The sequence below is a fragment of the Chitinivorax sp. PXF-14 genome, assembly GCF_040812015.1.
GTDB lineage: Bacteria > Pseudomonadota > Gammaproteobacteria > Burkholderiales > SCOH01 > JBFNXJ01.
The window spans coordinates 1-41643 of record NZ_JBFNXJ010000025.1 but is presented as its reverse complement, the minus strand read 5'-3'; the positions used below and the strand labels follow the sequence as shown (position 1 = coordinate 41643).

37 protein-coding genes are annotated in these 41643 nt (G+C 64.7%); 9 read left to right on the top strand and 28 right to left on the bottom strand.

Annotated features, from left to right (window positions below):
- Positions 1-74: 74 nt before the first annotated feature.
- From ABWL39_RS20295 to ABWL39_RS20285, 3 genes are all read right to left on the bottom strand, one after another.
- The gene (locus ABWL39_RS20295; protein WP_367795868.1) at positions 75-446 is read right to left on the bottom strand and encodes a hypothetical protein; all 372 of its coding nucleotides are present in this window, start codon (positions 444-446) and stop codon (positions 75-77) included.
- A 92-nt stretch (positions 447-538) separates the two neighbouring features.
- Positions 539-787 (bottom strand): hypothetical protein, encoded by a 249-nt coding sequence (locus tag ABWL39_RS20290; protein WP_367795866.1) that lies wholly within the window; start codon positions 785-787, stop codon positions 539-541.
- A gap of 237 nt (positions 788-1024) precedes the next feature.
- Positions 1025-1333: a hypothetical protein gene (locus ABWL39_RS20285; RefSeq protein WP_367795864.1), complete on the bottom strand. Its 309-nt coding sequence runs from the start codon at positions 1331-1333 to the stop codon at positions 1025-1027.
- A gap of 133 nt (positions 1334-1466) precedes the next feature.
- On the opposite strand from ABWL39_RS20285, the gene ABWL39_RS20280 reads away from it, so the two are divergent.
- On the top strand, positions 1467-2450 hold the full coding sequence (locus tag ABWL39_RS20280) for an integron integrase (protein WP_367795862.1): 984 nt from the start codon (positions 1467-1469) through the stop codon (positions 2448-2450).
- Between the two features lie 91 nt (positions 2451-2541).
- Here ABWL39_RS20280 and ABWL39_RS20275 read toward each other — a convergent pair whose 3' ends face one another.
- The 5 genes from ABWL39_RS20275 to ABWL39_RS20255 all read right to left on the bottom strand — a co-directional run bounded on the left by ABWL39_RS20275 (position 2542) and on the right by ABWL39_RS20255 (position 8242).
- Positions 2542-4095, bottom strand: a complete 1554-nt coding sequence (locus tag ABWL39_RS20275) for a DHA2 family efflux MFS transporter permease subunit (RefSeq protein ID WP_367795860.1) — start codon at positions 4093-4095, stop codon at positions 2542-2544.
- Between the two features lie 24 nt (positions 4096-4119).
- On the bottom strand, positions 4120-5319 hold the full coding sequence (locus tag ABWL39_RS20270; protein WP_367795858.1) for an HlyD family efflux transporter periplasmic adaptor subunit: 1200 nt from the start codon (positions 5317-5319) through the stop codon (positions 4120-4122).
- A 42-nt stretch (positions 5320-5361) separates the two neighbouring features.
- Positions 5362-6792, bottom strand: a complete 1431-nt coding sequence (locus ABWL39_RS20265) for an efflux transporter outer membrane subunit (RefSeq protein ID WP_367795856.1) — start codon at positions 6790-6792, stop codon at positions 5362-5364.
- Between the two features lie 101 nt (positions 6793-6893).
- Positions 6894-7391, bottom strand: a complete 498-nt coding sequence (locus ABWL39_RS20260) for a MarR family winged helix-turn-helix transcriptional regulator (protein WP_367795854.1) — start codon at positions 7389-7391, stop codon at positions 6894-6896.
- Positions 7392-7444: 53 nt separating this feature from the next.
- Positions 7445-8242 carry a zinc-dependent peptidase gene (locus ABWL39_RS20255; RefSeq protein WP_367795852.1) on the bottom strand — a complete coding sequence of 266 codons (798 nt, stop codon included), beginning with the start codon at positions 8240-8242 and terminating at the stop codon, positions 7445-7447.
- Positions 8243-8538: 296 nt separating this feature from the next.
- On the opposite strand from ABWL39_RS20255, the gene ABWL39_RS20250 reads away from it, so the two are divergent.
- Complete coding sequence (locus ABWL39_RS20250) at positions 8539-8823, top strand: hypothetical protein (RefSeq protein WP_367795850.1); 285 nt, start codon at positions 8539-8541, stop codon at positions 8821-8823.
- A gap of 35 nt (positions 8824-8858) precedes the next feature.
- On the opposite strand, the gene ABWL39_RS20245 is transcribed toward ABWL39_RS20250, so the two are convergent.
- From ABWL39_RS20245 to ABWL39_RS20200, 10 genes are all read right to left on the bottom strand, one after another.
- Positions 8859-10886, bottom strand: coding sequence for a 7TM diverse intracellular signaling domain-containing protein (locus ABWL39_RS20245; RefSeq protein ID WP_367795848.1), 2028 nt, complete (start codon positions 10884-10886; stop codon positions 8859-8861).
- 367 nt (positions 10887-11253) lie between these two features.
- Positions 11254-12474 carry an ABC transporter permease gene (locus ABWL39_RS20240; RefSeq protein ID WP_367795846.1) on the bottom strand — a complete coding sequence of 407 codons (1221 nt, stop codon included), beginning with the start codon at positions 12472-12474 and terminating at the stop codon, positions 11254-11256.
- Complete coding sequence (locus tag ABWL39_RS20235) at positions 12468-13175, bottom strand: ABC transporter ATP-binding protein (RefSeq protein WP_367795844.1); 708 nt, start codon at positions 13173-13175, stop codon at positions 12468-12470. Before ABWL39_RS20235 ends, ABWL39_RS20240 begins: the two co-directional genes overlap by 7 nt.
- Entirely contained in the window at positions 13175-14407 is a 1233-nt protein-coding gene (locus tag ABWL39_RS20230; RefSeq protein WP_367795842.1) for an efflux RND transporter periplasmic adaptor subunit, read from the bottom strand. The genes ABWL39_RS20235 and ABWL39_RS20230 overlap by 1 nt, the downstream gene beginning before the upstream one ends.
- A 10-nt stretch (positions 14408-14417) precedes the next feature.
- Positions 14418-15752 carry a TolC family protein gene (locus tag ABWL39_RS20225; protein WP_367795840.1) on the bottom strand — a complete coding sequence of 445 codons (1335 nt, stop codon included), beginning with the start codon at positions 15750-15752 and terminating at the stop codon, positions 14418-14420.
- 171 nt (positions 15753-15923) lie between these two features.
- Positions 15924-16751, bottom strand: a complete 828-nt coding sequence (locus ABWL39_RS20220) for an intradiol ring-cleavage dioxygenase (protein WP_367795838.1) — start codon at positions 16749-16751, stop codon at positions 15924-15926.
- Positions 16752-16960: 209 nt separating this feature from the next.
- Positions 16961-17626 carry a PepSY-associated TM helix domain-containing protein gene (locus ABWL39_RS20215; RefSeq protein ID WP_367795836.1) on the bottom strand — a complete coding sequence of 222 codons (666 nt, stop codon included), beginning with the start codon at positions 17624-17626 and terminating at the stop codon, positions 16961-16963.
- Complete coding sequence (locus tag ABWL39_RS20210) at positions 17623-19188, bottom strand: DUF2271 domain-containing protein (RefSeq protein WP_367795834.1); 1566 nt, start codon at positions 19186-19188, stop codon at positions 17623-17625. Before ABWL39_RS20210 ends, ABWL39_RS20215 begins: the two co-directional genes overlap by 4 nt.
- 155 nt (positions 19189-19343) lie before the next feature.
- Positions 19344-20252: a DUF4198 domain-containing protein gene (locus tag ABWL39_RS20205; protein WP_367795832.1), complete on the bottom strand. Its 909-nt coding sequence runs from the start codon at positions 20250-20252 to the stop codon at positions 19344-19346.
- A 394-nt stretch (positions 20253-20646) separates the two neighbouring features.
- Positions 20647-21225: a GNAT family N-acetyltransferase gene (locus tag ABWL39_RS20200; protein WP_367795830.1), complete on the bottom strand. Its 579-nt coding sequence runs from the start codon at positions 21223-21225 to the stop codon at positions 20647-20649.
- Positions 21226-21440: 215 nt separating this feature from the next.
- On the opposite strand from ABWL39_RS20200, the gene ABWL39_RS20195 reads away from it, so the two are divergent.
- Entirely contained in the window at positions 21441-21686 is a 246-nt protein-coding gene (locus ABWL39_RS20195; RefSeq protein WP_367795828.1) for a hypothetical protein, read from the top strand.
- 37 nt (positions 21687-21723) lie between these two features.
- On the opposite strand, the gene ABWL39_RS20190 is transcribed toward ABWL39_RS20195, so the two are convergent.
- The 4 genes from ABWL39_RS20190 to ABWL39_RS20175 form a co-directional block, all read right to left on the bottom strand.
- Entirely contained in the window at positions 21724-22044 is a 321-nt protein-coding gene (locus ABWL39_RS20190) for a hypothetical protein (RefSeq protein WP_367795826.1), read from the bottom strand.
- A gap of 67 nt (positions 22045-22111) precedes the next feature.
- On the bottom strand, positions 22112-22603 hold the full coding sequence (locus ABWL39_RS20185) for a YfbM family protein (RefSeq protein WP_367795824.1): 492 nt from the start codon (positions 22601-22603) through the stop codon (positions 22112-22114).
- Positions 22604-22758: 155 nt separating this feature from the next.
- On the bottom strand, positions 22759-24954 hold the full coding sequence (locus ABWL39_RS20180) for a TonB-dependent receptor plug domain-containing protein (protein WP_367795822.1): 2196 nt from the start codon (positions 24952-24954) through the stop codon (positions 22759-22761).
- 316 nt (positions 24955-25270) lie between these two features.
- On the bottom strand, positions 25271-26704 hold the full coding sequence (locus tag ABWL39_RS20175; protein ID WP_367795820.1) for a PLP-dependent aminotransferase family protein: 1434 nt from the start codon (positions 26702-26704) through the stop codon (positions 25271-25273).
- A 121-nt stretch (positions 26705-26825) separates the two neighbouring features.
- Here ABWL39_RS20175 and ABWL39_RS20170 point away from each other — a divergent pair, with 121 nt between their 5' ends.
- Positions 26826-27263, top strand: a complete 438-nt coding sequence (locus tag ABWL39_RS20170; RefSeq protein WP_367795870.1) for a carboxymuconolactone decarboxylase family protein — start codon at positions 26826-26828, stop codon at positions 27261-27263.
- A 3-nt stretch (positions 27264-27266) separates the two neighbouring features.
- Positions 27267-27698, top strand: a complete 432-nt coding sequence (locus ABWL39_RS20165; protein WP_367795818.1) for a cupin domain-containing protein — start codon at positions 27267-27269, stop codon at positions 27696-27698.
- A 95-nt stretch (positions 27699-27793) separates the two neighbouring features.
- On the opposite strand, the gene htpG is transcribed toward ABWL39_RS20165, so the two are convergent.
- From htpG to ABWL39_RS20135, 6 genes are all read right to left on the bottom strand, one after another.
- Entirely contained in the window at positions 27794-29698 is a 1905-nt protein-coding gene (htpG, locus tag ABWL39_RS20160; protein WP_367795816.1) for a molecular chaperone HtpG, read from the bottom strand.
- 432 nt (positions 29699-30130) lie between these two features.
- Positions 30131-30559 carry a phosphate ABC transporter substrate-binding protein gene (locus ABWL39_RS20155; RefSeq protein ID WP_367795814.1) on the bottom strand — a complete coding sequence of 143 codons (429 nt, stop codon included), beginning with the start codon at positions 30557-30559 and terminating at the stop codon, positions 30131-30133.
- 15 nt (positions 30560-30574) lie between these two features.
- Entirely contained in the window at positions 30575-32050 is a 1476-nt protein-coding gene (locus tag ABWL39_RS20150; RefSeq protein ID WP_367795812.1) for a hypothetical protein, read from the bottom strand.
- A gap of 117 nt (positions 32051-32167) precedes the next feature.
- Entirely contained in the window at positions 32168-32584 is a 417-nt protein-coding gene (locus tag ABWL39_RS20145; RefSeq protein WP_367795810.1) for a phosphate ABC transporter substrate-binding protein, read from the bottom strand.
- Between the two features lie 27 nt (positions 32585-32611).
- Positions 32612-33898 carry a porin gene (locus tag ABWL39_RS20140; protein ID WP_367795808.1) on the bottom strand — a complete coding sequence of 429 codons (1287 nt, stop codon included), beginning with the start codon at positions 33896-33898 and terminating at the stop codon, positions 32612-32614.
- Positions 33899-34043: 145 nt separating this feature from the next.
- Positions 34044-35654 carry a methyl-accepting chemotaxis protein gene (locus tag ABWL39_RS20135; protein WP_367795806.1) on the bottom strand — a complete coding sequence of 537 codons (1611 nt, stop codon included), beginning with the start codon at positions 35652-35654 and terminating at the stop codon, positions 34044-34046.
- Between the two features lie 226 nt (positions 35655-35880).
- Here ABWL39_RS20135 and ABWL39_RS20130 point away from each other — a divergent pair, with 226 nt between their 5' ends.
- Genes ABWL39_RS20130 through ABWL39_RS20115 form a run of 4 tightly spaced genes read left to right on the top strand, consistent with a single transcriptional unit; the run spans position 35881 to position 41495 of the window.
- Entirely contained in the window at positions 35881-36711 is an 831-nt protein-coding gene (locus ABWL39_RS20130; RefSeq protein WP_367795804.1) for a TetR/AcrR family transcriptional regulator, read from the top strand.
- 44 nt (positions 36712-36755) lie between these two features.
- Complete coding sequence (locus ABWL39_RS20125; protein WP_367795802.1) at positions 36756-37889, top strand: efflux RND transporter periplasmic adaptor subunit; 1134 nt, start codon at positions 36756-36758, stop codon at positions 37887-37889.
- Between the two features lie 16 nt (positions 37890-37905).
- A complete protein-coding gene (locus ABWL39_RS20120; RefSeq protein WP_367795799.1) occupies positions 37906-41013 on the top strand; it encodes an efflux RND transporter permease subunit in 3108 nt (1035 codons plus the stop codon).
- On the top strand, positions 41001-41495 hold the full coding sequence (locus tag ABWL39_RS20115) for a GAF domain-containing protein (protein WP_367795796.1): 495 nt from the start codon (positions 41001-41003) through the stop codon (positions 41493-41495). Before ABWL39_RS20120 ends, ABWL39_RS20115 begins: the two co-directional genes overlap by 13 nt.
- Positions 41496-41643: the final 148 nt, after the last annotated feature.

Genomic DNA, 41643 nt, shown 5'->3' with positions numbered 1-41643 from the left:
GTAGAGCTAACCGGCGCTGCGCGGCTTTATCGCGCGGCGTCCAGCAACCGAAGGGAGCGAGGTTGAGCGCCATGTTATGCACGGACGAACACCTTATGTTCTTTGCCTCGATCATCGGTGGTGGAAACAATAATTTCGTGTCCCATTTTTGTCAGCCTGTAACGGACACGAATGTCTGATAGGCGTTCTGCCTCGAGCCGTTGGTTGGTAATGTGTTTTGGCAACCAATCTTTCCAGTAGGCGATGGATTTGAGGAGTACTTCCGGGTACTCGCCCGCTGGAGAAACCTGCCCGTTAGCAAAGTTGATATCGATTTCGTAGCTAGGGAAATGGAGGGCGAGTTCGGGCAGAACATCAAGAATGTACTGGTCATCGACGTAGTTCATCAGGCTCACGAATGAGTGGCCGAAATTGTGCAGCATGGCGTCAATGTGTTTGTACTTCATAGTGCATAACGTAGAGCTAACCGGCGCTGCGCGGCTTTATCGCGCAGCGTCCAGCGACCGAAGGGAGCGAGGTTGAGCGCCATGTTATGCCTTTATCTTTGGCTTGGTTCGTCATTTTCGATGAAGGCCCACGGGATTTCTCGTTTGAATATGGCGATAGATTCCTCGACAACGCTCAGCGGTACGTACTTCTTGTACAGGGAAACCTCTCTGGATTTTTTGGTGTCGTCGCGGAAAATCTCCAGCGTCAATTCATCGTTTAAATATATCTCGACGCCAATACTGTCTCGGTCGTGTACATCGCTTGCAACAACCACCTTAATTTCAGAATTGCTATCCATTGGTGAGTTCAGTTCGGAAGTGGCGCATAACGTTGGAGGTAACCCGCCGCCGGAGCGCAGCGGAGGGAACCCAACAGCGGTGCGAAGCGCCGCTGTTGGGCGGTCGGGTTGACCGACGGGTTAGGCGGCGGGTTTGGTGCTGAGTAAACAGCGCTAAAACAGCAACTTGGCTTTCCTTGGCGCAGTGCTTCAAAGGACTCCACCGCGGTAGAAGCTTTGCGTCGTTTCGTGACGGCCTCACGCATTTCGTAAGACCTCCAGAACCTTGCCATGGCCGATGACTTTGCCTTCCCAGACCGAAAAGGATGCGCCGACCGGGAAATGCGGAAGAGCGGCTTGTGGAACGAGAAACTGGACCCCAAAACGCTGCACGCTGCCAAGGGTGGAGCCTTCGAGCGGAACAAAAAAGCGAACTGAGAAATGCTCGTTTCCGACGCCCAAAATGCCCCGATACTCGCCGCCCAAAATCTGGCCTTGCCTGCCCCCTTCTTCAGTTGAAAGGAACGTGATTTCTACGACAATTTCGGGCGTAATCGGAAGGCTCATGGGGAGACGCCTAACTATAAGTAGACGTTCTAAAAATAAAATCCGGGGCGTCCTAAAAATAAAAATCGATACGAAACTACATCCGTATTGGCGAATGCTCGACATGTTTGCTGTTTAAATATACAGTCATTTCATGACCCATACACCCGCACCGTCCCAGCCTCGCCTGCTCGACAGGGTACGCAACCGCCTGAGGGTGCGCCACTATTCGATTCGTACGGAAGAGGCTTATCTGGGCTGGATTAAACGCTACATCCTGTTTCACGGCAAGCGCCACCCGGAGGAAATGGGGGCGAAGGAGATCGAGGCCTTCCTGACGCATCTTGCTGCTGATCGGGATGTGGCGGCGGCAACGCAGAACCAGGCGAAGAGTGCGATCCTGTTTCTGTATCGGGAGGTACTGGCGCTGGAATTACTCTGGCTGGACAACGTCATTCAGGCGAAGGCGCGGCGGCGTGTGTCTGTGGTGCTGACCGAGCAAGAGGTGCAACTGGCGCTGAGCCGGATGCGCGGCGTGAACCGGCTGATCGCGACGTTGCTCTACGGCGCGGGGCTTCGCCTGATGGAGGCTGTGCGGCTGCGCGTGAAGGATGTGGAGTTTTCGCGGCACGAGATCGTGGTGCGATCGGGCAAGGGTGACAAGGACCGCGTGACGATGTTGCCGGGCGCGCTGGTAGTGGAATTACAGAATCACCTGAATCAGGTGCTGGCCCTGCATCAATCGGATCTGGCGCGCGGCGGCGGGACTGTCTACTTGCCGCACGCGTTGGCGCGCAAGTACCAGCATGCTGAACGGGAATGGGGGTGGCAGTACGTGTTTCCGGCGGCGACGCTATCGCTCGATCCGCGGGACGGCATGCAGCGTCGCCATCATCATGACGAGCGTTCGCTGCAGCGGGCATTTCGCCAGGCGGTGCGCGACGCGGGCATCGTCAAGCCTGCCACGCCGCACACCCTGCGCCATAGCTTCGCCACGCACCTGCTGCAGGGCGGCTACGACATCAGGACGGTGCAGGAACTGCTCGGCCACAAGGATGTGCAGACGACGATGATCTACACCCATGTGCTGAACAAGGGCGGCCGTGGGGTGGTCAGCCCGCTCGACAGCTTGTCCTAGCGCGGCTTGGAGCGCCGGCGGAAGGTGGCCACCGGGGCGGTGTTGGGCCGGGTGGCGATCTTTTCGCCGGTGCTGTGACGGCGGTGCCGCCTCAATGCCCCCCGGCCCCGCCGACCGAGCCAAACGGTGGCTTGGCGAGCCAGACGACGACGATCAGCGCAACAAAGATGGCGGCGATGAGCCAGAACACCTCGCTGGTGGCGATCATGAAGCCCTGAGCGTTGATCAGACGCTCGACCTGGGCGTAGGCGGCGTCCTGCGTCAGGCCCAGCGATTGCAGCTTGCCGAGGTAGTCGGTCGCGGCCGGGTTGTAGGCGTTGATCTGTTCGGTGAGCTGGGCGTGGTGCAGCGTGGCGCGGCGATCCCAGGTGGTGATCAGGGTGGCGGTGGCGAAGCTGCCGGCGAGCGTGCGGAAGAAGGTGGCGAGACCGGCGGCGGAGGCGATCTCCTGCGTATTGAGGCCGGACAGCACGATCTGGTTGACCGGCACGAAGAAGCAGGCGACGGCGAGGCCCTGGATCACGCGCGGCCACAGCAGGTTCTGGAATGGCGTGTCGAGGTTGAAGCTGCCGTACCAGAAAGCGGTGATGCCGAACACGACGAAGGCGAAGCTGCAGATCAGGCGCAGGTCGACGCGGTTCACGTTCTTGCCGACGATGGGCGAGAACAGGAAGGCGAGGATGCCGACCGGCGCTGTCGCGATGCCGGCCCAGGTGGCGGTGTAGCCCATCACCGTCTGCAGCCACAGCGGGAACAATACCGTGGTGCCGAAGAAGGCGAAGAAGCCTAGCGACAGCGCGAGCGTGCCGTAGCGGAAGTTGCGGCGCTTGAACAGGCGCAGGTCGACGATCGGGTGTTCCTCGGTCAGCTCCCAGATCACCAGGAAGGTCAGCGCGACGACGGAGAGCACGGTCAGCGAGAGGATTTCGGTGGAGCCGAACCAGTCGTGCTCGTTGCCGTTGTCGAGTACGTATTGCAGGCTGCCGACGCCGATCACCAGCAGCGCCAGGCCGATGGCGTCGATCGGCAGCTTGACGGTGGGCGTCTCGTGGCGCTTCAGCAGCGTCCAGGTGACGGCGGCCGAGAGCAGGCCGACCGGCACGTTGATGTAGAAGATCCACGGCCAGGACATGTTGTCGGTGATCCAGCCGCCGAGCAGCGGGCCGAAGATCGGCGCGATCACCACCGTCATCGCCCACAGCGCGAGCGCGAGGCCCTTCTTGTGCGGCGGATAGTTGCTCAGCAGCAGCGTCTGCGACAGCGGCACCATCGGGCCGGAGACCAGGCCCTGCAGCAGGCGGAAGGTGACCAGCATCGGCAGGCTGGTGGCGAAGCCGCACGCGAGCGACATCAGCGTGAACAGCAGCACCGAGGTGACGAACAGGCGCACCTCGCCGAAACGCTTGGCCATCCAGCCCGTCAGCGGCACGGCGATGGCCGAGGCGAGGCCGTAGGAGCTGATCACCCAGGTGCCCTGGTTGGGGCTCACCGCCAGGTCGCCGGCGATGTGCGGTACCGAGACGTTGGCGATCGACATGTCGAGCACCTCCATGAAGGTGGCGACGGCAACCGAGAGGGTGAGCAGGCCGAGCGTGGCGCCCCGGATGGGCGCTGGGGCGGCGGGTGTGGCGGTGGCAGTGGACATCGAGATGATTCCTGTTCGGCCGGATCAGCCGTGTTTTTTGACGGTGTGGCCGGCGTTGGCGCGCACGATGTCGGCGATCAGCTTGTCGGCGGCGCGCGCCTGCTCGTCGAACACCCGGGTCTGGTACACCGTCTGCGCAGCCGGAGCCTGCGCCAGCACCGCGCCGTCGCGCCGGTGGGTGTCGATCTCCACGTCCATCGACAGGCCGATGCGCAGCGGGTTCTTGCGGATTTCGGCTGCGTCGAGCACGACACGCACCGGCACGCGCTGCACCACCTTGATCCAGTTGCCCGAGGCATTCTGCGGCGGCAACAGCGCGAAGGCCGAGCCGGTGCCAGCGGCGAGGCCGGCGACCTTGCCGTGGTACTCCACCTTGCTGCCGTAGAGGTCGGCTTTGAGCGTGACCGGCTGGCCGATGCGGATATGGCCGAGCTGGCCTTCCTTGAAATTGGCATCGACCCACAACTGATCGAGCGGCACGATCGACATCAGCGGCGCGCCCGGCTGCACGCGCTGGCCGAGCTGCACCGCGCGTTTCGCCACATAGCCCGACACCGGCGCCGGCATGCCGCCGCGCACCTGCGTCAGGTAGGCGTTGACGAGCTTGGCCTTGGCGCGCTCGACCGAGGGGTGCTGCTCGATCGTGGTGTCGGCGATCTGCGCTTCGAGCGTCGCGACCTGCTCCTCGGCCACCTTGAGCGTGGCCTCGGCGCTGGCGACGGCGTCGCGCGCATGGCCGACTTCTTCGGCCGAGACGGTCTGGTCGGCGGCGAGCGATTCGCGTCGCTTCAGGTCCGCCTGGGTGCGTGCCAGCTCGGTGCGGCGCAGCGCGACGGTGGCGCGTGCCTGCTCGGCACTGCCGAACAGCGCCCGCACCTGGCGCACCGTGTCGGCCAGCTCGGCGCGGGCCTGGGCGAGGCCCACGGCGGCGTCGGTCGGGTCGAGCGTGATCAGCGGCTGGCCCTGCATCACCATTTGCGTGTCGTCGGCGTGGATGGCGGTGACGGTGCCGGCGGTCTGCGGCATCACCTGCACGATATTGCCGGCGACGTAAGCATCGTCGGTGGCCTCGCTGTATTGGCCGACGGTGGTCCACCAGGCGCCGTAGGCGATGCCTGCGCCGGCGAACACGGCGCCGACGGTGAGCATCATGCGCTTGCGCTTGCCGTTGCCGTTGCCATTGCTATTGCCGTTTTGCGGGGTGGTTTGTTGTGCGTTTTCCATATGTGACTCCGGTGTGCTGTGGTGTGAGCGGCTTCTGGTCGCTCAGCCCTTGTTGTTCGTTGCCGCTGGCGCCTGGTAGCCGCCGCCCAATGCCTTGATCAGGCCCAGCTCGGCCTGCAGCCGGCGGTCCTGCAGTTCGACCGCCTTGCCGCGCTGCGCGAGTACCTGGTTTTGCGCCGCGAGCAGGTTGCCGCGGTCGGCGAGGCCGGCCTTGAGGCGGCGCTCGGTCAGCTGCAGATTCTGGCGTGCGGCGTTGACGCCGCCGTCGACGGCCTTCTGCTCATCATCGAGCGTCTGTAGCGTGGCGAGCTGGTCAGCGACCTGGCGCACCGCATCGACCACGGTCTGGTTGTACTGGCCCACGGCCACGTCGGCCTCGGCATATCGGGCGCCCAGGTTGGCACGCAGGCGGCCGCTGTCGAGTATCGGCAGGCTCAGCGCTGGGCCGCCGCCGAGAATACGGTTCTGCGCGTCGATCAGCTCGCCCAGCCGGTAGCTGGTGAAACCGAGGAAGGCCGTCAGGTTCACCGTCGGCTTGAACTGGGCGCGGGCTGCCTCGGCCTGGCCCAGTGCGGCGGCGATGCGCGCGCGCTGCGCTACGATGTCGGGGCGGCGTTCGAGCAGGGTGGCGGGCAAGTTGTCCGGCAAGGTCGGGTGGGCAAGCTGCTGTGCGGCTGGCGCGTCGAGCCGGGCGGCGCGTTCCGGGCCCTTGCCGAGCAGCGCGGCCAGCGCATGGCGCGTGAGCTGCATGTCGCGTGCAAGCTGGGCGCGGGTGGCGCGCACGGCGGCCAGATCCTGCTCGCCCGGCTTGCTGGCGAGCGTGGTGTCGAGCCCGGCACGGATGCGTTTTTGCACCCAGGCGATCTGCGCCTCGCGCTGCTGCTCGATGTCGGCCTGGATGCGGTCGCGTTCGAGCAGGCCCTGCCACTGGAAATAGGCCTGCGCGATGGCGGTCGAGAGGATCAGTCGTGCGCTGTCGAGCTCGGCTTCGGCTGCGCGGCTCTGGCCCAGCGCGGCGTCGAGCAGGGCGCGGTTCTTGCCCCACAGGTCGAGCTCGTATTTGAAGTCGAGCGCCAGCCGGCCCACGTTGGCGTACTGGCCGGCAAACGGCGGCGGCGTGGTGCCGTGCTGGGCGAAGCGCTGGCGGCTCAGGTCGGCATCGAGCGCCACGCTCGGCCCGCGGTTGCCGTCGGCCAGCTCGACGCCGGCCTGGGCCGCCTTGAGGCGCGAGGCGGCCGTCTGCAGGTTCGGGCTGTCGGCCAGGCCCTCGTCGATCAGCCGGGCGAGCTGCGTATCCTGAAACACAGCCCACCAGTCGGCGCGTGGCCATTCGCCTCGGGGCAGGCTGTCGGCGAGGCGGCCCAGCACGGGGGCCGGCTGCGGCTGCGCGGTGGTTTTCAGGCCGGCATCGCTGGCGCAGCCGGCCAGTGCGGCGGCGGCCAGGGCTGCGAGGATCAGTGGGGTGGTCTTCATGGTGGCTCTCTCGTGATTCGCCAGTTACTTACAGTTAATATAATTTCATATGAAAATATATTGTCGATAAAAAACGCCATCGCAGGATGGCGCGGTGTGCCTCAGCCGTTCTCGATCTTGCCCAGCAGCTTGCGCAGCATCTCTTCGAACAATTGCATTTCGCCCGGGCTCAGCGGCGACCAGGTGTCGACGTGATGCTGCCAGGCCACCGGGATGACTTGTCCGATCAGCTCGCTCGCAGCCGGTGTCAGCGCCAGGAAGACCTTACGGCGATCTTCGGTGCATTGCACGCGGGTAATCAGGCCGCGCTGTTCGAGCTCGTCGAGCAGGCGCGTGGCATTGGTGCGCGTCACCGTCAGCACGTCGGACATGTCCGATGGCGTGAACTTCATCTCGGGCGCCGAGTGCAGCGTGATCAGCACATACCAGGTGCCCCAGTGCAGCCCGAATGGCGCCAGCACCTGGTTCAGCCGGTCGAGCGTGCCATTGTTCAGGTGGCGCACCATCTTGCCGAGCAGGATCTGCTTGGCCGGCATGCCCGGCAGCTCGCGCGCCAGGTCCATGATGCGTTGCTCGAAGAGTTTCAGTTCGCTGCTCATGTCATCACTGCCAAATAATCATGAGCGAAATAATAACAAATGAAATTATTTTGTCAATGCGGCATGGCGAAATGCAGCGCCTCGGGCTGGGGCAGGCGCAGATGGGGCTGCTGGCGGTAGAACTCGCACAACAGCTGGTAGATGGCTGGGTAGCCGGCGCGGAGTATATCCGGCGTCTCGAAGAAGCATTCGCTGAGTACGGCGAAGAACTCGGCCGGGTTCTCGCTGGCGTAGGCATCGATCTCGGTCTGCTCGCCGCTGTCGACGCGGCGGCAGAAGTCGAGGTAGGCGGCCTTGAACTCGCGCGTCCACACCGCCTCGGACATGCCCTTGTGCAGCGGCGGAAAGCCGTTGGCGCTGCCGTTGCGCATGTCTAGCTTGTGTGCCATCTCGTGGATCACCACGTTCCAGCCGTCGAGCCGCACCGATTCGCGCGCATCGGGCCAGGACAGCAGCACCGGGCCGTCGTGGCGGGCTTGCCCCGCCAGCACCTGCTCGCCCTCGTGCACCAGGCCGATCGCATCGCGCACCGCGTCGCGCGTGACGAAGGCGGTCGGGTAGACGATCAGGCTCTTCCAGTCGGCGTAGCTGTCCGGGTCGAGGTTGAGGATGGGCAGGCAGGCTTGCGCGGCGATGACGAGCTGCTGGTGGTCAGAGAGTTCGTAATCGCCGACGCCGAAGATCGACTTGTCGTGCAGGAACCAGATCACGTGCTCCTTGAGGCGCTGCCGTTCGGCGCCATCGAGCCCGTGAAACACGGGCCGGGACAGCACGCTCTGCCACGCCGCCTCGGGCAGCTGGAAGTCGCGCAGCAGTCTGGCCCGGCGGCGCTTACGGAAGAAGTCGAACATAAAAAGCCTGCTGGAAGGTCAACTGTCTATCTGGCACCGGATCGGCAGAGTTCAAGCCTCGCGTGCGGAAATCGCTGCGGCCTGCCGCCGCTGCAGGCTGGGCGCCACGCCGAGGCCAGCGCCAGACCCCGCCACCCATCCCGCGCTCAGGCCGGCCCGCAAGGCCCGTTGCAGTGGGCTCGCGGCGGCGCACACAAACGTCATAATCCCTTGCTAGCCTGCTTTGGCACGGCGCCCGGGCATGGGGAGCTCATGCCCGCCTGCGTGCATCCCTTCACGATAGAGGAGCAGCCAGCATGAGCATTTTCGATAAAGCCAAGGAACTCGCCGAACACGCTGTCGAATCGGGCAAGGAGCTCGCCCACGATGCGGCCGATGCTGTCGGCGGCGCGATCGACGCGGTGTCCGACGGGGTGTCCCATCTCGCGGAAAAGGTCAGCGACGCGATCGGCGGCGACGACAGCGAAGAACTGGCCGACGAGGCACCCGACGAGACCGACGAGCAACTGCTCGAAGGCGACGACGAGCATGAAGCCGAAGCCGACGAGGCTGACAGCGACGAACACGCGCCGGCTGCCTGAGCAAGAGCCGCGGGGGTGCAATGCCCCCGCCGCGATCAGGCCGCCAGCGTGAAGTAGAAACAGGCCCCGGCACCGGGGCTCGATTCTGCCCAGATCTCGCCGCCATGGCGATGCACGATGCGTTGCACGCTGGCGAGGCCGATGCCCGTCCCCTCGAACTCGCGCTGGTCGTGAAAGCGCTGGAAGGCGCCAAACAGCTTGCCGGCGAAACGCGGGTCGAAGCCCGCGCCGTTGTCGCGCACGAAATACACCGTCCTGCCGTCGCGCTGCTCGGCGCCGAATTCGACGCGGCTCACCGGCTGCCGGGCGCTGAACTTCAGCGCGTTGCCGAGCAGGTTGTGCAGCACATTGCGCATCAGCTGGCGGTCGGCCGAGGCGCCCACCTCGGGCGCGGCCAACAGCTCCCGCGGGTGGCCGGCGTACTGGCCTTCGAGCTCGGCCCACACCTCGCGGGTTAGCGCGCTCAGATCGAGCTGTTCGGTCTTGAGTTCGAGGCGGTTGATGCGCGCCAGCCCGAGCAGCGCGTCGATCAGCTCGAACATGCGCCTGCTGGCGTTGCGGATGCGCAGCAGGTAATCGCGCTCGTCCGCCGTCAGCTTGCCGGCGCATTGCTCGTCGAGCGCCTGCGAGAAGCCGTCGATCGCCCGCAACGGCGCGCGCAGGTCGTGCGACACGGTGTAGCTGAAGGCTTCGAGCTCCTTGTTGGTGGCCACGAGCTGGTGCATCGCATGGTCGAGCTGCATGGTGCGCTGTTCCACCTTGCGTTCGAGCTCCTCGGTGTGCTCGAGCTGGATGCGCTCGTTCTCGGCCTTGAGTATCTTCAGCCGGTGCGCCAGCGCGAACGACAGCAGCAGCACTTCGAGCCCGGCGCCGATCTGCAGGCCGTAGGTGGTGACGAAAGTGGCCGGCACGGCGTTGACGGTCTTCAGCGCGTACAGCAGCATGCCGCCGAGCAGCGAGGTCCAGGCGATGATGAAGTAGCGCGCCTGCACCAGCCCCCGGTTGCGCCAGATATGGCAGCCGGCGATAAAGATCACCATGCTGATGATCAGGCCTACCAGCGTGGCGATGCGGATCAGCAGCGAGTAGTCGGCCACCACGCCGGCGGCGGCAACACCGAGCATCGCGAGCTGCAGGCCGGCCAGCACGCGCTTGAGTGTCGGCAGATACAGGCCGATCTGCAGGAAGCTGCTGCTGAACTGGATGATCGCCACCAGCGACAGCGACAGGAAAAACGGCACCGACAGCGCGGCCCAGCGTGGCGATGCGGGCCACAGGTATTCGAAGGCGAGGCCGTTGAGGGAAAACTGGAACAGGCTGAAGCTCGCCACGTACAGCACGTAGTAGAAATAGCTCGCGTCGCGCAGTGACAGGAACAGCAGCAGGTTGTAGCAGAACATGGCCGCCAGCAGGCCGTAGAAGGCCGCCAGCAGAAACAGCTCGGAGCGGTCGCTGGCGGCGAAGGCATCGGGCCGCCACAAGCGCAGTGGCAGCTGCAGCGAGCCGCCGGTCTGCACGCGCAGGTAAAGCTCGGTTGGGGCATCCCGCGCCAAGGGCAGGCGGAACACCAGGTTCGGGTGATCGACCGTGCGGCTCGTGTAGGGCAGCGCCCGGCCGCCGCGTATGAGCGTGACCTGGCCATCGGGCGTGCGCAGATAGACGTCGACATGGTCGAGATGCGGGTACTGGTTTTCCAGCAGCCAGTCGCGCTGGTGCGCGTCGCGGTTTACGAGCCGGATGCGGAACCAGTAGGCCGAACGCGTGAAGCCGAAATTGGGCACGGCATGCTGGCTCGGCTGGAAGGCGACGTTACCGCCGGGTGCCGCGACATCGCTGAAGCCAAGCTGCCCGCTCGGGTCTTCGCGCCACTGCACCAGCGCGCCGAGCGGCTGCATGCTGGTGTTGGCATCGATGGTGACTGGCTCGAGGGCCGCCGCACATGCCAGGCTGGACCACGCCAGGCATAGCAGCAGGCAGGCCACCCATAGCCAGCGGGCGCCGGCATCGACAAGGGTTACGCGCAGCGGGCTGGCGTCGGCAAGGGGCGTGGGGTACGTCGGCATGTCGCGGCAATGCACTCCTGACCATTCGGGATGAACCATGGGCACACTCATATATAGCCGGATATTCACCTAATGGTACATTCGATTATCGGCATTGTCGTACCCATGCCGGCCCGAATTGGTGAACGACTGACCACCGAAAATAGAGCAAGTCGGCACAAACGGCAAGCCGCGCCGCCTGCGGCGGTGCGGCAAGAGCAGAAGGGGACGTACTGGATGCTGGTGGCCGGGGCCTCGGGCGCGCTGCGACATGCCCGCCGCCGTTTGCATGCGCTGGCGGCAGGTGGTCGTTGCAGATGCCCCGCACGGCCTTGCCAGCAGCGCGGCTGGCCGGGGCTGAGCGGGCACCGGACGGCGCCCGCCCGTGCTACTGGTAGCGCAGCGCCTCGATCGGGTCGAGCCGCGAGGCCTTGAAGGCCGGGTAGAAGCCGAAGAACACGCCGGTAATGGCCGAGATCGCGAAGGCGATGCCGACCGCATCGCTGCTGACCGCCACCTGCGCCTTCCAGACGCTCTCCACCAGCCAGGCGCCGCCGACGCCGATGGCGACGCCGATCAGCCCGCCGGTTAGCGACAGCGTCAGCGCCTCGAGCAGGAACTGCGTGAGGATGTCGCGCTGGCGCGCGCCGATGGCCATGCGGATGCCGATCTCGCGGGTGCGCTCGGTCACCGACACCAGCATGATGTTCATGATGCCGATGCCGCCAACGACCAGCGACACCGAGGCGATCGCGCCGAGCAGCAGCGACATGGTGCGCGCGGTCTCGGCCGCCGAGTTGGCGACGGCAGTGAGATTGTTGACGAAGAAATCGTCGTCGGCATCGGCGCCGATGCGGTGGCGGTCGCGCAGCGTTTCCTTGATGCTGCGCTCGGCCTCGGCCATGGCGGCATCCGACTCGGCCTGCACCAGGATCATGCGCACCGAGCCGCGAAAGCGCGAACTCGACAGCGTGCGCAGCGCGGCGGTGTAGGGCACGATCACGGTGTCATCCTGGTCGCGGCCGTCGAGGCTCTGGCCCTTGCTGCCGAGCACGCCAATCACCGTAAACGGCGCCTGGCGGATGCGGATGGTCTTGCCGACCGGGTCATCCTCGCCGAACAGGTTGCTGGCGACGGTGGCACCGATGATGGCGACGCGGCGGCTGCTCTGCACATCGGCATCGTCGAACGGGTCGCCCTGCGCCATCTGCCAGTCGCGCGCGGTCAGGTAGTCGGCATTGCTGCCCATCACCATCGTGCTCCAGTTGTTCGACTCGTAGACGAGCTGCTGCGAGCCCGGGACTACCGGCGCGGCGGCGGTGATGCCGGGCAGGGCGCGGATGGCGCGGGCATCGTCGACGGTCAGCGTGGTGGCGTTGCCGCCGCCGGTGCGCACGCCGCCGGCCTGCTGGCTGCCGGCCAGGATGATGAACAGGTGGCTGCCCATCGAGTCGATCTGCTTCTTCACCGCGTTCTGCGCGCCCTGCCCCACGGCCAGCATCAGCACCACGGCGCCGACGCCGATCATCATGCCGAGCATGGTGAGGAAGGTGCGCATGCGGTTGGCGCCGATCGCGTGCCAGGCTTCGCCTATCATCGGGGTCAACATGGCCAGCTCCTTAGTTCGGTGGCGTGGTCCTCGACGATGCGGCCATCGCGGAACAGCACCTGGCGCCGCGCGAAGCGCGCCACGTCGAGCTCGTGGGTGACCAGCACGATGCTGATGCCCTCGTCGTTGAGCGAGCAGAACAGGTGCATCACGTCGTTGCTGGTCTTGCTGTCGAGGTTGCCGGTGGGCTCGTCGGCGAGGATCAGCGTGGGCCGGTTGACCAGCGCGCGTGCAATCGCCACGCGCTGTTGCTGGCCACCCGAGATCTGGCTCGGCCGCGCGTCGGCGAATTTGGCGAGGCCGACCTTGTCGAGCTGTTCGAGCGCGCGCTGGCGCCGCTCGTCGCGCCCCATATTGGCGTAGACCAGCGGCAGTGCGACGTTTTCGGCCAGCGTGGCGCGCGGCAGCAGGTTGAAGCCCTGGAACACGAAGCCCAGCGTGCGGTTGCGCAACGCGGCGAGCTCGTCCTGGTCGAGCGTGGCGACATCGCGCCCGGCAAGCCGGTAGCTGCCGCCGCTGGCGCGGTCGAGGCAGCCCAAGATGTTCATGAAGGTCGATTTGCCTGAGCCCGATGGCCCCATGATGGCGACGAACTCACCCTGTTCCAGGCGGAAGCCCACCTCGTGCAGCACTGGCACCGGGCCGGCCTCGGTCAGATAGGTCTTGTCGAGCGCATCGACCTCGACGATGGCTGCCGGCATCAGAAGCGCCTCATCATCGGGCCGCCCGGCGGCTGCGCCAGGCCACCCGATTTCGACTCGGCCTGGTTGTCGCCGACGACGACGCGGTCGCCTTCCTTGAGCGCGCCCTCGACCACTTCGGTCACGCGGCCGTCGGTCAGGCCCACCCTGAGCGGGATGGCCCTGAGCTGTTCGCCCTGCAGCACGTAGACCTTGCCGGGCCGGCTGTGGGCGCCGTTCTGGCCGTTGCCGTTGGCGCCCGCCTTGGCGCCGCCGCTCTTGTGCTCCCTGGCGCCTGCGGTGGTGCTGTCCTTGGCCGTCACCAGGTCGGCCGGGCGGAAGCGCAGCGCGCCGTTGGGCACGGTCAGCGCGTGCTCGCGGCGGCCGAGCTCGATGTCGACATAGGCGGTCATGCCGGGCAACAGCTTCTGCCGGTCGTTGTCGACATCGACGACGACATCGTAGGTGACGACGTTCTGGTCCGTCGTCGGGTTGAGCCGCACCTGGCGCACTGTGCCGCTGTAGTTGCGGCTCGGGAAGGCGTCGACGCGGAAGCCCGCCTGCAGGCCTTCCTTGATGTTGCCGAGATCGGCCTCGGCGAAGCGGGCGTCGATCTGCATCTTGGTCAGGTCCTGCGCGATCTTGATCAGCGTCGGTGTCTGGAAGCTGGCGGCGACGGTCTGACCCTCGTCGACCACCTTGTCGATCACCACACCCGAGATCGGCGAGCGGATGATGGCGTTCTTCATATTGTATTCGTCGGCGGCGATCACCCCGAGCGACTGCTGCACGGCGGCCTCGGCGGTGGCGAGGTCGGCCTCGGCCTGATCGAGCTCCTGGCGCGAGGCGAATTCCTGCTTGTAGAGGCCGCGCATGCGTTCGGCCTGGGGGCGCACCAGCGCCAGCTTGGCGCGGTTCGCGGCGAGGGCTGCGCGGCTCTGCGCGAGCTTGGCCTGCAGCTGTTCGGTGTCGAGTTCGAGCAGCACCTGGCCTTCCTTCACCGTGCTGTTGTAATCGACATAGAGCTTCTTCACCGTGCCCGATACCTGAGTGCCGACATTGACCACGCGCACCGGGTTGAGCGTGCCGGTGGCGCTGGCCGTCTGCACCACGTCGTTGCGCGCGACGATCTGGGTGCGGTAGCGCTCGGCCGGCGGTTTGGCCTGCCAGTGGCGGTAGCCGTAATAGCCGCCGGCGGCGAGCGCCGCCACGACGGCGAGACCGATCAGGGAAGAGGTTTTGTTTTTCATCATCAGGCAGGGATCAGGGTTGGGACGGCCACGCGCTCGGGCCGGTTGTCGGGTCTGCGGGCAGCGCGCCGCCGAGCGCATAGGCCAGCGCGGCACGGGCGGCATACCAGTCGTAGTGCGCGGCGATCAATTGCTGCTCGGCGTTGGCGCGCGCCGTCTGGGCGGTCAGCACATCGAGCAGCGAGGCGACGCCGGCCTGGTAGCGCGCGAGCGCCGCCTCGTAGGCCTTGCGTGCATTGGCGACCACGTCCTCGGCGGCCTCGCTGGTATCGAGCGCCGAGCGCAGGCTGTAATAGGCCTGCCAGGCATCGTTCTCGACGCTCTGGCGGGTGCGTTGCAGATCGGCCTCGCGCGCTTCGGCCAGCGCCTCGGCGCTGCGGATGCCGGCGGCGGTGCTGCCGTCGAGGTCGAACGGAATGTTCAGGCTCACGCCGATATTGCCGCCATTGAGCGTGTCATAAGGCGCGCCGGTGCGGCTTGAGCTGGCCGTGGTGGATACGCTCAGCGTGGGCTTGCCCGCTGCCTTGGCCGAGCGCACCGCGGCCTCGGCCGCCTTCAGGTTGCTCAGCGACTGGCGCACCTCGGGCCGGCTGTTCAGCGCCGTGGTCAGCAGGCCGTCGAGCTGGCTCGCCGGCAGCGGCGAGGCGGCCAGGCCGGTGGGCAGCGCGGCGAGCGTGGGCAGGCGGGTCGGGCTCAGGCCCATGGCCAGCGCCAGGTTGCCGCGCGCGGCGGCGAGCTGGCTCTCGCCCTTGGTGCGGTCGAGCGTGGCCTGCGATAGCTGTGCGCGTGCCTGCAGCACATCGAGCGGGGTCGCGCTGCCCACCGCGAGGCGGCGCTCGGCGGCCGCCAGATTGGTGCGGGCGGCCGTCTCGGCGATTTTCGCGGCGTCGATCTGCGCGCCGGCCTTGGCCGTATCGAAGTACGCTTTCGAGGTATTGAGCCAGACCGTCGCCACCGTCGCGTCGGTATTGGCCTGCGCGGCCGAAAACAGCGCGTCGGCCTGGTCGATGCGTGCCTCGCGCTGGCCGAAGTCGAACAGCGTGTAGGCGAGCTGCAGCGAGGCGCGCTGCTGGCCGGTGTTGCGGCCGCCGCTGCGCTCTTGGCTGGCGCCGACTGTTGCCGAGAGCTGGGGCCGGCGTGCGGCGCGCGCCACGTCGAGCGCCGCCGCCTGCGCCTTGGCCTGCGCCCAGGCCGACTGGGTCTGCGGCGCGCGGCACAGCGCGAAATCGAGCGCGACGGTCAGTGTGAGCGGCGTCGCGGGCAGCGGGTCGGTACACGGAATGGGAGCCGCCTGGAGCGGCAGGGCAAGCACGAGGCCTGCGAGCAATGCGAGATAGGGTTTTGCCATGATGGGAAAGGGGTGGGCGGAAAAGCCGGAGCACCGCGCCGCCTGGGCTACTGGTGCTGCGAAGTGTGGCATCGGGCGCCCGGCTTGGCCAGTGCGCCTCATCGATCAGTGATGGCTTTTACATTCTTTAACAAGTGCGCCCGGCGGCTTGCGACGTGGCGGCCAGCGGCCTCAGGCGGCGATGCCGACCTGCAGCGTGGCGGTGTAGCCCTGGCTCACGTCGCCTTCGAGCGTGGCCATTTGGTAGGTGGTGCCGTCGCTGAACACATTGTCGCTGGCGAAGCCCGTCACCGAGCTGTTCTGGCCGTGTGCGACATACAGGCTGGTGTTGTACACCGCCGTGGTGACGGCCTCGGGGAAGGCGATCTGCGAGGTGGCGGTGGCCGTCACCGTGAGGTTGTCGTTCAGGTAGACCTGGAAATGGACGTGCGTGATGCGGCCCGCGTACCAGCCCGGGTAGATGGTCTGGAAGCTCACCATGCCGTCGGTGTCGGCCAGCTGGATGCCGCGCAGGAAGGTCTGCCCGACCGTGTTGCTGGCGGGCTGGCTGTAGCCCGAGTAGACGCCATCCTTGTCGCAATGCCAGATGTACACCGCCGCGTTGCTGATCGGCGCGCAGCCCTGGTTGACGTTGACGAGCTGCAGTCTGAGGGTGAGTGGCAGGCCGGCCTTGCCCTCGGTGATGTTCTGCCGCGCCATGGCCGCATTGCTGAGGATCGCGAGCAGCGGGTAGGGGCCCTGCGTTTCCTGCGGGATCAGCGCGCAGCTCGCTGGCGTGGTGACCGTGGTGGTGCCGGTGTTGCCGGTTGAGCTCGTGCTGCTGCCCGTCGTGCCTGCGGAGACCGTGTTGCCTGTGCCATCGCTGGTGCTGGTGGCCGTGCCGTCGCTGCCGCCCGATTCGCTGTTGCAGCCGATCAGGCCCAATAGGCCGGCCAGGCCCATGGCGCCCATGGCATCGCGGCGGCTGAGTGGGGGTATCGTCTTGCTGGTTTCCGACATGAATGGGCTCCGTCCAGTGGCTTGTTGTTGGTTGCGACTGCCTTTGGCAGTCTGGCCGTCAGGCTAGCAACAAGCTGTGAATCAACTGTAAACGGCGCGGCCGGATTGATGTGCAAGTATTAACGGCAGGCCCAAGCTTGCCCTGAAAGCCAATACGGACGGGGCCTGCAGCTTGCCAGCAGGGCCCGCCCGCATTGGCCCGCAGGCCGTCAGGGCACGAAGCAGTAAATGATGCCGCCGATCAGCAGCAGGCTGGCGGTGGTGAGCTTGATGCTGTTGGCGAGGCGGAAGCGCAGGCTGAAGAACAGCACATAGCCGAGCACCGACAGCACGAACACCACGACCGCCGTGATGTCGATCAGCCACGACCACGCCGCGCCGCTGTGCTTGCCGCGATGCAGGTTGCGTATCAGCGTGGCGGCGCTGGCGTGCTGAACGGTGAGCTCGGTGCTGCCGTCGGCGAGATTGACGATCAGGTCCGATTTGCCGGTGGCGCCGTCGAGGCGGATGTGCGCTTCGCCGTCGAGCACCTCGCCACTCGCGTAGTCGCCACGCAAGGGGTGCTGGCGGCCGACGGCATCGGCCAGCGCGCGCAGCGGCTCGCTTGCGGCCTGGGCCGCCGCCAGTTCGGTTTTCGGCAGGGTGAGCTGCTGCGCGTCGCCTGCCGGCTTGCCTGCCGCGAACCATTTGGGGTGGTTGAGCAGCATGCCGGTGAGCGAGAAGAAGATCAGCGCGATGAAGGCAAATGCCGACAGGTAGGCATGCAGCATGCGGCTCTGCTTGAACAGCTCGGCCCTGAAGCGGCTGCGCTGCGGGTGCGGCTTGGCGGCTTGCTGTTTCTTCGGCGCGCTTTGGGTCGGGTCTTCGCGTTTCACTTGGCCTTCCCGTAGCGCAGTTGCAGCGTGCCGATCTCGTCCTTGGCCGGGTAATCCTGCGCGAAGGCCCTGGCGCCGACATCGAGCTCGAACATCTCATAGCTGTGGCCGCCGTGCTCGCGGCTCGCCTCGACATGCACCAGGTAACGGCCCTGCGGCGCGCGCTGGCCGGCGTCGTCGAGGCCATCCCAGGCGGCGCTGTAGCGGCCCGGCGCGCGGGTCGGGCGGGTCATGCCGTCGAGCCCGCCCATCTTGCGGCCATAGCGGCGCCACCACACGTAGTTCGAGTCGAGGTACTTGGCCTGATTGCCGAGCAGCAGCAACGTGCGCACCAGGTTGCGGTTGGCATCGGTGATCCAGATCGCGAGATACGGCGATTTGTAGGTGTCGGCGTCGAGTTGCGGGATTTCATAATCGATGATCGCCGCAAAGCCCGCCGGCCAAGAGGGGGCCGGCGCGCCCGTATCGGCCGCCAGGAGGGGGCTCGCGCGGCGCGGCTGGCTGTCGAGCGCGGCCAGCATGGCGTGCCAGCCGGCCGAGGCCTGCGGCCCCGCATCGCTGATGATCAGCGTTTCGACACCGGGCAGGGCCTCGGCGACGAGGATCGCCTCATGTGCGGGCATCACCGAGAAGGCCGTCGCCAGCGCATCGGCGTCGGCCGCGCTGGAGGCGACCACGGTGGCGCTCTGCGTCGCTATCACCGGCTGGCCGGTGAGCGGCGACAGCGTGTGCGGGTAACGCTCGCCGCCGATGGTGAGGTCGCGCGCGCCACGACCGCTGGTGGCGACCGCGCAATCCCTGAGGCACAGCGTGGCGAGCGGCGCGGTGTTGTCCTGCCCGGCCTGTGGGTCGGCCACGCCGATGCGCCAGCCGGCGCGGTCCGGCGCCTGGCCCCAGACGCGCACGTCGCCGCCGATGTCGATCATCAGCCCGGCCACGCTGGGCGCGGCCTCACGTGCGGCGAGCAGGGCGGCATCGACGATGTGGCCCTTGGCGATCGCATCGAGCGCGAATTCGACCTCGGCCGGGCGGCTCACGCTTTGGCTCACGGCATCGAGCGACACCGGTGCGGCCGCGATGCGGCTGGCCTGTGCCGCGAGTTGCGCCGCATCGGGCACGGCCTGCCGCCACTGGCCGATCAGCCCGCCGAGCCGGCCGCTGAAGGCATTGCCGGTGCGTTCGCGCCAACGCTCGGCCGTGGCGATCACGTCGAACAGCGCGGGCGACACGGCCAGCTCCGTGCTGCGGTTCAGGCGGGCGAGCTCGCTGTCGTCGCGGTAGCCGCTGAGGATGGCGTCGAGCCGGGCGATCTCGTCGCGGATCGCGGCCATGGCGCGCGCCGCATCGGCCTCGTCGCGCGCCATGACGAGCACGTCGAGCGAGGTGCCGAGCACGAAATCGTCATGGAAGCGGTAGGCCTGGGCGGCCTGGCTGGCCGGCGCCAGCACGGCTGGTGCGCCGCCATGCAGCGCCGCCGTGGCGAACGCGGGCGAGAGCAGGCCGGCCGCGGCAATCGCGCGCGCCAGCGAGGATAGGCGGAAGAGGCTTGTCGGGTGGAGCATGCGGGGTTCCTTGGCAGCAGGTGCTGTCGGCTGGTGTTGGCAGGGCGCTGTTGCCGCCCTGGCCCGATCCGGTGCCGGCCGGGCAAGGCCGTTATGTACTGAGACGGCGGCGGGCAGCCAGGCGGCAGCATCGGCCCGCCCGGGCTGCGCCATGCTCAGCGCACGACTTCGAAGGTCATCGTGTAAGTGGTGGTGCGGCTCGCCGGGGCCTCGGCCGGGCCGCGTCTTGCCGGGTAGCGGGTGTTCATCAGGTAGATGCCGGGGCGCTCGAAGTTCAGCGTGACGCGGCCATTGGCGTCGCTGCGCGCCTCCTGCGCGATCTTCTTGTCGTCGTAGGCATTGCCGCCGCGATAGACGGCGAAGGCCACGTCGCGCACCGGTTTGCCGTCGTCGAGCACCTCGAAGGTGAAGCCCCGATCGAGGTAGATCTCGTTCGGATGGGTGATCGGGCGCACCTCGAAGCCCCGGCCGCTGGCCTGCAGCGCGTCATTCGACGGCGCACCACGGGTGACATAGGTTTCGACACGTTGTACCGCCTGCACCTCGATTACCTGCGTGCCGGCCGGGATCATCGCCTCGTCGATGGCGCGTGGCCGCTTGTCGTCCGTTGGCGCGGCCTGGGCTGCTGGTGGCTGGGCCTCGCCCGGCTTGGTTTCCGGCACGGGCGCCTTGGCACCGGCTGGCCGCACCTGGCGCCATTGGCCGTCGATCAGCGCCATCTTCGAGATACGCGTGCTCTGGTCGCCGGTGGTGAACTTGTAGGTGCCCGTGGCCGGCAGCGGCACCTCGATCGCGGTGAAGTCCTTGAGCTGGGCCAGCGCATCGAGCCTGGCACGCTGGCCGTCGGGGCCGATCACATAGTAATCGGCATTGCGTATCGGCAGATCGGGAACGAAATACAGGTCCTCCGTCAGGGCCGCTTGCAGGGTCACATGGTCGCGGCTCACGCCGAATTCGAGCGGCAGCAGGAAAGGGGTGTGGGCCTGCGCGGCCGGTACGGACAGCAGCGTGGCCGTGCCGACGAGCAGCGCGCGAAGACGGGTGGGAGTAGGAAGAACGGCCATGGATGCGCTCCTGTCTGATGAGTCGATTCGAGATGAGGTGCGCAATTCTAACGGCTAATTCGCATTGTTGCTATTAATAATCAATCTCATTTGCAAATAAATACACGCCCAAGGGAGTTGCAACAAGGCCCACCAGCACGCCGGCTGCCGGGGCAAACCGAGGGCTGCGGCGGACGAGCGCAGGAGATGGCGTGCGTCTTGGACGAGGAGTGTTGAGGATGACGAGTGTCGAAGATGGCGACACTGTCATGTCCGCCCCCTCATCCACCCAGTCAAGTTGCCACCCGTGCCGCTGGTAGCGTCGCGATGCCATGCTGGACAAGGCCGCCGGCAGCATGCATGCCGTTCTGCGTAATCGCCCGTGGCGGCGCCCGCGTGTGGCCGTGCCGGGAGCTCAGGTGATGGCGGGCGCCATGTCGGGGCCGTGGCTCGCCGGCTTGATCAGCGTCTCGATCGTCAGCCCAGCCTGTCTGGGGCTGCCCACGCCGGCCGCTACGGGGTAGGGCTCAAGCTGGCCGGTACGCCGGTAGCCGCGGCGCTCGTAGAATGCGATGAGCTCCGCGCGCGCCGACAGCACGACCATGCGAAACGAGTGCGCCGCGAAGTGTTCCGCCGCATGCGCCTCGGCTGCCGCCAGCATGCGCTTGCCCAGCCCTTGCCCTTGCTGCCCGGGCTCGCTCGCGAGCATGCCGATGTAGCTGCAGTCGCCATCCGCCTCGATATGCACGCAAGCGGCGATGGCCGGCCCTCGGCACAGCAGCAGCACGCATGAGCGAGGCCCATCGAGCGCCGCGACCTGCTCGCTGGAGATGCGCTCGCCTGCCACCCAGTCGGCTTCGTGGGTCCAGCCGCGCTGCTGCGTGGCTGGCCGATAGGCGCGGTTGACCAGTGCGGCGATGGCCTGGGCATCGGCCGGTGTGGCAAGACGTAAGGTGGTGGGCATGGAGGATTCGGCCTTTGCGGGGCAATTCATGAAGCTGTCATTTTATGCTTGTCGCAGCCCATAAAAATCGACACAATGAAATTGTTCGATGCTGCAGTGCAGCAATCGACGGCTCGACCAGCTTGTCGCGATCGGGCTGCCTGCCCCCGGCAGGTCGCGCCAGCCGCAACGGCGCTTGCAGCAACGATGTCCGTCACGATTCGATTCCCTTGTCTGCCCTACCTCTGACGCAAAGGAGATCTACCATGGCACGTCCTGCAACTTTTCGCTCGATCCGCACCGTTGGCGACCTGAAGGCCGTTCTGAGCGCCTTTCCCGATGAACGCGAGGTACAGGTCAGTTTCACGCCCATGCAGGGTGACGGCACCTATCGCGGCGAGATCGACGCCGACGCGATCGTGCATCAGGTGGCAGACAGCAGTGGCGAGCAATATGTCGTGATCGACGTCCACCAGACCTTCGGCGACAAATTCCGCGAATTCAGCCTGTAAACCCGCGCCGGCGTCGCCAAATGGGCGGAGCCGGCGCCTACCAGAGCAGCTTGATGGCGCCTGCGATCGACAGGAAGGTGAACACCCACAGCACGACCTGCCCCGAGGTGCCCTCAAAGCGGAAGCCGAGCCCCTCGAATTTCACCGGCCCCGAGGTCTGCTGCAGCACCACGACCAGAAACACTGCAAACACCGCCGCGACCGGCAGGCCGACGATGGCCGGGAAATGGCTGCGTACCAGCTCGACCATCATGTCGTAGGGCGCCAGCGTCAGAAAGCCGGTCAGCACCACGCCGGCGGCAACCGGCACGGCCACGGCCATGACCCAGGCAAGCATGATCTTGGGAGGCGAACGCATGGCGGCTCTCCGGCGGGTGACTCGGGGTGTCGCGCCGCCACGATGGCGGCGCCAATCTCTGATTAGCTCAGCAGATGTAAGTGATCAAGCCCTTGCCGCTGTCGCTGGCCTGGATCACATAGGCGCGGAGCTCATCGAAATAGGCCAGCAGGTAATCGAGGGCTTCGTCGGGCGACTCGTCGGCCCGATCCCAGATATTCGGGTAGACCTCGGCCCTGGCCATCGCCGTCGGCTGGTAGGCCGCGCGCAACTGCTCGTGCGTGACACCCGCCAGGGCCTGTCCGAAGGCCCGCACCTGTGCGCTGTCGAGCACGCGGGCCGGGCCGTAGCCGATTTCGATGTCACCGACGGTGCGGCCACCCTCGATGATGTAGTTGAGTGGCTCGCTGCCGCCCCAGGCGGTGCCCGTCAGCAGGTAGTGGATACCGTGCCAGGCCTTGTCCAGGTCGATTTCGTCCGAACTGCCGTCGTCGAGCAGGTCCTCGATCAGCGCCGGCTCGTGCAGCAGTGCTGCGATCTGCTCGTCGGTGGCGATTCTCCACGCGGAGATCATGCTCATGGGGGCTCCTCTTGCATCTTCAATAAATGGCCCGGCGGCACGCTGACGGTCCTATTTGTCCCTATTCGACCGTGCCGGCGGGGGCTGGCGACGATTATGGCGGCGGCCCAGGCCCTTGGGTAAATATATTTGCGGCACAGCGGCCCCGGATGGCGTCAGAGCTTCATTTCCAGCGCCAGGCTGGCGCTGCGGTAGGCGCTGTCCTCGCTCAGGTCGGTGCGGATCACGCCGTTGTCGAGCACATAGCGCGTGGCGCCATCCATGCTGTTGGCGAGCACATTGCCCAGCGTGAGGCGCAGCCGCGTGCCGCGGTCGATGGTCCAGGTGGCGAACAGGTCGAGCACACGCTTGGCATCGATGCGGTTCAACTGGTTATTGGCCGGGCGCACGTTGTAGCCCGGCGTCCAGTTGAAGTTGCTGCCGACGCTGAGGGGCAGGCCGGGCAGGCGGTAGTCGGCGCCGAGGTTGAGCACCTGGTCCGGCTGGTCGTCGAGCCGGTTGTCGGGGCCGTCGATGTCGGCGACTTTCGACACGAAACGGCTGTAATTGGCGCGGAAATCGATCTCGGGCGCGCCATCGACGAGCTGGCTCAGGCGGAACTTGCTGTCGAGCTCGATGCCGGCGGTGCGTGCGTTCGACAGGTTGAGCGGGCGCGACACCCAGCGGCCGTCTTGGAGGCTGGTCTGGCGTCGGATCAGCTCGTCTATCCTGCGCCAGAACAGGTTGGCGCCGATCACGCTGTTGTCGGCGAAATAGCTTTCGACGCCGAGCTCGGTGCCCCAGGCCAGCTCGGGCTTGAGATCGGGGTTGCCGGTGCGGTCGGGGCGGGTCGGGCCGTTGTTGCTGTTGGTGGAGATGCGCGGGCTCAGGTCGCCGAGCCCTGGGGCCTTGTAGCTGCGCGCAAGGCTGGCGCGCAACTGCTGCCGGTTGCCGTCGCCAAAACGCCACACGCCGTGCAGCGACGGGCTCAGCACCGACAGGCGGTTGTCGTGGCGCTGCTCGCCGGTGTCGGCCGACTGCTGCAGTTGCTCCCAGCGCAGGCCGAGGTTCAGCGCGCGCCGTTCGTCGATGTCCCACTCGTCCTGCACATACAGCGCGCTGCGTCGCTCGCGGGCATCGAACTGGTCGCCGTCGGCATTGCCGGTGGCGACGCCGTTCTCGAGCTGGGTGCTGTGCTCGCTGCGGCGGCTCTGGCCGCCTTCGAGGCCGGTTGAAACGAGGTGCGTGTCGAACAGCGGGCGCGACCATTTGAGCGAGGCCTGCAGGCCGTGGTCGCGCATGCGCTGGCTTTCCTCTACGTGGCGCAGCAGGGCGCCAGCAGCGTCGCGCTCGTCGCGGCGGGTGTCGTCGTCACCCTGGCTGGTATTGCCCGACACGCGCAGCAGCAGTTTTTCGCCCTGGCCCAGCCGGTGGTTCCAGCTTGCCATCATGCGCGCCTGGGTGGTGTCGCGTTCGGTGCGCTCGGCGGCCGTGGCATAGGGCAGGGCGGGGCCGGCAGTCTGGCTCTGCTCGATATTGCCGTCGGTGCTGCCGCGGCTTTTCACGATGAAGGGCTGCAGCATCAGCGTATCGGCCTCGTCCACGCGCCAGGTCAGGCGCGGCGACAGGTTGAGCTCGTCGGTGTGGCCCCGGCGGTGGCTCTGCGACTGCGAGTCGGCCAGCAGCGTGCCGTCGGCCGCGCGTTCCTCGCTCTGGCGTTGGCTCAGGCTATCCTGCCCGCGCGCCAGTACCGCCCCCGACAGCTGCCAGGACAGGCTGCCTGCGCGGTCGCCAAGCTGGCCCGATAGCTGCGGGTAAGCGTGGCCATGTTCGAGATTGAGCACGGCGCGCAGGCCCCGGCTTTTCTTGCGCGCGTCTTCGTTGAGCACGATGTTGATCGTGCCGGCCACGGCCTGTGCGCTGTACTCGGCCACCGGCGCGCGGATCACCTCGATGCGCTCGATCATGTCGACCGGGATCATGTCCAGCGACACGGTGCGGCCCTGGCGCGGCGGCACGCGCTCGCCGTCGATGAGGATCTGCGTATAGCCGCCGCCCATGCCGCGCATCTTGATCTCGCTCGGCCGGCCCGGGTTGCCAGAATAGGTGACGCCGGGCAGGCGGCGCAGGATGGCGCCGACCGTGCTCTCGCCGAAGCGTTCGAGCTCTTCCTTGTCGTAGATCTGCTTGGCGGCGGTGGCGTCGCGCCGGTCGTCGATCGCGCGCAGGCGGCTGCCGGTGACCTGGATCGTCTCCAGCTTGGGCGGGGTGTCCGTGGCCTCGTCGGCGGCGAGGCAGGGGGTGGCGATCAGATAGCCACCGAGCAGCGGGGCGAGTGTCAGGCAGTGGCGGGACAGGGAGCGGGATGGCATGTCGATTTGCGGCGCGAAGTAGTCTGGGCGCTGATCGTACTGCGATGGTTACGCTTGTTGAGCGGTATTCGCGAACTTTTACAATTGTATGATATTGATTGTTGTTCTCGTTATGAGGCGAGGCGGCTGCCATATAGGCAGCCATCCTGCGCTGCCGGGCGGGTATCAGGCCCGCCATGCACGACAGGTGTTGCGTCGCCATGCTTCGACCGTGCGGTGAGCCCGGCCAGTCATTGTCACTGCCCGTGGTCCGCGCTGCCGGCACGGCTGCGGGCCAATACCGGCGGGCCTTGCAGCATCGCCGGGAGGCCCGCCGCTAGGCGCTTGCAGGCCAGCCGGCGAGCAGGTCGCGCAGCCGGTTCAGGCCTTCGTCGAGCTCGGCCAGGTCCAGCGCGCCAAAGCCGAACATCAGCCCGGCCCGCGCCGGCTGGGCGTGGTAGAACGGTGCGAGCGGGTAGATGCCGAGGTCCATCAGCCGGGCCTGATAGCCGAGCGCCGCCGTGTCGATCGGCTGCCGCAACCAGGCCGTGAGGTGAAAGCCGGCCATCGGCACGATGGGCTGCAGCCAGTGTCCCAGATCGCCATCCAGCCTGGCCAGCAGCCGCTCGCGCCGTACCGCGTAGCGCTTGTGGCTGCGCCGCATGTGCCTGGCAAGCGCGCCGTCGCGCAGAAAGCGCACCAGCGCCTCCTGCCCCAGCGGGTAGGTGTACCAGTCGGACAGGTGCTTGGCCTTGCACAGCGCCAGGCGCAGGCCTGGCGGCATCACCAGATAGCCCAGGCGCAGCTCGGGGAATAGGGTCTTGGAGAAGCTGCCCACATAGGCCACCAGCCCGGCGCGATCGAGGTTCTGCAGCGATTCGAGCGGGCGCCCCTGATAACGGAATTCGCAGTCGTAATCGTCCTCGATGATCACCGCGCCGCGCGCCGCCGCCCATTCGAGCAGGGCAAGGCGGCGCGGCAGGCTCATCGGCATGCCGAGCGGGAACTGGTGCGAGGGCGTGACGTACACCAGCCGGGCGTCGTCCGGCAATTGCTCGACGCACAGCCCTTCGTCATCGACCGGCACGCCGACCAGGCGGGCGCCGTGCGACAGGAAGGCGGCACGCGCGGGCGGATAGCCCGGGTCTTCCATCGCCACCACCGCGCCGGGCTCGATCATCACGCGGCCGATCAGGTCGATCGCTTGCTGCGCGCCGTGGGTGACCATGATGTCCGCCGCCTCGCAGATGACTGCCCGCGTTGCCGCGAGCTGCCGCGCGATCAGTTCGCGCAGTGCGGGCAGGCCTTCCGGCGGTATCGCACCCATGTGGCTGGGCCGCCGCAGCGCATCGGCCACGCACTGGCGCCAGGCATCGGACAGCGCCGGCGGCCGGTCGGGTTGGCCGCCGCGAAAGTCATAGCGCGAGGCCTGTGCCGGCGCGCCCAGCAGCGGTGTATCCACGGTGGTCCAGCGTGCGAGCGGCACGATGGCGGCGGACCTGGCGCCAGGGCGGCCATCGGCCTGACGCCGCGCCAGATCGCTGACGAAGGTGCCGGCGCCCGCCTTGCCATGCAGCAGGCCCTTGCTGCGCAGCCGGTCGTAGGCCTCGGTCACGGTCTTGCGCGATACCTGGAACTGCTGCGCCAGCAGCCGGCTCGGCGGCAATTGCGCGCCGGCCTGCAGGCGCTGGCTCAGGATGGCGTCGCGCAGCTGGCGGTAGAGCTGGCCGACCAGGTCACGCTCGCCGTCGAAGTGCAGGTGCAGATCCATTGGTCTCCTTGAGTGTCGATGAATTGGCTATTTTCTCGCGCCACTTTGCGCATTATCGTTGGCTTGTCTGAAAACGGCGATTTTTGTCGGTATTGATCGCAACCTCATCCCTGGAGCCATGATGACCCCTCGATTCGACCTGTATGAAACCGGCCCGGCCGCTGTCAAAGCCATGCTGGGCCTGGAGGCCTATCTCTCACAATGTGGCCTGGACAAGCGCCTCATCGAGCTGATCAAGCTGCGCTGCTCGCAGATCAACGGCTGCGGTTTCTGCGTCGACATGCATGTGACGGAAGCCCGCAAGATCGGTGAGAGCGAGCGCCGCCTGCACGCCGTCGCCGTCTGGCGCATGACGCCTTTCTTCGATGCGCGCGAACGTGCCGTGCTGGCCTGGGCCGAGGCGATGACGTTGATCGCCCAATCGCATGCGACCGACGCGCTGTACGAGGAATTGCGCCAGCATTTCAGCGACAAGGAGGTCGTCGATCTGACCATGGCGGTCAACGCGATCAACGGCTGGAACCGCCTGGTGGCGGCGTCGCGCAAGCTGCCGGAGTAAGCCATGGCGATCCGGCGTGAATTCTTGCTGTGCCTGGCGGCGCTGGCGCTGACGTGTGGCGCTGCTGGTGCGCACGAAGCGGCGGCGACGGGCGAAAGCGTCGAGGTGCTGACGGTGCAGCCGTTGCCCGATGCGCCGCCCAAGCTCGCGACGCTGATCAGCGTCGGCTATGCGCCGGGGCAGGTCTCGGCGCCGCACCGGCATCCGGGATCGGTGCTCGCCTACGTGGTCGAGGGCGAGGTGGTGTCGCAACTGGGCGGACAGCCGCCACGCCACTACCGCGCCGGCCAGTTCTGGTACGAGCCGCCCGGCGCGGCCCATCTGCTGTCGCGCAATGCCAGCGCGGACAAGCCGGCGAGGCTGGTCGCCTGGCTGCTGTCCGAGCCCGGCGAGGCGCGGCGCCAGCCTCTGCCCGCCGACGATGCGCCGCAATAAACGACAACGCCACCGGTTGCGGTGGCGTTGTCGTGTTGGCGCTGCCGCTCAGGCAGATTCGATCAGCTTGACCTGACCGGGTCTACCCGACCGGATCAGGCCGACATGGCCAGCATCAGGCCATTGAGCCGCTTGACGAAGGCCGCCGGGTCTTCGAGTTGGCCGCCCTCGGCGAGCTGCGCCTGGTCGAGCAGGATGTGGCTCCAGTCGGCGAAGCGCTCGCCGTTCTGCTCGGCCTTGAGCTTCTGCACGATCATGTGGCTGGGATTGATCTCCAGCGTCGGCTTGACGCTGTCGATCTTCTGGCCGGCTTGCTTCAGCAGGCGCTCCAGGTGGCCGCTCATTGCGTGTTCCTCGACCACGAGGCACGATGCCGATTCGGTCAGGCGGTGGGTGATGCGCACTTCCTTCACGCGCTCGCCCAGCGCGGCCTGAATCTTGTCGGTCAGGTCCTTGTAGTCGTCAGCGGCCTTCTTCTGCTCTTCCTTCTCGCTCTCGTTTTCGAGTGAGCCCAGGTCGAGATCGCCCTTGGCGACCGATTGCAGCGACTTGCCGTCGTAGTCGAACAGGTTCGATACCAGCCACTCGTCGACGCGGTCGGACAGCAGCAGCACTTCGACGCCCTTCTTGCGGAAGACTTCGAGGTGCGGGCTGTTCTTCGCCGCGGCGAAGCTGTCGCCGGTGATGTAATAGATCTTGTCCTGGCCTTCCTTCATGCGGCCGATGTACTCGTCGAGGCTGACCACCTGCGCGTCGGTGTCGGCCTGCGTCGAGGCGAAGCGGCATAGCTTGGCGATCTTTTCCTTGTTCGATTGGTCTTCGCCGATGCCTTCCTTGAGCACGGTGCCGAATTCGCTCCAGAAGGTGGTGAACTTGTCCTGCTCGTTTTCGGCCAATTGGCCCAACAGATCGAGAACCTTCTTGGTGCAGCCGGCACGGATGGCGTCGATGTCCTTGCTGCCCTGCAGGATTTCACGCGACACGTTGAGCGGCAGGTCGGCGCTGTCAATCACACCGCGCACGAAGCGCAGGTAGTGCGGCAGCAGCTTGTCGGCGTCTTCCATGATGAACACGCGGCGCACGTAGAGCTTCACGCCATGGCGGCGCTCGCGGTCCCACATGTCGAACGGCGCGCGCTTGGGCACGTACAGCAGCTCGGTGTATTCCTGCCGGCCCTCTACGCGGGCGTGGCTCCAGGCCAGCGGCTCGTCGAAGTCATGGGCGACGTGCTTGTAGAACTCCTTGTACTGCTCCTCGTTGATGTCGTTCTTCGAGCGGGTCCACAGTGCCGATGCCTGGTTGACGGTTTCCTCGCCCTCTGCCGGCGTGATGTTGCCGTCCTTGTCGTAGCCGGCTTCCTTCTGCATCAGGATGGGCAGCGTGATGTGGTCGGAATACTTGCGCAGGATGCCCTTGAGGCGCCAGTCGTTGAGGAATTCATCCTCGCCCTCGCGCAGGTGCAGGGTCACCTCGGTACCGCGGCCGGGCTTGTCGACGTTCTCGATGGTGAAGTCGCCTTCACCACCCGATTCCCACTTCACGCCGTGCTCGGCGGTGAGACCGGCGCGGCGGGTGATCAGCGTGACGCGGTCGGCGATGATGAAGGACGAATAGAAGCCGACGCCGAACTGGCCGATCAGGTTGGCGTCCTTTTTCGAGTCGCCGGTCAGGTTCTCGAAGAAGGCGCGCGTGCCGGATTTGGCGATCGTGCCGATGTGGTCGACGACTTCCTGGCGGTTCATGCCGATGCCGTTGTCGCTGATCGTGACGGTGCGCGCGTCCTTGTCGTAGCTGACGCGGATCTTCAGCTCGGCGTCGGTTTCGAACAGCGCGCTGTCGCTCATTGCCTCGAAGCGCAGCTTGTCGCAGGCGTCGGATGCGTTGGAAACCAGTTCACGCAGGAAGATCTCCTTGTTCGAGTACAAGGAGTGGATCATCAGCTGCAGCAGTTGTTTGACTTCGGCCTGGAAGCCGAGTGTTTCTTTATTGGTGGTGGTCATCTCGGGATCACTCCGTGTGGTGTGTTGCGGAATGGTCCCAAATTGGGGGCGGCGACGGCAAATTACAAGAGCGGTCTGCCCTGGTGGCGAGGGATTGCTGCCCAAACGAGGTGGCGCAGGGCGCCGGCTGTGTCGCGTGGGTATCCGTTGGTCCACCCCATGGTGCTGGCCTGAAGCGGCGTGGCAGGGCGGCCTTACTAGTCGTCGGGCCTGATGGCGCGGCCGGGCGGCTGGTGCGGCTGTTGGCGCAGTATGCGCTGCCACACACGCCGTTGTACGTCATCTTTCCATTCCGCCAGCTGCAGCCCCCGAAAGTGCGGGCATTTGTCGGCTTTGTCGAGTCATGGTCTCTCCGGCCCGGCATGATGATGGCGGCACCATGAAAAACGGGCAGCCGAAGCTGCCCGCCAAGCCTTGCAACTGCAGTTTTGGTTATTGGCTCAGAATGACTTTCACGCTGCCGTCAACCGCCCCCTTTTCGATATAGCCGACCATATTGGGGTTGTCTGCAATCAGCTTCTTGACGTCCTTGTCGCCGCCGACTTCCTTCGGTGGCTGGCCCTTGCCGGTGAAGATCAGCTTGGACCAGTAGGCCTTGACCTGTGCTGCCGACTTGCCGGTCACCTTGGTATAGAAGTCTTCGCGAGCCGCCGAGCCTTCCGCCTGGTCGACCGGGATTGCCGGGCCGCCACCTGGGAAGTTGTTCGATTTTCCGAGGAAGATCTGCGACACCTGGTCGCCGCTCAGGTTGCCCACGGGGCTCTTGGCGCTGACGATCACGGCGATTTCCGCCTGCGCTGCCTGCGCTCCCATTGCAAGGGCAAAGCCGATGAGGGCGGTACGGATAATTTTAGTTTTCATTTGCCATCCCTCCACTTAGAACACAAAGTCAACAGCAAGACTGAAGACGTTGACTTTCTTGCCGGCGTCGAATCCGGGTTGCTGCTCGGTGAAGGTGTTGCCTGCACCGTTGTTGTCGAAGCTCACGCGATCCCACTGCATCTTGAGATCGACGTTCTTCATGAAGTCATAGCGAAGCCCCAGGCCGATGTCCTTCTGTGCATAGGACGCAGCGTAAAGCAGGTTGTTTACGCCGGCATTGGCTCCGTTCGCACCGGCATTGATCTGTGCCGCGCTGGCGTTGTAGCCGTCAATGGCGCCCGATAGCGGCGGGACGGAGACAGGCAGCTGCGTGATGCTGGTCGCGGCCGACGCGCCGGATACGTGGATCTCGCTATCCGTCTTCAGGCGCGAGTAGGTGGCGAAAGGCGTGAACTTGCCGATACGCATGCCGCCCGAGAGGTACCAGCCCGTGGTGTCTGCCACGAAGGACTTGGTCTTGCGCTGGGTGAATTCACCTTGAACGAACCAGTTGCCCGGGTCGTAGGTCGCGCCGATGCCGGAGAAGGTCGCATCCTTATCCTTCGCTTCGAGGTCGTCGATCACGCCTTGTGCGCTGCTGGCCATGGCACCGGCCGATGCCGCAGCTGCTTGTGCGCTGCTTGCCGTAGCCTGCAATGCCGGCACCAGTCCGGCAGGTGTCGTGGGTGCTGCCGCTGCTGCGGCTGCACCGGCGGCGATGCGGGTAGCGCCTGCGGCAAGCGCCGTCGCATTGGTGTTGAGGCTGCGATAGCCGTTGAACAACTGGTTCAGCGTGTCGCCGACATAGTCGAGCTTGGTGCGCACATAGCCCGCACGGAAGCTCAGGGCGCCATACTCGAAGGTGCCGTTGACGCCGGCGGTATTCTTGGCCTTGGCTTCGTTGATGCCGAGCGAGGAAGGGATCTTGTCCTTGGCGCTGCCGTAATAGGTCTGGATCGATGCGCTGGCGTCGCCGAAATTGGCCCGGTACATCAGGTCGCCACCGTTCAGGCTGGTAAAGGCCACCTGGAAGTAGGTCTCGACCGGAGTCCTGACCCATGGGTAGGTGTAACCAACCTTGCGCGAATCCGACAGCATGAACACCGGCAGTGCCATGCGTCCGCCGCGAATGCTGAGATCGGGCGTGATGTTGTACTTGACGTTTGCCCATTCGACCGACGGCGCGAAGGTCTTGTCATACTGGCGTTCCGACACCAGTTGCACGACGGCAGCCAGCTTGTCGGTCAGTGCCAGATCACCCTGCAGGCCGAGGCGGCTGTCGACGCCTGGGTCCCAGTCATGGGAATAGCCCGCGCCTGTGGGCTGCTTGAGGCCATTGCGATAATCAGTCTGGTCCTGGTTGGTGTGCACCACCGCCAACGTGCCAAACCCTCTCAACTTGAAGGTTGGATTGCCGTCATCAGCGGCGGCAAGCGATGGCAGCTGCAGCAGCGCCGCGCTGACTGCAATGGTAAGTAGTTTCTGTTTCATGTGGCTCCTCCTTGTTATGACTCCGCAAACCGGCTGGCCGTGTCTGCCACGACATGCTTGCCGTACGGTGCCGCAAGCTGCGGTGCGGGGTGAGCGCCACCCCGCACTGCGCATGTCTTACTGGGTCAGCACAACCTTGACGCTGCCATCCACCGAGCTCTTTTCGATGTAGCCGATGGCGCCGGGATTTTCGGCAAGCGCTTTCTTCACTGCGCCGTCACCCGATACTTCCTTGGGTGGCTGGCCCTTGCCGGTAAAAATCAGCTTGGACCAATACGCCTTGACCTGCGCCGCCGACTTGCCGGTGACCTTGGTATAGAACTCTTCGCGGGTTGCCGCACCTTCCGCCTGATCGATCGGCGTGGCCTGGCCGCCACCGGGGAAGTTGTTCGACTTGCCCAGGAAAATCTGCGAGACCTGGTCGGCACTCAGGTTGCCGACAGCGCTCTTGGCACTGACCACAACCGCAATTTCAGCCTGTGCCGCCTGGGTGCCCAGGAGCAGAACCAGTGTCGCGAGGGTGGTACGGATCATTTTGCTAGTCATTTTCCATCCCTCCTCTTAGAACACGAAGTCAACGGCGAGGCTGAACAGGTCGATCTTGTCGTTGCTGTTGAAGCCTTGCTGGACATTGATCAGCGTGTTGCCGTAGGGTGCGCCATCAACCTTGAGGCGGTCCCACTGCAGCTTGACATCGACGTTCTTCATGAAGTCGTAGCGCACGCCCAGCGCGACATCCTTCTGGGCATAGGCGGCGTTGGACAGCATCGCATTGAGGCCGCCGTTGAGCGCGCCGATGGTCGCTGCTACCGATGCGGGCAGGCCGGCAGTACCGACGCCCTGGGCGCTGGTCTCGCTGTCCGCCTTCAGGCGCGAATAGCTGGCGTATGGCGTGAATTTGCCAATGCGTGCGCCGCCGGTGACGTAGTAGCCCGTGGTATCGGAGAGGAAGGAGTCGACCTTGCGTTTGGTGTATTCACCCTGAACGAACCAGCTGCCCGGATCGATCATCACGCCGATCCCGGCAAAGGTGCCCAGCTTGTCGTGTGCCTCGTACTGGTCGAGGATCTCCTGCGCCTGGCCACGGTAGAGGCCAGGCAGCAGCGGATTGTTGGCTACGGCGCGGAAGCCGCCGAAGATGGTGTCCGGCGCCGTGCCGGTGTAGTCGACCTTGCTGCGTGCATAGCCCAGGCGCACGCTGGCGGGGCCATATTCAAACAGCGCGTTGAACGCAGCGGTGTTGGAGCCATCCACCTCGTTGACACCACGATCGGAAGGCAGCTTGGCCTGGGTCTTGCCGGCGGTGGCCTGCAGCGAGGTGGCGAGGTCGCCCACGTTCAGACGGTAGTTGACGTCGATACCATTGAGGGACGAGAACGGGATCTGTGCATACACTTCCACCGGCGTTCTGACCCAAGGGTTGGCGTAACCAACCTTGCGGTATTCGGACAGCATGAACATGGGCAGCGCAACGCGACCGCCGCGGACCGATAGATCCGGAGTGACCTGGTATTTGAAGTTTGCCCATTCAACGTTGGGCTTGAACGTCTTGTCGTAGTTGCGCTCGGAAATCAGCTGGACAACGGCGGACAGTTTGTCGTTGAGCGTCAGGTCCCCTTGCAGGCCAAGCCGGGTGTCCAGGCCGAGATCCCAAGCACGGGTGTGGCCGGCGCCCGATGGCTGGAACAGGCTGTTGCGGTAATCGGCTTGGTCCTGGCTGCTATGAGTGACGCCCACGGTACCAAAGCCACGCAGCTTGAAGGACGTGGAGCTGTCCTCCGCGTGCGAGAGCAGTGGCAGCATCAGCAAGGCTGAGCCGACTGCGGCAGCAATTAGATTTCGGTTCATGTGAGACCTCCGTTGAATCGTTTCAGTGGTGGGCAATAAGCCACCATCGTGCCCTGATGGGCTCGTTGTTATTGTGTTACCAGTGGGACTGCGATTTGCACGCGCTGCGGATGGGGTCTTGTGGGCCCCGTTGCAGCAGTGATTGTTATGTTTTGAAATGCTCGGCAATCTCTTTCAGATTTGCCGTCAGTGTCTTGATGTTGGTGCTGATGTGCGCCAACTTTTCGCCCTGTTCTGCCGTGGTGCCAGAAATGCGATGGAGATTGGCCATCTGCTGGCTGATGTCGTTGGACGCGCGCTGTTGCTCGTCCGTCGACGCCGCGATGGTCTGGTTCATATTGCTGATGGTGCCGACCTTGGTCGAGATTGCCTGCAGCGTTTCGCCCGAGCCGGTTACCTGTTCCACGGTTTTTTCCGCCTCGCGCTGGCTGTTCATGATCACGTCGACGACCGAGGTGGTGGTTTGCTGCAGTTGATTCACGATCTGGAAGATCTTGGCTGTCGATTCCTGCGTGCGTACCGCCATCGAGCGGACCTCGTCGGCAACCACCGCAAAACCGCGCCCATGCTCGCCGGCACGTGCGGCTTCGATCGCCGCATTGAGTGCAAGCAGGTTGGTCTGGGTCGAAATATCCTTGATCACGTCGACCACGACGTTGATCTGCTGGCTGTCCTGTTCCAGCTTTTGCAGCGTGAACGATGCATCGTTGACACGGCTCGCAAGGTCGTTGATGCGGTCGATGGTGGTGCGGATATTGGCCAAGCCGCTGCCTGCGGCGCTGTCGGCCTCGTTGGCGGCAGACGACGCCGATGCGGCGCTGCTTGCCACCTGCTCGATCTGCAGGCCCATGCCATCGATCTGTCCGGCCACTTGGCTGATGACACGTTTTTCCTCGGTGATGCAGGTATCGGTCTTTTCGACAATGTCTGCCATTTCGCCGGTCATGTCGCCAAGTGTCCGCACCGACTCAACGAGTTGCCGGATGTCGCCATGCAGCTTGTCGACAAAGCTGTTGAACCACTTCACCAGTTCGCCGATCTCATCGGACGACTGCTGCGGGATGCGGCGGCGCAAGTCGCCCTCACCCTGCGCGATATCCTTGAGCGAGGTCACGACATTGTCGACATTGCGCTTGATCGAGAACGACACGAACAGGCTCAGGATGATGGAGGTTGCCACTGCCACCGCCGCGCCAATGAAACCGACTACCAGCGCCTGGTTGGAAGACTTGGAGGTGTCGTCCACGGTTATCGTGAAGCGCTTGTAGCTGGTATCGCGGAATTTGTTGAGGTGATTGCGGTAGGAGTCGAGCTTGGCGCCCATCCCCTTGATCGTGTCCTGATTGGGCGCCTGGCCGGACAGCATGCCGGCGGACAGCGCCTTGGCCGCACCGTAATAGCCCTCGAATTCGGTGGCCAGCTGGGCGGCTTCGGAGGCGTGGTCGTGATCGGCCTTCTTGATCTTGTCGAGATTGGCGCGAACCTTCGTCGCCAGTTCGTCGGCACCGCCGAGTGCATCCTTTTCGCCTGACGCCACTGCGGCGTTCAGGGTGCCGATGATGCTGTCGAGCAGCGAGACATTGTTATTTGCAGCTTCAAGCGTAGGAAACAGCACGTCGCGAATGGTCTCGACGCGAGTGTTGTTCTCGCTGGACACGTTGAAGTTGTAAGCAAGATAGAGCACGAAACACAGTGCGCCAATCAGTGGAGCAAGCAAAATCTTTTGAAGGAGCGGCAGCTTCGACAGTAGCTTCATATGAACAACACCTGAGTTGAGATCCCGTTGTTTGGCGCGTTTCTATTTGGTGTAGGCGGCGGAGCAAGCCTAGTCAAGGTCTTGATGTGAATATTAGCAGATTCGGAAATAGCCATTCAACTTAATCTGAGTACTTACTCTTATATTTTCCACCGCAGTCGTGTTAGTTGACATACCTGTTGGTATGTTAATACCATCCCGATCGGTATGTTATTGAGGTAAAACAATGCCCGCACAATTGTCTTCCCTGCTGCTCGGCGTGCTGCGGACGCTTGCTGCTGAGCGCTCGCTGGATCAGATCGGCTATGGCGATGTGGCTGCTGGCGCGGGGGTGCCCTGGCAGACCGTGCGGCGCGTACTCGGCCCGCGCGAGTCGTTTGCGGCGCTGCTGGCCGATAGCGGGGATGGTGGGTTCGATACCCGTTCCAAGATTCTGGCGGCGGCCGGCAAGGTATTCGCACAGAAGGGCTATGGAGGGGCGTCGCTGGATGCCGTTGCAGCCGAAGCGGGGCTGACCAAGGGAGCGATCTACTGGAATTTCTCGAGCAAGGCAGATTTATTTTTTGCCTTGCTCGATGTCCGCTTCAAGCGCTCGGTCGATTCCTTGCCGTTGCTGATGCAGGCGGCAGTCGCTGCAGAGGACAAGAAGCAGGGGCTGACACAACTGGTTGAAAACGTCTGGCAGGAAGGGACCGTCGACCCCGATTGGCCGCAACTGTTTCTCGAATTCATGACACAGGCCCGCGACCCGGAGACGCGCGAGCGATTGGCCAGGGTCTACCGGGAAGGCTATGCCGTATCGGAAAAAGCGACCGCCATCCTGAAAAAGACGGGCCAGACCGCACCAGAGCTTGATGGCAAGGTCGTCGCGGTGTTCTGGAGTGCGCTGCTCGACGGCTTGATGCTGGCCAATCTGGTTGACCCGGAGGGCCTCGATATCGGCAATTTGCTGCCAAAACTGATTGACGTTGTCTGGCACGGCTTGGCGCCTGATGCCCAGCGGAAAAGCGTGCAGGCATCCCACGAGGATGCCAATAAGAAATCGAAAACAGCCTGACCCAGCAGCCGTGATCCGGCCGCCGATCATAGGAGAGATGTCACATGGCAAAGAAGTCCAAATTTGTGCTGAGCGTGCTCGTCGCGCTTGGCCTGGCTGGCGGAAGCGTGTTGTTGCTCGGCAAACAGCAGCCAGCCACTCCGTCGGCGCATGACAAGCAGGCCGAGCGCCCAAGCCAGATCGAGCTGGCGGCGGCTGATGTGGCGCTCGCGGAAATGGGGGCGTTTCGCCGCACATTGATGTTGAGCGGCAGCCTGCAGGCCGTACAGGAAACCACTGTGTCGTCCGAAGTCGCCGGTAAGGCATCGTCGGTCAATGTGCGCGAGGGAGATCGCGTCGAGAAAGGCCAGGTCCTGGCCGTGCTCGATGATGTGGAAGCCCGCCAGCGGCTGAACGAGCGCGTGGCGAACTGGGAGAGTCTCAAGGCGGAACTCGATCTTGCGGAGAAGAACCGCCTGCAAAACGAGTCGCTGCTCAGGCAGGGTTTCATTTCGCAAGAGGCATTCGACCGTGTGGAGAACAGCTCGGCGGTCAAGCGTGCCGAGTTGAAAGCGCGGCTTGCACAAGTTGAGCTGGCGCGGAAGTCCTTGGGCGACAACATCATTCGTGCGCCCATGGCGGGCTTCGTTTCGGCACGGGAGGTGCAGCCGGGGCAACAGGTCGTGGCGAACGCCAGGCTGTTTGGCATCGTTGATTTGTCCGTGCTGGAATTCGTCGCCGCCGTGCCGGCAGCCGACATTGCCCATGTCAAGGTAGGGCAGGTCGTCAAGCTGAAGGTGGATGGCTATGACAGCCAGCCTTATGACGGCCGCGTCGACCGTATCAATCCAAGTGCCCAGGCGGGCACTCGTTCGGTGCCTGTCTATATCCGCGTGCAGAATGCCGGCCAGCTGCTGAGAACGGGCCTGTTTGCCCGTGGGGAGCTGCTGCTGGACGAGAACCCGCGTGCGTTGACGATTCCACGTGCGGCGGTCGTCGATGAGCGCGGCCAGAACAAGGTCTGGCTGGTTCAGCATGGCCGGCTTGCCAAGCGTGACGTCTCCCTTGGGCTGTTCGACGAACGCTCAGGCAAGGTCGAGGTGCTGAAGGGCATCCAGCCCGGGGAAACCGTCGTGTTGGCGCGCCTGGCGGACACTGCCCAGGGCATCAGTGTGAAAATGCCGGCTGGCGCACGGTAGAGCGGGGGCTGACATCATGTGGTTGACCAGAATCAGCGTAAAGAATCCCGTTTTCGCCACCATGCTGATGGCGGCACTCGCCGTTTTGGGCTTGTTCGCCTATTTCCAGCTGCGCATCGAGAACATGCCCGATGTGTCGTTGCCAGCCGTCATCGTGCAGGCCAACTATCCGGGCGCCTCGCCGGAAATCGTCGAAAACGATGTGTCGCGGCCCATCGAGGAATCCGTCAACGGCATTTCCGGCATCAAGCTGTTGCGCTCGCGTTCGTTTGAAGGCGTGTCGCTGCTGATCGTCGAGTTCAATCTTGACGTCAAGGCGGACTGGGCCTTGCAGCAGGTGCGAGACAAGGTGGCATTGGTGCGCCCGACCTTGAGGGATGGCGTCAAGGAGCCAACAGTCGAGCTGCAGAACCCGGACGACCAGCCGGTGATCTCGCTCTCGGTGACCTCGCCCGCCCGCTCGCAACGCGAGGTCACCATGCTTGCCAAGCAGGTGGTGCAGAAGAAGCTGCAGTCCATCCCCGGTGTCGGTAAGGTCGAGGTCGTTGGTGGCGTCGAGCGCGAGGTGCGCATCCTGCTGAACCCCGAGCGCATGAAGGCGATGGGGGTCTCGGTTGAGGATGTCGTCAACACGATTCGCGAAGAAAACATCGAGTATCCGCTCGGCACGGTGACGGTCGGCGCCGGCGACAAGCTGGTGCAGATACGGGCACGCCTCAAGGATGCCGGCCAGTTCCGCGGCTTGATCGTCTCCAGCCGCAGCGGCACGTCGATCCGGCTCGATCAGGTGGCCGAGATCGAAGATGGCCAGCATGATATGGAGTCGGTTGCGCTCGTGAACGGCAAGCCGGCGGTATCGATCGATATCCGCAAGTCAACCGGCACCAATGTCGTCGAGCTGTCCGACAATATTCGTCAGGCAATGGATGCGTTACGCGAGCGCCTGCCTGCCGATGTGCAGGTGGCCGTGCTGAGTGACTCCACCGATGCCATCAAGACCATGCTGGCAGACGTCAAGCGCACGCTGATCGAGGGGGCCCTGCTGACCGTGGTGATCGTGCTGCTGTTCCTCGGGTCCTGGCGCAGCACGGTGATTACCGGGCTGACCTTGCCGGTATCCCTGATTGGCGCATTCTTTGCGCTGCAGGCATTTGGCTTCACCATCAACAGCTTGACGATGATTGCCATGTCCTTGTGCATCGGACTGTTGATCGACGACGCGATCGTCGTGCGCGAGAACATCTCGCGCCACGCCGCCATGGGCAAGGGGCCGATTCGTGCAGCGCTCGATGGCACCGAAGAAATTGGCATGGCGGTGCTCGGCACGACGCTGACGATCGTCGCGGTATTCCTGCCCGTCGCTTTCATGGGCGGGGTGATCGGCCGCTTCTTCTTCCAGTTCGGCGTGACGGTCTCCGCCGCGGTGCTGATCTCGATGCTGGTCAGCTTCACCCTGGACCCGATGCTGTCCAGCGTGTGGTATGACCCGACCGGGGGGCATGGCCATGCCATTGGGGGCCCGCTCGGGCGCCTGCTGAATTGGTTCGAGCGCCGCCTCGATGCCCTGACCGACTTCTATGAACGCGCCATCCACTGGTCCCTGAGCTGGCGCAAGACAACACTGGCCATTGCGCTCGGCAGCTTTGTGCTGGCCATTGCGATTCTTGGCAAGGTGGGGGGCGAGTTTGTTCCGGACGACGATACCGACTCCTTGTATATGGAATTCGAGACGCCGGTCGGCTCCTCGCTCGAGTATTCGCGCGCCAAGGCACAGCAGATTGCCGCCGCCATGGCCGAGTACCCGGAGGTCAAGCGTACTTATATCTCCGTCAACGGCGGGCCCTGGTCTTCCCGCAACTTGTTGAGCGCATCGATCACACTGACACCCAAAAAGGAGCGCAGCGTCGACCACAAGGCACTGCGCAAATCCCTGCGCGAGCGGCTGGCCAAGATCGGCGGTATCAAGGCTGCCGGCGGCGGCAATATGCCGCTCTACCTGTCGATCCAGGGCGGCGATCTGGACGAGTTGAAGCGCTTGTCCGATGAGGTCACCACCATGCTGCACGGCATTCAAGGCGTGGTCGACATCAAGAGTAGTCTGGATGACAAGAAGCCTGTCCTGCTGGTCGATGTCAAACGTGAGGAAGCGCAGGACCTCGGCCTGAACCCCGGGCGTATCGGCGCGTTGCTGCGGCCATTGATGGCAGGCCAGGCTGTCAGCATCTGGCAGGCGCCGGATGGCGAAAACTATGACGTTAACGTCAAGGTGCCCGACAGCATGCGCGCAAGCCCCCTGGATATGGCCCGGTTACCGCTCGCGGTGCGCACCGAGAACGGTCGACCGTGGATGATCGAGCTCGGCCAGGTGGCCGACCTCAAGCAAAGCGCTGCGCAAACACAGATCAAGCGTAGTTCGTTGTCGCGTGAAGTCACTATCCTCGCGGGAGTCGAAGGGCGCCCCCTGGGTGACATCGTCGGTGAGATGCAAGCCGGGCTCAAGAAGGTCAAGATGCCGGTTGGCTACAAGCTCGAGACCCGTGGCGACGCGCAGGCGATGCAGGAATCCGCAGGCCATGCTGGCAAGGCCATGGCGCTGGCCATCCTGTTCATCTATGGCATCCTGGCCACGCAGTTCCGCAGCTTCCTGCAACCGTTCGCCATCATGAGCTCGTTGCCGCTGGCACTGATCGGCGTGGCCCTGGGCTTGTTCCTGACAGGGAGCACGCTCAACATCATGTCCATGATCGGCATCATCATGTTGATGGGGCTCGTCACCAAGAACGCCATTCTGCTCATCGACTTCACCAAGCAGTCGATGGAAGAAGGAATGTCGCGCCACGACGCAATCGTTGCCGCTGGGCGTATCCGCCTGCGCCCCATCTTGATGACGACCGGGGCCATGGTGCTGGGCATGCTGCCAGTTGCCGTGAGCAAGGATATGGGAGATGGGTATGCGTCGATGGCCAACGCGGTGATCGGCGGCGTCCTGGCATCCACGCTGCTGACCCTGGTGGTGGTGCCCGTGGTCTTTACCTATCTTGATACATTGGGGAACTGGTTCAAGGCCAAGCTCTCCTCGACAAGGCCACCACAGCCTATTGGAGAAGAAGCATGTTCGAAGTAAATGGCGCTGCTTCTGCCGCACAGGTAGATTACGACTCCCTCGCCAAGCAGCTCAACAGCCTGCTCGGGAATGAACGGGATTTCATCGCCAACAGCGCACAGTTCTCCGCTTTCATCTATCAAGTATTGCCCGAGCTGAACTGGGCCGGCTTCTATCTGTTTGACGGGCAAGAACTGGTGCTCGGCCCGTTCCAGGGCAAGGTTGCCTGCGTGCGCATCGCACTGGGGTGCGGTGTGTGCGGCGCGGCTGCGCAACAGCGAGAGACGATCGTGGTTCCCGACGTTCATGCCTTCCCCGGCCATATTGCTTGCGATAGCGCATCCAGGGCGGAAATCGTGCTCCCCATCGTAGTGGAAGGTCGCCTGCTGGGCGTGTTTGACATCGATAGTCCGGTGCATGGCCGCTTCAATAGTGAAGATGCACTCGGTTTGCAGGCGTTGTTAGCTATATATGTCGCGTCAACGGGCTTTCCCAAGCATTGAAATTGAAATATGCCGTCAAGAACCAGCCTTCCGGGCTGGTTTTTTATTGCCACGTAAACCAGGGAAGGGTGATGTGATACCGCTGTGAGAAAATACATTTCAATAAAATCAATCGGATATCAAATTTCTATAGGTTTTTCACCGAAAT

Excerpts from the sequence above, each read along its gene's own strand:
- ABWL39_RS20295 (WP_367795868.1), bottom strand. The coding sequence starts at position 446 with ATGAAGTACAAACACATTGACGCCATGCTGCACAATTTCGGCCACTCA.
- ABWL39_RS20290 (WP_367795866.1), bottom strand. The coding sequence starts at position 787 with ATGGATAGCAATTCTGAAATTAAGGTGGTTGTTGCAAGCGATGTACAC.
- ABWL39_RS20285 (WP_367795864.1), bottom strand. The coding sequence starts at position 1,333 with ATGAGCCTTCCGATTACGCCCGAAATTGTCGTAGAAATCACGTTCCTT.
- ABWL39_RS20280 (WP_367795862.1), top strand. The coding sequence starts at position 1,467 with ATGACCCATACACCCGCACCGTCCCAGCCTCGCCTGCTCGACAGGGTA.
- ABWL39_RS20275 (WP_367795860.1), bottom strand. The coding sequence starts at position 4,095 with ATGTCCACTGCCACCGCCACACCCGCCGCCCCAGCGCCCATCCGGGGC.
- ABWL39_RS20270 (WP_367795858.1), bottom strand. The coding sequence starts at position 5,319 with ATGGAAAACGCACAACAAACCACCCCGCAAAACGGCAATAGCAATGGC.
- ABWL39_RS20265 (WP_367795856.1), bottom strand. The coding sequence starts at position 6,792 with ATGAAGACCACCCCACTGATCCTCGCAGCCCTGGCCGCCGCCGCACTG.
- ABWL39_RS20260 (WP_367795854.1), bottom strand. The coding sequence starts at position 7,391 with ATGAGCAGCGAACTGAAACTCTTCGAGCAACGCATCATGGACCTGGCG.
- ABWL39_RS20255 (WP_367795852.1), bottom strand. The coding sequence starts at position 8,242 with ATGTTCGACTTCTTCCGTAAGCGCCGCCGGGCCAGACTGCTGCGCGAC.
- ABWL39_RS20250 (WP_367795850.1), top strand. The coding sequence starts at position 8,539 with ATGAGCATTTTCGATAAAGCCAAGGAACTCGCCGAACACGCTGTCGAA.
- ABWL39_RS20245 (WP_367795848.1), bottom strand. The coding sequence starts at position 10,886 with ATGCCGACGTACCCCACGCCCCTTGCCGACGCCAGCCCGCTGCGCGTA.
- ABWL39_RS20240 (WP_367795846.1), bottom strand. The coding sequence starts at position 12,474 with ATGTTGACCCCGATGATAGGCGAAGCCTGGCACGCGATCGGCGCCAAC.
- ABWL39_RS20235 (WP_367795844.1), bottom strand. The coding sequence starts at position 13,175 with ATGCCGGCAGCCATCGTCGAGGTCGATGCGCTCGACAAGACCTATCTG.
- ABWL39_RS20230 (WP_367795842.1), bottom strand. The coding sequence starts at position 14,407 with ATGATGAAAAACAAAACCTCTTCCCTGATCGGTCTCGCCGTCGTGGCG.
- ABWL39_RS20225 (WP_367795840.1), bottom strand. The coding sequence starts at position 15,752 with ATGGCAAAACCCTATCTCGCATTGCTCGCAGGCCTCGTGCTTGCCCTG.
- ABWL39_RS20220 (WP_367795838.1), bottom strand. The coding sequence starts at position 16,751 with ATGTCGGAAACCAGCAAGACGATACCCCCACTCAGCCGCCGCGATGCC.
- ABWL39_RS20210 (WP_367795834.1), bottom strand. The coding sequence starts at position 19,188 with ATGCTCCACCCGACAAGCCTCTTCCGCCTATCCTCGCTGGCGCGCGCG.
- ABWL39_RS20205 (WP_367795832.1), bottom strand. The coding sequence starts at position 20,252 with ATGGCCGTTCTTCCTACTCCCACCCGTCTTCGCGCGCTGCTCGTCGGC.
- ABWL39_RS20200 (WP_367795830.1), bottom strand. The coding sequence starts at position 21,225 with ATGAATTGCCCCGCAAAGGCCGAATCCTCCATGCCCACCACCTTACGT.
- ABWL39_RS20195 (WP_367795828.1), top strand. The coding sequence starts at position 21,441 with ATGGCACGTCCTGCAACTTTTCGCTCGATCCGCACCGTTGGCGACCTG.
- ABWL39_RS20190 (WP_367795826.1), bottom strand. The coding sequence starts at position 22,044 with ATGCGTTCGCCTCCCAAGATCATGCTTGCCTGGGTCATGGCCGTGGCC.
- ABWL39_RS20185 (WP_367795824.1), bottom strand. The coding sequence starts at position 22,603 with ATGAGCATGATCTCCGCGTGGAGAATCGCCACCGACGAGCAGATCGCA.
- ABWL39_RS20180 (WP_367795822.1), bottom strand. The coding sequence starts at position 24,954 with ATGCCATCCCGCTCCCTGTCCCGCCACTGCCTGACACTCGCCCCGCTG.
- ABWL39_RS20175 (WP_367795820.1), bottom strand. The coding sequence starts at position 26,704 with ATGGATCTGCACCTGCACTTCGACGGCGAGCGTGACCTGGTCGGCCAG.
- ABWL39_RS20170 (WP_367795870.1), top strand. The coding sequence starts at position 26,826 with ATGACCCCTCGATTCGACCTGTATGAAACCGGCCCGGCCGCTGTCAAA.
- ABWL39_RS20165 (WP_367795818.1), top strand. The coding sequence starts at position 27,267 with ATGGCGATCCGGCGTGAATTCTTGCTGTGCCTGGCGGCGCTGGCGCTG.
- htpG (WP_367795816.1), bottom strand. The coding sequence starts at position 29,698 with ATGACCACCACCAATAAAGAAACACTCGGCTTCCAGGCCGAAGTCAAA.
- ABWL39_RS20155 (WP_367795814.1), bottom strand. The coding sequence starts at position 30,559 with ATGAAAACTAAAATTATCCGTACCGCCCTCATCGGCTTTGCCCTTGCA.
- ABWL39_RS20150 (WP_367795812.1), bottom strand. The coding sequence starts at position 32,050 with ATGAAACAGAAACTACTTACCATTGCAGTCAGCGCGGCGCTGCTGCAG.
- ABWL39_RS20145 (WP_367795810.1), bottom strand. The coding sequence starts at position 32,584 with ATGATCCGTACCACCCTCGCGACACTGGTTCTGCTCCTGGGCACCCAG.
- ABWL39_RS20140 (WP_367795808.1), bottom strand. The coding sequence starts at position 33,898 with ATGAACCGAAATCTAATTGCTGCCGCAGTCGGCTCAGCCTTGCTGATG.
- ABWL39_RS20135 (WP_367795806.1), bottom strand. The coding sequence starts at position 35,654 with ATGAAGCTACTGTCGAAGCTGCCGCTCCTTCAAAAGATTTTGCTTGCT.
- ABWL39_RS20130 (WP_367795804.1), top strand. The coding sequence starts at position 35,881 with ATGCCCGCACAATTGTCTTCCCTGCTGCTCGGCGTGCTGCGGACGCTT.
- ABWL39_RS20125 (WP_367795802.1), top strand. The coding sequence starts at position 36,756 with ATGGCAAAGAAGTCCAAATTTGTGCTGAGCGTGCTCGTCGCGCTTGGC.
- ABWL39_RS20120 (WP_367795799.1), top strand. The coding sequence starts at position 37,906 with ATGTGGTTGACCAGAATCAGCGTAAAGAATCCCGTTTTCGCCACCATG.
- ABWL39_RS20115 (WP_367795796.1), top strand. The coding sequence starts at position 41,001 with ATGTTCGAAGTAAATGGCGCTGCTTCTGCCGCACAGGTAGATTACGAC.